The organism is Paenibacillus sp. W2I17 (assembly GCF_030815985.1).
GTDB lineage: Bacteria > Bacillota > Bacilli > Paenibacillales > Paenibacillaceae > Paenibacillus.
In genome coordinates, this window is sequence record NZ_JAUSXM010000001.1 from 1153431 (window position 1) to 1211101 (window position 57671).

A 57671-nucleotide genomic window follows, 5' to 3' on the forward strand; every position below is an offset into this window, starting at 1 on the left:
CCGTTGACGCGAGGCCTTGAGGCATGGATACAATCGATTCCGGCATTTGGAATAGTCCCATGATCCAGGCAAGTATCGCTGTTACCACCATTCCGATGAAAAGGTAACCTTTCACATTGTAAGCCATCAGCACAACGGTAATAATCAATCCGATAATGGTCAGATAAGCCATTGGCTCAGCCAAGTTTCCGATCGTAATCAAATTCGATTCTGAATCGGCAATAATCCCGGCATTTTGCAAACCTACCGTTGTAATAAACAATCCGATCCCTGCGGTTATGGCATGTTTTAAGCTAGCAGGAATTGCATCAAGCAACATGTAACGGAATGAAGTCAGTGATAAAATAATAAACAAAATCCCTGCTATAAATACGGCTCCCAGTGCAACCTGCCAAGATACGCCATATCCGGCAACTACGCTATAGGCAAAGAATGCATTCAGGCCCATACCTGGTGCGATGACGATTGGATAATTGGACCATATTCCCATAATCAGAGTACCCACAATACTTGCCAGTACCGTTGCTATGAATACTCCGTTAAAGTCCATGCCTGTGCTGCTGAGTATTCCTGGGTTTACGATAACTATGTATACCATTGTGAAAAATGTTGTAACCCCTGCGATAATTTCTGTGGGGATGGTCGTGCCTCGTTCTTTAAGTTTGAACCATTTGTCCATGGTAAAGCCAGCCTCCAACTTTCAAATTATACTCCAAAGCTAAAAACAAAAAATCCTAATCTTCATATAGGATTGTAATATTGTCGCTCCTATATTCGTTGTTAGGATTTAAAGATTCAACAGCTAAGCTCTAAACTAAACATAAAGATACTCATATCTGTTTTCAACCTGAAGTCCATTTCGTATTCTAATTAAAATTACATGCTATGTCAATGAATTAACGATTTGTTCACAGTTATTTACGAACTATACTGACATTATATCTTGTGTTCATTCGTTTTTAGAATAGAGTATGTACGTATGGCTCAATGTCTGCAATATATGAAGAAAGACTGCCAGCAATGTTCACTGACAGTCTTTTCCTTAATTCGTAGTAGGTTTCTCTTCATATTCGCTGGATAATTCTTTAAGCGATTTGATTTTGCCATGGGGATGCTGTTCTTGCTTTCGTGACTTCCAGGCAGCTTCTTTTCTTTTCTTCTGGTCAGCCATACAAGATATCCTCCTCTGGAAACTGAGATGTATACTACTTCTTTATGATGTCATTCCTGGACAACTTTATTCTGCATGCATAGGTAATAAGAGAATTAGGCAAGCATATAAGACAATATATAGATAATTCAGAAGCTAATTGGCAGGCCCCAGATTAATCAAGCTAACTTCGGATAATGAGACGGTAGTGTCGCCATCTTGCACACCATCAATGTTACCCAGATCAAATGAAATTCGAGTATTCGCATAGCTGGCTTCTGTTGCATCAAATGTATACGTGAACTCCTGTTCTTCTGGAGTCAAATCAACTCGTGCCCCAAAGAAACCATGCCATTCATAGTTGGCAGCTGCGTCGACCCATCCAATCCCCAAACCCAATTTCCTGGACTTCACCGCTTTGGCTTTAAACGTCAATTTATATTTAAAACCTTGCTGTATGCCAAATCCTTCATTGATGACTTGACGATCCCATGGATGCTGTCCTGCATGACCAATCTTGGCTTGAAGCTGTTGATTGTTAACTTGCATCTCAAGGTCCGCTGCATTACCGTCCGCATGGGTAAACCAGCCTTCCTCACCTTTGGAGAAGTCTCCATTGGGGATAAGGTTAACATGAGCTGGCTGCCCTCCTTGATCTGCATTTGGATTAACTTCATATAATTGAACGTTTTTGATGTGAATCGAGTGTTCACCTGTAGATAACGGATATCCTAATCCAAATGCAAGCATAGCTGCCGAATCGGAAGTATCCCCCATAGTGAAGGTGTAACTATACGACTTTTGATCGGCGGTTAATTCCACTTCTTCTTCAAAATACTTCACAAAATCGCCTGCATTCTGAGAAAGAACCGCTTGCATGGATTTAGGACTTGAAGCAGATGCCTCGAAGGTAAATCGGTACGTTTTGTTTGCATCCAGTTTGATCTGACCTTGTTGCAACAAAGCATCCCACCAATGTTCACTTGTACCAGGCAATTTAATCGTTAATCCTTCGCCCTCGTTATGTGAGGCTGTCAGATGATCAGGAATTAGCTCCCAATGATTCAGATCAGCTGTTAGCTCACTGTTCTGAATTTTGTTTTGTGAAATATCCACCCAACGTGTATTATAATCTGCTCCTTCAAAATTCACATAATAGGGTTTGCCTGCTGTCAAGTTGACCCCTGGAAAATACACCGTTTTGTATGTTTGCCATCCACCCGTGTCTCCTAGACTCAGGTCTGATTGTGCAACGGTTGTCCCTTGTTCATCCTGAATGCTGAACTGAACCTTGGAATCACTTTTTCCACTGGCCATTCGGGCAGACAGAACATAAACTCCGTCGTGAGCTACATCGATTTTATATTGCAGCAGATCTCCCTGATCCATGTAACTGACATGTTTTCCTCCTTCTACGGAGTCCTCCAGTTGTAAGCCCTGCATCATCCAGGCTTCGGTTGCAGGTACATGTGCGTAGCCATTCACTGACAGAGGTTTTCCGCGTTTCGTCAGACGAACATTGTCCACGTATACCTTACCTTTAGAACTGCCAAATAACAGTCTTAGCTCGGATTGTGCGATTGATGCTCCATCTCCAATGATGATTTCTCCGGTAAATGTTTTCATTTCTTGGTTCAAGGAGAGGTTTTGTCCTTGATGAACCTCTACTGTATGCCCAGTACTGCTGACAACATCAATATCGATGCTTCGCGTTGTATCTGCCTTGGCATCTAAGGAGAAACCATACGTTGTATTCGCTTCCAACTTCAAATCCGGTTGGTTCACCGAAACTTGTTGTGGGTCACCATTCGTTTGAGTAACATCAACAACCAGCTGGCGCTCCATAATCGGGAATTTCGAAAAGTTATTTACACTTATATTGGCTGCCGCACTGTCCTGAATGCTGCTTGACCAGAATCCCAGACGCTCCTTGCCCTGATCGAATGTGCCATTGTAAATAAAGTTGCCATCAGGTAGCGCGTTTCGTTCGACAGTTAACGGATCAGCTTCACCCACCTCGATCAGTCTGACATTGGCAAACCAAACGGTTGTATCATCCAACCCCAGATTAAATTCGAATCTGGCATTGTTATCCGTGCCATCCCGCATATTGAAGGTATAGTCATAGGATTGCCAATCTGTCGTGAGTGCAAAGGTGTTATCACCCGAATAATTGGTCCAACTTTTTTCAAATTGGTTCAGTTTGGACATGATTGTACGGTTAGCAGATGCTTTCGCATCAAATTGTATCTTGTACTTTTTGTTTTTCTTGATGTACATCGGCATCTGAGTGAGTTGAACCGAGTAGTTTTCAGTACCCGATGCATCAATGGTAACTTCTGCTGCTTTCCCTTTCTGCTCATCCGTTACAACTTTGACACTGCCAGCTCCATCAGCATTTGTGATGAATTTCCACTGAAGAGGCACTCCATTGTCTTCAGATCCTTCCGCAAAACGATCATTGTAGATTTGATTGCCATCGGCTTGTGGGTCCCGCTGTTGCACAGGCTCGATGGGATTTGTTGTTACATCAGGCCATGTGTCTATATTTTTGTAAGAATATACTCGCACAAAATCAACATTCATCTTTTCGGAAGTGAAGTTGCTTTCAGGTGCCCCCGGCCAGTCTCCTCCAACTGCCAGATTCAGAATCAGATAGAATGGACGATCAAATGGTGCAGGGAACGTATAATACTCGGGTTGGCCCGCGGCCTTCGTTTGCCAGTTGGTCACTTCATGATGCAGCTTTCCATCCACATAGAAACGAATCATACCCGGCAACCATTCCACTTGGAAATCATGATAATCGTCAGCGAAAGTTTCTCCCTTTGGAAGAGTAAGACTTCCCTGGTCATGTCCATGGGAGCCGTCAGGCTTCACACTGTCATAATGCAATGTGCTATATACCTTGTTATTACTTTCTTTGCCACCAATTAACTCCATAATATCGATTTCTCCAGAGGCAGGCCATCCACCATAATGTGCTTCATCTGTTGGCATCATCCATATGGCAGGCCACATGCCTTTTTCAATCGGAAGCTTCGCACGTACAACTACTTTACCGTAGGTCCAGTCGCCTTTTCCCATGGAGATCAGTTTGCCAGAGCTGTAATCTTTACCGTTTTTCGGACCCTTTTTTGCTTCAATCTGCAACACGCTTCGATTCTGATCTTTTGTAATACGTGTGTTATCCGGGCTGTAATATTGCATTTCATTGTTATAAACGAGTCCTGTATCCTGCACGGTCCATTTGGAAGAATCAATCGAAGGTCCGTTAAACTCATCATTCCAGACCAGCTCCCATTGATCATGCGGAATCGTTGTTGCTGGAACCGGTTTTTCGCCCGCCGGATTGCTTGGTGTCGATGGTGTAGACGGTGATTGCCCGTCTGGAGAAGATGGTGTGGGTGTACTTGTCACATTTGTTGAACCACCAGGCTGCGATGAAGCAGGTTGTTGGGCTTCACCCACCATGGATGTGCGCAATCCTTGTTTTACTTTCTCTCCGTTGATCACAACATCATCGGCATCTACACTCAATTTTTGGATTGTACCTTTGGTATCCATTTGAGTCTGACTCGCTTCTGCATGAATATTCATGGAATCAATCAGGCTGTTTGAAGAGATCTCCAGAATGGATTTCTGCTTTACATGCATCTCCTGAATGTTACTTTCTTCCGTAATGGCAACTCTGACGGGTTCCCCTCGCTTGTCAACGACTACTCGATTCAGCTTGGAGTTGTTAATGTTGATGGAATGGCTGCCTCCGCCTTTAATGATGACACTTCCTGTAACCGTTACGCCCTGAAGAACAACAGATCCCTCGCCAATGCCTTCTGCCAGCAGCAGATTTCCATTAACAACCATATTTTTCAACGTGACATCCGTTGATTTAATAATCAAGTTGCCATTCACCCGGGACCCATATATACCAGGAGCACTTTTCACATCTGCAATCATCGCCGACAACATTGTTGCCGTCTCTGCTCGTGTAATCGGTGCTTTGGGATTTAATTTGCCTTGGAAACCTTTAAGAATATTTTCGTTCACCAGATAGGTAAGCGCTTTCTTTGCATAACTGGAAATATCATCTGCATCATCAAATTTCAATTGTTCACTATCTTCATTTGTAGCCGCTGAAAGTTGAAAAGCTCGATCTACCATAACCGCTGCATCTTGGCGTGTAATCGGTTGTTGTGGTGACAGATGTTCACGGTCTGTCCCTTCGATGATGCCAGAACCATTCGCTCGTACCATCACGTCATAATACCAATCGTCTGAAGTCATATCCGCATATGAACCAGTCGCCGCATTACCGGTGAAACCAAAGGCCCGATCCAGAATCATGACGAATTCAGCTCGGCTAATGACCTGACTGGGCTTGAATGCACCGTCCGTATAACCTTTCAATAAATTCAAGTCTTGCAACCGTGTAACTGCAGATTGTGACCAATGCTCAGTCAGGTCTGTATAGGGAACAGAGAAGTGCAGGCTTTTCGCCTGCACATTTCCCACCTCCGCTTGACCCTGTACACTTTCTGCTCCAGCAGTTGCTGGATAAACGAGAGAAGCCATTAAACTCCATGCCACCATACAGGCCAGTCCTTTTCTCATCCTTCTTCCTCCCTCAGCTCAGTTATCCTTGCATTTGCATAGCCTATTCCTTAACTGCTCCAATAACGATCCCCTTAACGAAGAAACGTTGTAAAAACGGGTATACCATCAGGATCGGAAGCGCGCCGATAAAGATCTGTGCTGCGCGTACAGTTCGCTGCGAGATATTCTCCAACATGGAAGGATCGACGTTGATTTTGCTGAGATCTTGCTGAACGATAATGGTCTGTAATAGAGAAGCAAGTGGATAATTTTTAATATCAGACATATAGATCATGCCGTCGAACCAGGAGTTCCACTGATACACCATCGTAAATAAGGACAAGGTTGCGATAGCTGGAAGCGACAGTGGTACGTAGACCAGAATCAACGTTTTGATATGACCTGCTCCATCCAAATAGGCTGCTTCTTCAAGTTCTTTGGGCAGACCGCGGAAGAAGTTCATCATGAGAATAACGTTCCACACGGACAGTGCGCCAGGCAGAATTAGTGCCCAGATTGTATTCATCAAGCCAAGCTTCTGGATCAGAATGTAACTTGGAATCAAACCGCCGCTAAACAAAATGGTAAATACGAAAAACCACGTATATAAGGAGCGACCTTTAAAACTGATATCTTCCTTCGACAACGGAAACGCGGTAATGAGCATGATGACCATACCGATGATCGTCGCAATTACAGTTCGTTTAAGTGACACGATCAAGGAGTTGATGAAGTTCGAATTCCCGAATGTTTTCACGTATGCGTCCGTTGTGAACCCAATGGGCCAGAAGGTAACCAGGTTTGATGATGCTGGCGCCATACTGCTGAATGAAACAGCTAGTATATGAATAATTGGTAAAATGCAAAGTATTGATAAGATGCCAAGAAAAGTATAATTGGCAATGCTGAATATGCGGTATCCTTTTGTTTTATAATACAAGCCCTTTTCTCCTCTCTAGAAAACTCGATAATTAGCTAGTTTGTAAGCCATTCTGTAAGATATAACAATCAAAATGGTAGCAACCACAGATTTGAACAATCCTACTGCTGTGGCAAAACTCATCTTCCCGTTCAGAATACCGAGTCGATATACAAAGGTGTCAATGATGTCGCCTTTGTCATACACAAGCGGATTGTACAAGTTGAATACCTGATCAAAACCGGCGTTCAAGATGTTGCCGATAGAGAGCGTCATCAATACAATTGTGATCGGCATCAATGCCGGAATTGTAATGTGCAGCGTCTGTTTAAATCGGTTGGCCCCATCCACCTCGGCAGCCTCGTAGAGTGCAGGATTAATTCCTGAGAGAGAAGCCAGAAATACGATCGTACCAAAACCAAATTCTTTCCACACATCACTGAGGATCAGCGTTATCCGGAACCATGTACCGTCTCCAAGGAAGAAGATCGGTTCTCCGCCAAAGGCTTCGACAAGTTGGTTCACCATGCCTCCCTGAGGAGACAGGATATCGAGCAGAATACCACCGAGAATAACCCATGATAGGAAATGCGGTAGATACACAAGCGTTTGACTTACTCTCTTGAATGCCGTCAAGCGCACTTCATTGAGCAAAATGGCAAACAGGAATGGAGCGAACAGTCCTGCAATGATTTTGAAAAATGCAATGACCAGCGTATTCCAGATCACCTGACCTACGTCTGGATATAAGAATAAATATCGGAAATTGTCCCAACCCACCCATTTGGATTCAGAAAATCCCAAGTATGGTTTGAAATCCTGAAAAGCAATTACAATGCCACCCATCGGTATGTACTGAAACACCAGTGCCAGCAATACAGCTGGAATGAGCATCATATGCAAGGTCCAGTTCCGTTGCATATTCCAGCGCTGTTTAACCCTGGTGGAGCGCCGTTTATGCGGCGTTTCTAACGTATGTTCCTTCACTCCTGCATCCCCCATGTTCTAAATTTTGTATTTTACAAGTCATCGTGAACTTGTATATTAAAATTATAGCAATGGAAATTTGTGATCTATATCCTAATATTGCAACAACGATATCAATATTTTAATAAGATTAAGGAGGTTGGACTTTGTTCACACGTTTGAATGTCTTTACCAAAATTACACTGTTATTTGTGATGCTGCTTATTCTGGTGCTGTTTCTCTATACATACTCGAACCGGGAAAGCGTGCGTGTTATCGAACACGAGATTCAGAACAATACGATGAATCATCTCTCAACATTTGCTGATTCAGTAGAATCCAATATTTACCAACTGTCATTGTATGGGATGTCTATTGGGCAAGATTCGAGTATTCAGGAATATCAACGTCCCGACTACAAGGACATTCCCTATGAACGTGTGAAAGTTGGAAGCGCCATTCTGGAGAAAATGAATCTGTACAACGCAGCAAGCAAATGGCATTCGACCATCACACTATACTTCCCAAGGATGCAAAAAGTGATATCAACGGATTATTATGCTTACATTCCGTACATGGATGATGAATTTAAGGAGCCTCTCTCGCAATCCTGGACCTATGCCGACAATCAGTTTATCTGGTACACCACCGATCCAACGACAGCGATGGCGAGACCTAGCAAAGCCAGATTGATTACCAAAATCAGTTTTCCAGTTCATCACTTAACTGCACTTCTTAATCAAAACAAGTTAAATAATAAAGGTGACCCGTTTATGTTCCATCCCGATTATGGATTAATCAGCAATAGTTCTGGAAAAGAAACCTTGAACGCAATTCTGCCTTCCCTGAAAGAAGCAAAACTGCAGGCCAGCGGTGGATTCAGTACAACGTTGAACAAAACGGAATATTACGTCTCTTATATTCAATCCAAGAGCCTCGGCTGGTATTATGTTGACTATGTGCCTATGCAGCAAATTTTGAAACCGATTACGAGCAGCCGGAATCTTTTTTACGCTTCAATTGCCGTTCTGATCGTGATGAGCGTTGTTGTATTATATACACTCTACCGAAGTGTGCAGCTTCCACTCTTACAGTTGGTAAAAGGGACGAATCGCTTGTCCACCGGGGACTTTTCCGTCCGGCTTCATCATTCTGCACGCAATGAGTTCAGCCTGTTATTTGCACGTTTCAACATCATGGCTCAACGAATTCAAGAACTAATCGAGAATGTATATGAGGAGAAATTAAGAAGTCGGGAAGCCACGCTCAAACAGTTGCAATCGCAGATTAATCCGCATTTTTTATATAACTGCCTGTTCTATATCAAGAACATGGCCCGAATGAAAAATGAGAAGGCCGTGGTAGCCATGGCACTGAATCTGGGGGAGTATTACCGATACATAACCAGGTCCGAAAAGGATCAAGCCACGCTTCGTGAAGAGCTGACAATGGTCAAAAATTATTTGGAAATCCAGTCACTTCGTCTGGAACGAATGCATTTTACAATCGACGTGCCCCATGATATTTTAGATAAAACAGTTCCCAGACTAACCCTCCAGCCTATTATTGAGAACGCTATTATTCATGGTCTGGAGCCCAAATCGGTAGATGGTGAGATTAAAATCTATGCGGACTGCGAGGATGATGTGTACACAATTATCGTGGAGGACAGCGGGCTTGGCATGTCTGAGAAACAGCTTGATCATCTGAGAGATAATCTTCTTAAACCACTGGATGAGAATATGGGATGTGGTACATGGAATGTCCATCAGCGTTTATCTTTTCTGTACGGTGAAGGATCTGGACTATCTTATGATCATTCTTCAATGGGTGGGATTAAAGTTAACATCACGTGGCACGACAATACAGACAAGTAGGTGAACGACCCATGCTGCAAATATTACTAGTTGACGATGAACGTTCCGTCGTGGAAACGCTGGCAGAGACCATTCCGTGGGAAAGCTGCGGGATCGGTACAGTTCATGAAGCCTTATCCGGTGCAGTGGCGCTGGAAATTATGGACAACCACGACATTGACATTGTAATTACGGATATACGTATGCCCGAAATGTCAGGCATTGCACTGATTACAGCGATTCATGAAAAGTGGCCTCATGTGCAGACAATTCTTTTATCAGGTCACGCCGACTTTGAATATGCGAAACAAGCCATTGCGCAGGAAAGCTTCGATTACTTGCTGAAACCTGTTAGCGATGAAGATCTGATCGAATCCGTGCAACGTCTTGTTCATCGAATTAAAGAAAAGTGGGAAACAGCAGCATCTCATCAAAGAGCCTTACACGCCTTTCAGGATCATCTGCCATTGCTTCAATCCACGATGCTGCATGAGTTGCTGACTGGAAAAGTCTATGATCAGAAGACGCTGGCAGACAAGCTTGATCTGCTGGAGCTCCCCTACTCCGTAGGAGAAGATCTCGGCATGCTGATTATCCGTATGGAGAAACATCTATCCGATATGGCACACGGCGACCTGGCCCTAATGGAATATGCGATATGTAATATCATAAGTGAAGTGATGCATAATCATTTTCATATCTGGCATACACGTGACGTGCACGATTACATTGTTGTTCTGGTAAGCATGAAACATTCAACAACGATGAGTTATAGCAGGAGCGAGACGCCTCAGACATTGCTTGAGCAGTATGCTGCCCAGATTCAAACCAATGTTCAGTTATACTTGAAAGGTGCTATCTCCATTTCGGTCTCCAGTTGGGGCAAGTTTCCCCATGAAATTGGAGAACTCTATGAGCGAACGGTTATGTCCATGCGTAAACGGATGGGTCAGGTGCAAGGTTTGTTTGTCACCGCTTCCGATGAAACGGATGCTAACCCTCTACATACGATCAGGTCGCTGTATCAGCCACCAACGTTGATTAGCCTGCTCGAAGCTGGTCGCTTTGAGGATGTGGAACAGAAAATCGAACACATTTTTGCGGAACTGCTGCATTCCAATGAACATCATGATATTGCCGAGTCAACCTTTGAGGTGTATTTTGCTATTGCGGGCGCGTTTGCGTACATCATTCATAAAAATGGCAAACAAATCTCTTCTTTGATTCCAGCAGAGTCCTATCGTTACTTTCAAGCTCCCAGCTATTCCACTGCGCAGCAGCTACAGGACTGGTCCGTCCGTACACTTCATTACATACGAGATGATGCTGAACAAGAGCTTAGAGACAATCACAGCACCATTGTGCGCAGCGTCAAAAGTTTTGTCGACCTTCATCTGGCTGGTGATGTATCACTGCCTGCAATTGCTGACCATGTGCATCTGCATCCAGTGTACTTGTCCAAGGTATACAAGGCGGAGACAGGTGAAGCACTTACTGCCTATGTGTATCGGTTAAGAATGGAGAAAGCAGCCTATCATTTGCGAACATCAACTGCCAAAGTGTTTGAGATTGCAGAACTTGTCGGTTACAACAATACCGCGTATTTCATTCGAGTTTTCAAGAAATTTTATGATCTTACACCGCAAGAATATCGGGAAAATCTGCCGGTTTAAGATACTCAGGCCAGACTTGACGTTCTAGTAATCTCTCCGGTTTCCCCTACTCTATATCAATTACAAAAAGGCATTGCCGGAGATTTTCTCCTGCAATGCCTTTTTGGTGCTTATGTGGCCGGGATGAATCATTTCAGCCAGCCCTTTGTCATCCTATTTTCCGCTTTTGACGGAATCATACCACTCGTTAACTTCTTTCGTAATCTGATCTCCGCCTGAAGACTTCCATTTCTCAACAAATGAGTCGAACGCATCAACAGAGGTTTTGCCATATACAATTTGAGAGAAGGTATCCTTCTCCATCTTCGTCAAAATGTCATTGTTCATCTGCATCGTCATTGAAGGTGCACCGGTAAACATTTGATTGAACACGATATCTTTTTGATCCAAAACAATCTTGGCTGCATCAAGCATAGGTACTGGTACACCTGATTTGATTTTCTTCTCAAACGGTGTAGTTGCTTCTTCACCGCTTGCCAGCTTGGCAAGTGTTGTCATGCTTAGATTTGGTATTCTCGCTCCATCAAAAGTCAACGTGTACTTCTCGGGAGCATAACCCCCCGTAAGACTTGCATCGGTTGATGGTTTCCCATCTACCATAACCCAATCGTATCCTTCGGCAAATCCATGCTCGAACTCATCGCCCTCTTTAGGATTTGCATAGTGATCAAAGAGATAGTTCTGATAGGTGAAAAAGGCTTCCGGATTTTTCATGTCTTTGTTAATCAGAACTACGCCGTTTCCGTTTGACGTACCGTGTCTTCCTGCTTGACCGTTTGGACCAGAAGGAATTGGATACGCCTTGTATTCAGCCTCCGGATTGTTTTTCTTCACATCCTCCAGCGGCCAGGATGGCATCCAGTGAGGACCAACCACAATACCTGCTTTTCCGGCAGTAAATTCTTCAGCTGCTTTTGTCTCATCATACACGCCGGCTTCTTCCGGGATATACCCTTTGCTCATCCAGCTCTGTAATTTGGCCAAAGCCTGCTTTGCACCAGGTGTAACGGAACCGTATTCAAGTTTTCCATCTGCCGTCAGATTCCATTGGTTTGGCATTGTACCATAAGCGCCAAATACCCACCCAGCTTCCGACATCCATGTGTTCAGCCAGTTCTTGAAGCCAATGGTGAGTCCGTAAGTGTCCTGCTTCCCATTGCCATCCGGATCTTGATTCGTAAACGTTTCCATAATGACTTCAAGATCATCTATAGTTTTAGGTGCTTCCAGATTGAATTTCTTCATCCAGTCTTCACGGATCCACATGACAGGATCACCATTATAGGAATAGTCCAGAATCGGAATACCGATCTTTTTGCCATCTTGCATGTATGGATACCATACGGAAGGATCTTCGTTTACGGCTGCTTTCCATGTGTCGCTGGCATATTTGTCAAACAATTCGCCAGCATCGACAAATTTTCCGGACTCAATCAATTCACGCACCAGATTGAATTCGCCGCGATACGAAATAATGTCTGGCATGTCCGCATTGGAAGCCAGTGACAGGCGCAGTTTCGTCTCAAATGCATTATTGGTAGAAGGAGATATCCACTGGTTTTTCAACTCAATCCCGAGTTTCTCCTTGGCCCATTTTGTATGGACGTTGTTATCCTGATCCTCGCCTGGCTTAAACTTCACGTCTGGACCCCATGGTCGTAAATACGTAATGGATACTGGTGGATCATACTTCCCATTTTTGAGCTCCAACGTTGTCGCTGGTGTACTCGATTCAGTTTTCTTATCGCTCCCGTTACTACACCCACTCAAGGCTGCAGATAGGGCCAATACACCGATCATGACCAAACTGCCTACTCGTCTCTTTTTACTTGTGTCCAACTTCGTTCCCCCAGTCTATGTAATGTTGCTTACAGGTTAATCATAATGAATGTTTGATATTTATGCCCATACTAATATTGCAACATTTATTGCATTAATTTAGGATATTGGATATTGAATACATATATTGAATAAATACAATGCCTGAATATAGAAAAAAGCAGCCGCTAACGGCTGCTTCAGTCTGCTTAATTACTCGTATATTTGACCCAATCGTACTCTGCATAGAGCGGATTAGCCCCATTATAAGGACCGAGCCAGCTATCTACTCCTGTTCCATTCCACAGGTTCATCATGATTTTTCCGGGTGTTTTAGGAATATTGCTGGTTGCCGTATGTTTCAATACACCATCAACATACCATTTGATATGTCCCGGCTGCCAGTCAAATGCATACGTATGGAAGCCCTGGGATGCATCAAAACCTAAATTGATAATCTTCTCATGATTACCAACCCCATTGGTATAATAATTAAACTGCACTTTGGTTGTGTCTTTTCCTAAAAATTCGATATCAATCTCATCCCATTGGGTGCCATGTGCAGGGCCTGTGTATGTGAAAAATGAGGAAACTACACCTGTGTTCTTGGCAGGTTTCATACTGACTTCATACAAGCCGTATCCATACGTATTCGTGGTACGATACTCTCCACAATCAAACTTGTTCTGTGCAGAGCTGGTCAAACCAAGCTTAAGCTTGCCGTCACTTGTAAAATTAACATTGTTAGCCCTCCACGTACAGTTAAACATGCTCCCATTGGAATACCCATCCGCTTTTTGCCACGTACTTGCGTTAAAATAGGTTAGAGGTTCCCAGAAAACATAACCCGCGAAAGCGCTTACCGAAAAAAACAAAGAGATGACACCAGTTACCGCCAAAGTATACCAAGACTTCCTCTTCATCATACACCTCCATGAATGATTCCAACATGTACAAGCGGCACAATAATAGATAGCGCTTACATGGTTGGTATTTCCATTTTATCCGGAAGCATGGTGGTACACTATAGCAAACTTCAAAGCAGAGATATTCAATTTTTAAGATCCTCGTTCTCGTATCTAATCATGTCATGTTAAGACTATGCCAGTTTCATACACGTAAGATTGATTGATTGAATGAAGCGCCTGCCCTTCAGCATAGAAGGAATCAGGCGCTCCATGAAAACCATTTTTACATATATCTCAACATGTTTGTTAATTTATTCACCCTAAAAGGGTCTATTTCGCACCAGCTCGTACCAAAATGTCTTCAATTTCCTTAAAGCCTTTATTCTTCGCATGACTGAGCGGTGATACCCCATCACGATCCGGTATGTTCACGTCTGCTCCGTGGTCAATGAGTAATTGTATCGTCTCCTGCTGCTGAGCATTGCCATCGTTAAGAATGATCGCTTCGAGTAGTGCTGTCCATCCCAATTGATTCACATGGTCCACATCCACCGAAGTTTGAGTCAGTAGTTCTTGCACTACATCCACATATCCATGCTCCGAAGCTGGAATAAGTGCTGTCCCTCCATATCGATTCGTTATCGTTGGGTCCGCTCCCGCCTCGATTGTCAGCTTCAAAATATCCAAGTATCCTTCAGCGCCAGCATACAGAAACGGGGTGTTTTTCATATCGTCCTGTATATTCACGTCTGCCCCCGCTTCAATTAACACTTTAGCCGATGTTGGATCATTATTGTAAGTTGCAATCATTGTAGCGGTTCGTCCACTCTGATCTTGAGCATTGATATTGGCGCCTGCTTGAATCATTTGTTCGATGCGTTCAGTATCGCTGTCCTCTACTGCCTTGAACAGCTGTTCATCTGCTGAAGTCATGGCCTTTACCTCCACGTTGGAGTCGTTTCTCATTTCAGGCACGCAGCCTTGAACGATCAACATACTGCTTATCAGGACAACGATGATCAGCGATTTACTCATACTGCCTCCCTTACTCCAGTGTCAAGGTGACCGAAGAAGCGACACTCCAATCGCCAACTGGGTTTATTGTATACGTAGTACCCGGAGTCAACTTCCCATCATTCGTTAGGTCGAATACACCCGTCGCACCTTTTCGACTTGAATATTTATAAGTGGCCGTCAGAACATCCCCGCTAGGTGAAGTTAACGTTACACTTCGACCAGAGAACAGTTCATCTCCAGGGTCCTGGTCAAGTGTAACTTCAATGGATGTTTCGCTCACTGCTTGAGCACTTGCAACCACTAGTGCATCAAACGATTTCGCCGTAAATGAAGCATTTTCGATGTTGGCCCAATCCGAAGAAACCGTATATTTGACACCTGGTTTCAGCGTTTGTCCCTCAGGCAAACGGAACTTCGGTTCTTGTTTGCCATCTGTGGATTGCGTGAACGGAACATATCTGGCAACGATAGGCTCGCCACCTTCTGGCGTAATTACAACTTGTCTTGCCTGCATGGAAGAGATGATTTGATACGTTTTGCCTCCTGCTTGCTCTTGATCATTCAGCACAAATGCATTAGCTCCTCGACCACCGCTGTAAGCCGAAATGATGTAACCATAATCCACGACACTGTTCACTTGCAATGCTTCAATCTCGAATGTATCATTCGTTACTTGACTAGCCGTTGTCATGTTTATTTTCGTGGCACTGCCTTCAAAGGAACCAGCGTCTTGGCCTTTGTAAGTCAGGTTGTACACTTCACCAGCATCTTGTACGGACGTTGGAACGATGTAAGTCGCAATCGACCCTGTTTTCAAACGGGGCATATTGGTTAACGTCAACCCGCCACTAAACGCAAAGTCCGTTTGTGCCTTGGCAAAAGCTTCATCCGCTGCTGTCAGCGGCTTGTCGAACGTTACAATTAACGTAATGGCATTCAGCGATCTAACGCTCTCAATTTGAGCTTGCTCTGAAGGAATAGCTTGGTGTGCGGTTTGCAACAACACTGCTGTTTCGCCACGCGTTGCTGAACCGTTCTCGGAGTAAAACTCGCTCATCCAATGGTGAACGGACTTTACATCACGTTGCATCGCTTTGGATACGACCTGTTCGAGTTCAGCATCCGACACTTGAGTCTGCGGACTGAATTGTCCATCGTTAGCCTGCATGATGCCAAGTTCAACAAGCTTTAACGCATATGGCGCATACCATGCATTGGAATTGACATCCGTCAATTCTACGATTTCTCCCGTCTTGCTCTCCAAATTAAACGTTTTGAAAACCAATGAAGCTAACTCCGCACGGGTAATTGCTCGATGTTCACCCATGGATTGATCTGCATACCCGTTCATGATCCCCAAGCTATTCAGATCCTTGATAGCAGCTTCAATCTGTTGTTGGGTAAGCTGTGTGGTTGTTGCCGCAATGTTAGTAACGTATGTAGCTGCATGTACTTGATTCGCAGTTAACGGGAACACTGCTGTACCTAATACAGTTATGGTTAGAAATGTAGCGATTTTGCGGGTTGTAGAATTCATGGTTGAATTCCTCCTCTATAGGTTGTAGTTGCCTGTATCTATAGAATAGAGGACAAAAAGAAACTCCCAAGGCTAAAGTTATTAACAAAATATAAACTGGCTCTAAATTTTCACGAAACTTATGCAGTAAACCGGTAGCCTGCGCCCCAGACGGTTTCAATATACTCCGGATTTTTGGGGTCTGTCTCCAGCTTCCCGCGCAGTTTGCGAATATGGACGGTAACGGTTGCAATGTCTCCGGTGGAATCCATGCCCCAGATCCGCTCGAACAGATCTGATTTGCTGAATACACGATTGGGATGACTCGCAAGAAATACAAGTAACTCGAATTCCTTGGTTGTAATCGCCACCTCTTCTCCATTAACAAAAACGCGGCGTGATCCTTTGTCAATGTGAAGCCCGCGAATGTGGATTTCATCCTGCTCAGCTGGTTTGTTTTTGCCAAGTAGTCTCTCGTATCGGGTCAAATGAGCCTTTGCTCGTGCAACCAATTCACTTGGGCTGAACGGTTTTGTAATAAAATCATCCACTCCCAGATTGAATGTCCTGATCTTATCGATTTCTTCCTTTTTCGCGGAAACGACAAGGATGGGTACCTCCTTCACCTCGCGAATGCGCCTGCAACATTCGAAGCCGTCGAGTCCAGGAAGCATCAGATCAACAATGATCAGATGATAGTCCCCCTCCAGTGCCTGCTTCAGACCTTCATCTCCAGTATGGCAGAGATCCACGGAAAATCCGTTGAGCTCAAAATAATCCCGTTCCAGTTCCGCAATCGTTGTTTCGTCTTCAATGATCAAAATGTTTGCCATTACTTATTAATCCCTCTCTTCATTCAGCCGTTTCAGTTTGATATATATACTCGTGCCATCATTGGGCTGGCTTTCAGCCCAGATGAAGCCCCCATGTCCATCAATGATTTGGCGGGCAATTGCTAGCCCGAGCCCACTTCCGCCCGTTGAGGAATTGCGGGATTGTTCTGCACGATAGAAGCGTTCAAATATATAAGGCAGTGCCTCTTCAGGTATTCCCCTGCCATTATCTTTAAAGCCCATCGTAATCCATTTCTCATCAGCTTGAAGTGTAATCTCGAATTGTTTATGTTCATTCTCCATGTATTTGAGTGCATTATCCACTACATTAACAACGGTACGTTTTAACTTCTCCGGATCCACAGCAGCCATGGCGGGACCAGACACCTGGTTATTCCAATCCAGGGCAACACCTTTATCCTCCAGATCATATCTCAGTTCTTCGATGCTATCTTCAAGGAAATCAGCGAGATCAACTGTCTTGAACAGGAAAGGTTCTTGGTTCAAGTCGAGCTTAGAATACAAAAACAGTTCATCCACGAGCTTATCCATGCTAACTGCTTTGGAGTGAATGATATTAACGTAACTCTCCATTTTCTCTGGAGTATTAGCCACTCCGTCACGAATACCCTCAATATACCCTTTGATATTGGTAATCGGCGTACGGAGATCATGCGAAATGTTGGAGATGAGCTCTTTGCGGTTCACTTCGTCCTGCTGACGTAACGCATAGGAGAGCTGTAATTGATTCCGCATGCTCTCAAACGCTTCGCTGAGTTGACCAACCTCGTCATTGGAGTTTAGCTGAAGTTTAAAGGATAGATTGCCATCCTTAATATGTTCGGCTGAACTTCGTAGTTGATTCAAGGGTTTAATGAAGCTGCGCGTGATCCAGCGGAACAAGAGCAGATTTGCAATGATGAGGACGCCAATAAGCAGGAATGACATCACAGGCAGCAACTTGCGAGTAAGCTCCGCAAAGGGGCTTCTCTCGCGAATGACAAAGATACTCCCCCGTTCCCCATCTGAATATTGAAAATCAAATTTTGCATACGCGTAAAATCGCTCACCAATATTGAAGGTGCTCCGAATCTGATAATTGTTAAGATCATAGGCAGGCAGTGCTTGCTTCAGTTCTGGCTGGTTGAAGGTCAGTGATTCGAAGATCTGACTATTCTCCCGTCTGACGTAGAGCCCTGACTTCTCAGCTCGAAGCTTCATATCATATTCACGCAGCAAAACCTTGTTCTGCAGGTCGTCCGGGTCATTTTTGGCCAGAAACTTCATCTCTTGAAAGATCGATTCTCCCTGTTCAGTCAGGGGGTTGATCTGATAATGTACCTTGTATATATCGCGGAAACTCTGTAGATCCCCTGTGGCCGCAATCGTATACAGACTTGCGGTAAGCAGGATGAACAGTAGACTTATAACAAGCATGCCCGTGAAGGACAGCAGCATTTTTATTCGAATTGACATGGGTTCCCCTTCTCAAACAAGCAATTGGATTAGTTAGTGCACATGTTAACACAAGATGGATTCTATTGCCCATATGTAAAAAAGAGCTTTCTTTTTCATTATATATGTTGACAGTGATAATCGTTATCAATAATGTTGGAGTAAGGTGCACAACGATTTATCTTAGAATGACCGGCAAACACTTTTGAAATGAGGTACGTAATGTGAAAGTAGACGTTAATCAGTTAGCAGCACATTTTGCACACATTCCTTTTCAAGTAGAAGGAGTATATCGATATGCTAGAAATCCAGGGGTTCCTCAGGCTGACTATACCGATTCTTTTCCTGGATTTGTATTTCCTCTTACAGGAAAAATACAATTTCAATTTGATGGTACGCCCTATATCTTTTCACCAGGAAAAGTTGTACATGGGGGCGCGAAAATGAAACTGGATCAAACCGTGTTTCATAGAACGGACTGGGAATACATCCTCGTTTTATACCGGATATGTAGTTCGGACCTCGAAGAGACAAGTTTTTCCCATCAGCATTTTGAATTATCAACGGGTCAGTCCCCACGTCTGATCGAATTAATCACGCGTCTTTGGCATGTGTATAATCAGCACGGAGGTATTTCAAAGTTTCAGACCGAGATGCTGTTTCGCGATGTACTGAACGAGACCTTAATATGTGTTGACCATAGGCAAAATAGTTGTGAATCAGATGTTTTATTCGAACGGGTCTCTACCTATATCCAAGAATATTATGATCAAAATCTGACTGTCGCATCACTTGCAGAACAAAATAATGTTAATCGAAATCGACTTTCCTACGTGTTTAGAAGACATGCAGGTATGGGTCCAGCAGAATATGTATTGAAATATCGTATAAACATGGCACAGCAAATGTTATTGGCAAGTGATGCGTCTGTACAACAGATTGCCGAGACCGTTGGCATTGCTGACCCCTTTTATTTTAGCAGAGTGTTCAAGAAACAATGTGGTATTTCTCCTACGGAGTATCGTCTGAAGTTCATCAATAATCCATCCTGATTTCAATAGGCATCCATGTTATACCAAAGCTTAGATCAGTATACTGAACATATAGGATTAATACACAGGAGGAATGACGATGCACTATCAAGCTATTAAATTAAATGAGGAATTTTCGAAATTAAACGATCTTTGGTCTCCGAAACTTATTGGTGAAATGAATGACTATCAATTTAAGATCGTTAAGATTGCTGGAGATTTTGAGTGGCATGTTCATGAGGAGACCGATAAGTTATTTTTTGTGCTCGAAGGGGAAATGATAATTGATTTTCGTGATGGGCAAGTGAAGATTTCCAAGGGCGAGATGTATATTGTCCCTAAGGGAGTCGAGATCAAGCCTTCCTCCGAAAAGGAATGTCATATCATGTTGATGGAGCCTGGAAGCGAAGTAAACACTGGCCGGACTAAGGCCGAATAAGCGTCAGTTATTGGAACCAGGATGTCAATTTGCAATATCAGAGTCAGAGAGCCGATTACCGCGTAATAGGGGTTATCGGCTCTGCGTCTGTACGGCTAGCTCTTTGACATCATTAATCAGCAATCTCTCGGTTATGTCACTTGTTGCTGGTCTTCTTGATCAATTCCACACCATCGTATGCCAGGCTTTCCACAGTTGCTGCCTTCTGCAGTATGTAATGATCAAAAAAGTTCTTCGCATAGTCTGTAACAATATTTCGCATCTCCATAGCATCCCGTTCACCTCTGAGTTCCTCATTAACACTGGTAAACACGATGTCACAGTAATCCAAATGTGCAACACGATCAACTGAGTAATAATAGGTTTCCATGCTATTGTTAGCGCCAATAATCGCATTCATATTATAGTTAGGTTCACAAAACAGTAGCAAGAAGGGTTTCTTAAGATCGCTGTCAAGAAGTCCAAACGCACCGCTATCCAAGCCAATCCCGCAGGCGAACCGGTCGTCATCCCGGCAAACCATCGCCGTCGTAGGCCCTCCATAAGAATGTCCGACTATACCCATGCCGATGTCAAGCAGCAATCTGCCCTCAAAGATGGAATCCAGCTCTCCAGAGTCCAGTTTGTAAAGATAATCGGCTACATACCTTACATCTTCTGCCTGTGATTCACTATACTCTGTTATCTTGGAAAGTATCGGTAGTGCAAGCACCTTACGGCACATCTCAATGGCAGTTTCATCGTCAGGCCGCATCTCCATCTTACCAGCCAACGCCAGCATCTCCGGATTTTCACCAAAGGCTGTAATGACATCCGAAAAATCCTTGGATACATTAAACAGGCGCCCATCTTTACGTTTATACATCGTGCTATTCTGATGGCCGATGCTTACCACAACATACCCCATGCTTGCCAAGTCTGTACAGAATACTGTACCCCATTCTGGAGAACCGCCTCCACCGCACACATAGAATAACACTGGATAGCGCTTTTCCTTCACGGAAAGAGCAAGGTCGTCGTAACACTGGGTCTTGATATCTATAGAGAAAACATTTTTCAACGCAGTGACAAGTGGCTGCTCATTAAACATCTCGTAGACTTCAGGAAACATGTACTTGGATGTAGTCTTACCTTCGCTACTGTCGGACGGATAGTACACAAAAGCGGTCAGTTCTCTTTTGGAGTCATCTGATGCCGTGTACTCAAAATCTATCTGGGTTCGACCGACAGTATAGCCGCCAATTGGTTCTGGAAATACGTCATAGGTTTTCATTTTCTTTCCCCCTTGAGATCGCTAACCATTTCAGAATATTTATGATCTTCAAGCAGCCCATGGCCCATAAATTCAGCAAAGTATTTGCTGATCTTATGTTGCAGCTTAGAGTCCTTAATATCGAATTCCCTAAAAAACAAGATTAAATTAAGCTGCATTGACTCAAACATAAAAGAAATCAGGTCGTCGTCAACATCCGGTCGGAGATATCCATCAACCCTCATTCGGCGTAAAATGTCCTTGATCATGGGGAATGACTCGCCCTTTAACACATTCACATATACTTTCAGCAAAATGTCCTCAGGAATATATGAAAATGTTTTAGTGAGTTTTATTTCCAACTCATTTAGTGGCTCGGTCACCATACCATTAACGTTACCAAATAAACCAGTAAGGAAATAGCTGTAAAGGGAATCTTCATTACTGTTATTAAAATATGCAGCTCTTTTCTGAGTCACATTACGTATTAAGTGACAATAAAGGTCATCTTTGTCTTCAAAATACCGATAAAATGTTCCGGGGTGCATGGACAAACTATCCAAAACCATCTTCATAGTTATATCCTCGTAAAGATTATCAACAAAAAGATGCATAGCGCTATTAGATATTTCCTCGCGCCTTGCTTCGTCTAAACGAAAGAAAGTATTTTTTGGCATAGACTACTCCTTAATGTATAGTGTGAACTGATTCACACTATACCGATAATATATTCACAAGTCAAGTCGTATTAAAATAGAGTGTTCACTCCATTCTCGCTATCATTCAGGCTGACCGGGAACAGCTTGAAACAGAATTTGGTCCTGATAACAAAAAAAGCCGCTAAAATAGCGACTTTTAATGGTACTATGTTTTTGTTCTTGGCTTCATTACAACCCGAGATCATCAGCGAGTCCTTCAACACCTGTGAAGATGGAATCCCCGTAACCCCAGAAGTTGTTGAAATCAATAATGTAGATTTTTTTATTTTTAACTGCGTTAATGTTTTGTACCTGCTTGTTGGCAAGCAGCTTTTCAATCGTCTGTTCAGGATCAATACCACCTGCATACCTCGAAATAATCATCGCATCCGGATTAATCTCGATTAGCTTCTCCAGACTGAGTGTGCCGGTTTCATTAATCAGCATATTATGCATATTGATTAATGACATTGCACTTTCAATAAACGTATCACCATTTCCGTTGTAAATGCCAATGGTTCCATCTCCATTATCCGAAAAAGATGCATAGTTGATGGTTTCAGCGCTAGCTCGGGCCGACAAAGCATTCTCGCGTGCTTTAAGCGTCTCAATATATGCCGCTGCATTCGCTTGTACGTTGAATATTTCACCTAATTCAGTAATATCCTGATACAGACTATCTAACGATGCATCAGGAACACTGGTGCTTTGTACGTACGTTTTAATCCCCATATCATTCAAGCTGCTTACTGTACCAACACCCCAATCCGCATCCTCAAACAATCCACCACGCCCTACAACCAAGTCAGGCGAAGCGCCTATTGTCACTTCCTTACCTACATAACCTTCAGCCAGCACAGGAATTTGTTTAAACTCATCAGCAATATCGTCAGGTACACTACCAAACAACGCAGCTACACCTACAAGTTTGTCTGTCAAACCAAGACGAATCATCAGCTCTGCTGCACCTTGGGTATTGGCAACTACTCGTTCAGGTGCCTTGTCAAACGTTTGATCCTTCTTCACCCATGTGCCGTTCTGTGTTGTATAATTTGAAACGGTTACCGGGTAAGTTGTTTCAGCAGGTGCTGAAGCGTCTGCGTCGGTTTGTTCCCCATTTGTTGCATCATTCGTGGCGTTGCTCTCCGCAGCTTGCTGTGAGCTTCCATTTGCATCTTCGCTGCCACCATTGTTGCTTGAACACGCTGCGAGCACCAGAATCATTGCAGTAATCAAACAAAGAAACATCCCTTTTTTAACGGATACCAACATGTAAATAATCTCTCCCTTTTCAATTCTCTCTTGTCTTTTAGACCCATATGTAAAATAACTATTGTCAGTATACAGTAAATGTCGAAGTGTGTAAATGAGAACAATAATCAATATCATTCGTCTGATGAATTAAAAGAGACCAAGTTCATCTCCTTTGTACGGGATTGAACTTGGTTCATCTTTTACTTAACTATTTATTACGTGCCTGGTTAACCTTGGCGATAAGTTCATTAATAATTTCATCAGGTGACCGCTCATTCATCCATTGTTGACCGAACATTTGGAATACTTTGATCATCGGGAAATCTGCCCAGAATCCTACAAACTCCTCGTTAAGATATACCTTGTCCGTAACGTGCTCGTTCATTTCATTCAGGCAATGCTCCAATTCCTTTTTCGCTGCAGGATCACTCATCCACTCACTGAGCAGACTGAATTTGTGGAACGTGATTTCTTCCTTACCAAAGTCACAATGCAGACGTTCCGTAATTCGGAGATCTTTGGACGAGCTGCCAAGTGAAATTTGGAAAAACCCGGTCTCTGCCACCCAACGGTTATACTTGGTGTTGTAATATGAGAAATCTCTCTCTTCCAGTTCAAAAGTTATCTTGCGTTTTTCACCCGACTCCAGTTCAACTTTGGCAAAAGCTTTCAATTCTTTCTCTGGACGGGTCCATGTGCACTCTTCATCGTGAACATACAGTTGAACTACTTCTTTCCCCTTGCGCATTCCGGTATTTTTCAATTGGAAGGACACAGTAACACCGGTATGGGTCTGAGCCACTTCCAGATCCGTATACAAAAACGATGTGTAAGACAATCCGTGTCCAAACGGGAATTGAGGTGCCAGTTCTTTCCGGTCATAATATCGATAACCCACGAACAGGCCTTCGCGATAATACAGCTTGCCGTTCTCCCCGCGAATTCGCATATGTGAAGGGTTGTCCGACAGTTTGACGGGAAATGTCTCAGACAGCTTGCCCGATGGATTCGTCTGTCCGAATAATACATCTGCAATCACTTTACCCATACCTTGACCGGACAACCAAGAATGAATCACACCAGGTACATGCTGTACCCATGGACGCATCGCCAGTGCGGAACCGCTGCTCGTCACGACAATGCACTTAGGCTGAACCGCGGCTACCGCGAGAATCAATTTCACTTGATGCTCCGGAAGGTCAATGCCTTGCAAATCATGCATCTCCGATTCCGCATATTCCGGTTGGCCCACAAACAGTACAGCAACATCGGAATTCATGGCTAATGACACGCTTTCCTTAATTAGCTCATCATTGATGGAGTCATCCTCCGGGTACCCTTCTGCATAATTCATTGTAATGGCATCGCCAGCTAGATTCTTTATCTCGTCCCATGGAATATCGACTCTTGTAGGCGTTACCTTCGCACTGCCCGCTCCCTGAATTCTCGGTTTTTTGGCAAACCGTCCGATCACGGCAATCGACGAAATGGACTCCTGCCCTAGTGGGAGAATCGCGTTCTCATTTTTCAGAAGCACAATACTCTCGGCCGCCGCTTTACGTGCGAGTGCATGATAGTCCGAATCTGGAGAAGAATTCATATCTTTCTTGCCCGTTACCCGCTCAACCAGCTTCAAAATACGACCCACGCTTTGATCCAACTGTTCTTCGGATAGGCTTCCGTTCTGAACCGCTTCAATGATCGCTTTGGCATTGTAATGGGCGGGACCCGGCATCTCCAGATCAAGCCCGGCCTTCAGTCCGCGTATACGATCATTAACAGCTGTCCAGTCGGATAGGACAACACCTTCATAACCCCACTCTTCTCTCAAAATGTCATGCAGCAAATGTTCGTTCTCGCTCGTATATGTTCCATTCAATAAATTATAGGAACACATGACCGTCCAAGGGTCGGATTTCTTAATAATTCGTTCAAAGGCACTCAGGTAAATTTCGCGAAGCGTCCGCTCGTCGATTTCCGAACTGGTCACCATTTTCTCGAACTCCTGGTTGTTGCCCGCAAAGTGTTTGACAGAAGCGCCCACTCCTTCGCTTTGAATCCCGTTTATAAACGCCGCTCCAAGTTCCCCCGTCAAGTATGGGTCTTCCGAGTAGTATTCGAAGTTTCTTCCACCAAGCGGCGTTCTTTTCATATTTACACCAGGTCCAAGCAGCAGCTCAACGTCCATGGTTTTCGATTCACGTCCCAGTGCCACACCGACTTCATACAACAATTCCGTATTCCACGAAGAACCGATGGCTGAACCCGTAGGGTAACAGGTTGCGGGTACATTTTCCGTTGTAATCCCCATTTCTTCATCGCTGTTTGTTTTACGGATGCCGTTTGTCCCATCGTACATATGAACTGGCGGAATGTTTAACCGCTCGATTCCTTTTGTCATCCACATATTCAATCCTGCGGAGAGTGAAGCTTTCTCGGCCAGAGTCAATTCCGACAACAATTCATTGATTGATTTATCCATAGTACTCACCCTTCTAATATCAATTTTGTTCCTGTTCTTTCTTCAGTTCCTGTGCATCATACAGTTTGAAAAACGGAAACCAGACAATAAATACAATCACCAGGACGACCGCCAGCAAGATAAGCCCATTGAGTCCGGACATAATGTAGGTGGACAGGCCGATCGGCGTGTACCATAGCTGGAAGATCTGGCTCGGAATCCGCACCCAACCCCAGTCGAGAGCCAAGTACACAATCACCGGCGTGATAAGTGAGTTAATCCACATCGGCACCATGAGTAATGGATTAAAGGCAATCGGTGCTCCGTACACGACGGGTTCATTGATGTTGAACAAGGATGGGATAATAGTCGCCTTGCCGACAGATTTCAGTTTTTTCGAACGTGCCATCAGGAACCAAACAACTAACGGCAAGGTCGCTCCCATTCCTCCAATACCCAGCCATCCGGAGAAAAAGGTTTCAAACGTGTTGATATTGACGGGATCTTGTCCCGCTGCCACAAGAGCTGCATTTTCTTCGATTGCAGGTATCCAGATCGCGTACCAGATCGGTGTCATGACCCACGGGCTTACGCCGAAAGAATACAGTACAACGCCAATGAAATTGAACAATAAAAATCCGGTTAAACTTTGGCCTACAGCATTGATCGGCTCAAATACGTTCACGATCAGTCCAAAAATATCAAAATGAAGCTGATATACAAGCACCCATCCTGTTGCTAATACCAGGGCGATCGGGACGAGAAAATCGAACCAGTCCATAATGAATTCGGGAAGTGAAGACCCCTTTTTGAAGAACGAAAATTTGTTGCACATGATCATTACAAGAGCGACAAATACACCTACCAGGAGAGCTGTAATCATACCCGAGGGTCCAAATCGTTCAAGGATGAACTGAATGGTACCATCTTCGTTTACCGTCGGGTTAAGCAGCATAACGAACAGAGATATCCCCGTCATTCCCGCCAGCAACTTGATTTTATGTCGTTCTCTTTTTTCCATCACGACATAAGGCGTCAGAAAAGCAATAAACAACCCAAGCAAACCGAAACTGAATGTCGTGATAGGTGTCAGGTCCGGCATGCCCGGAATGAAATCCTGCAAAATCGAAATCAATGTAATAATCGAACCGATGAAAATCATCGGAATGGCGACCATGATGGCTTCTTGAATCGAAGAAACCCAAATATTGTTCGTAAACGCCTCCAATCTTGGCGCAAACGAATCTGTCATCCATTTCATGAAACGCTTCATCCAAAACTCCCCCTGTCTTCCTCTATGCTGCCACAACCATAGTATATCGATTTGTGTTAACGCTTTCTTGTTGGAACTTGCCGCATCATGGTTCGTTTTTTGCCCAATCCATCGCTATAGTTCTAGCTTGCCAGCCTGAACAAGAAATAAACAACAAAAAACATCCCTTCAAACTGAAAGGATGTCTTAAAAGCACTTTTTTTTTAATATTGTCTATCCAAAATGAGCAGCATTACCCCATGCGGTGGAAGCAAAATCTCTCTGCGCCAACTTTCATCTCTTACCATCTCTGTCCCCATCACGGGTCCACTCCTGCCGTTTAGATAGGCGATTTCTTCTTCCGTCAATGAATAGGGCGATCCCATGCGGGTCCACTCATCAAATACCGATCCATGCTCCCGATCCAGTTGATAACTGGTGCATTTATAAGGTCCCTCGAGATTGCTCAGGGTAAGTTCATAAGCTTTGCTGCCTTTTTCTTCAAAGACGTCATAGCGGGTTGAGCTGGATAATTCCGACCAATCTCCACTTGCAAACAGCCGGTCTACGTGAACATAGTGATAGAACAAAAATTGCATGCTTCCATCCCTTTTTCGGGTTCCGACATAACCGTCTCCCTTGACCATTAGCTCATCCCCAAGCTTTTGCATAAGCTCAAATGCATAATAGCTGGGTTTCTTCAGCCCATCGCGGTTAATCAGGCCAAAACCTCCGTAGAAAGGAGAAGCGGGAACGATACTTTCTTCGAATACATCGGTAAAGGACCAGAATGCCATCGCTTTCACGTCACCGAGCGTGTTCATGGTGTGGTAAATCACAAACGGAGCCATGAACATAGTATCGTGAAGCAAGTTCCGGTCATACAGCGAAAAGTTCCACTCGGTGACATGAAGTTCAACATGACCGTACGATGACGTATTCATTTTTTGCCGCATAAGCTCAATACTCTCTTTATAAAAAGCAGGGGGCATGATTTGGGTTAAACGATCCTCTTCAACTTTTAGCTTGGGATACTCCGAATAGATGTGAAACGAGAAAAAGTCGAGAGCCACTTCCCGCTTGCGGCAATAGGACAAAAATTCCTCAGCCCAGGTATCGTTCCAGAGAGAACCGTAACCCATAGCTGGCCCCCCCACCTTCAGTTCCGGCAAAATCGATTTGATGGCATGAACGGTCGATTCGTAAAACGCAAAGTATTCTTCCTTGCTTCCTGCCCAACAAACACCCGCCAGGTCAGGCTCGTTCCATACTTCGAAATACCACTGCCTCACTTCTTCCGCTCCATAACGATTCAAACAATGGCGAACAAATTCACCAACAAGCGCCTGCCACTTGGCAGGGTCGGATGGCGGGCTAATATTCCCCCTCCACCAAAACAGCGTTTCTTTGGATCTCGCCAACTGGCTCGGCATAAAGCTTAATTCCACAAATGGCCGAACGCCCTGATCCAGCAGGAAATCATACAAATTGTCCACATAAGACCAGTTATAGAGGGGGATGCCCTGCTCGTTCTCGCTGTACACCATCATCTCGTCATTAAAGATGCCGTGAAATCGAATATATTGAAAAGGTACTTTTCCTTTCAGCGCGGAGAGCTGCTTACGCCAATCTTCACGCAAACCTTCAATGGCTCTACCTGCCGTCATGGTCATATTCCAGTGCTTTTCATAGACAGACGACGTCTGATCCGCACGAATCTCAATATAAGTTTGGTCTGACAGATGTACAGACGGTACAGGAAGCGTGTCCTGATCGGCGTCAACCTTCACATCCAGATATCGATACAGTAAACCAATCGCATTCAACGTTTCCATCTCGTAATAATCTCCGCTTGAAGACTCCTCATACGTTTTGGGTTTGCGGTTCACATTCAACTGATGGAGTTCCGGTGTACGAGAAGCTTCCCGATAGGAACCGGGCGTACAGCCGTACTTTTCCTTGAAGTATTTGTTAAACAGCTTCACATTGGCAAATCCGCAATCCAGCGCGATCTCCGAAATATTTTTATCGTTTGCTGCTAGCTGAGCCTGAGCCTTTTCCAAGCGAATGAGCGTCAAATACTTTTGAAAAGGTATCCCGATTTTGTCGGTGAAGAAATGGGAGAAATAATGCAAACTTAAATGTTCGGAATGCGCCATATCCTGCAGTGTAATCTTCTCATTGTAGTGTAAATCAATATATGTGAGGACCCTGTTCAGTCTTTTATAATCATAATCCCTGCTACCGTCTTCCAATGCGGAATTCGTTCCACTGGAAAAATACCTCTGCAGGCATCCGCATAACATCTGTAATCTGCCCATTGTGAAATTTTGATAACCCGGCGTTTTTTTGTTGATCTCCCATACCATTTGCGCAAGATATTGTTTAATACTTTGCAGGCGAGGAGCTTTTTGTTCCACGTTCATAGCAGAGTTACAGGAGATAAACGCATTATTGTTCATTAACTCGGGACCGAACTGCAATGTTAATAACACATTGTCCTGATTGGTTCGTTCGATCTTGTGGACGGACATACTGTTAACCACAATCACATCATCTTCATGCAGTGTATATTGCTGCTGGTCCAGATACATGATGATTGAACCGTGGAGAACATATACAACTTCCACTTCCTTGTGCCAATGAAAATCAATATGTTTTACGGAGTTCACGAAGAGTTTCATAGGCAGATCGTCCTGATGTTGAATAAACTCATATAGATAGCGAATTGTCTGCACCTTCCTTCATACCGATTATTATAGGCACAGCATTTTGAAGATATCAACAAACTACACATTAAGAACAAAAAAGCCGATCAATTAAGGTTCAATTGATCGGCTCTTCTCTATATAAATGTTCAAACTACCTATTCAACTAGATGCCCTGTTATCTTACCAACCGCGGTTGGACATGCGCTCTTCTGGAGCCAATTTAGAAATTTCGATCCCTTTCATAGGGGCGCCCAAGTTTTTGGATACTTCGGCAATCAGTTTGTAATCCGTGTAATGTGTTGTAGCTTCAACGATTGCACGAGCGAATTTCTCAGGGCTATCGGATTTGAAGATACCTGATCCTACAAACACACCGTCTGCTCCCAGGTGCATCATTAATGCTGCGTCCGCCGGAGTAGCTACACCGCCTGCTGCAAAGTTAACGACAGGAAGTTTTCCATTTTCATGAACTTCGCGCAGCAACTCATAAGCTACACCTAGATTTTTGGCTTCAGCGTACAGCTCGTCTTTGGACATGTTTTGCACTTTACGGAGCTGGCTGTTAATCAGCCGCATATGACGAACTGCCTCAACAATGTTGCCCGTTCCAGGCTCACCTTTTGTACGAATCATCGATGCACCCTCACCAATACGGCGAAGAGCTTCTCCCAAATCTTTGGCTCCACATACAAATGGTACAGTAAACTCATGTTTATCGATATGGAACACTTCGTCTGCAGGTGTAAGAACTTCACTTTCATCGAGATAGTCCACACCTAGGGATTCAAGCACTTTGGCTTCTATGTAATGACCGATACGTGCTTTGGCCATAACTGGGATAGATACAACCTTCATAACCTCTTCAACGATGGTTGGATCTGCCATACGAGCTACACCGCCGGCTGCGCGAATATCGGAAGGTACCCGTTCAAGAGCCATGACAGCTGTTGCCCCTGCCGCCTCAGCAATTTTAGCTTGCTCTGCATTCATAACGTCCATGATGACGCCACCTTTTTGCATCTCAGCCATTCCTCTTTTTACACGATCTGTACCTGTTTGCATGATTGTAGTCCTCCTAAGTAACTTTTGGGTGGTTTTCAATAAAGGCATCGCTCTAATCTATGATTTAGTATAGAATGAGAATGGTCATATAAAAAGATCCAATATTTTTGGTTTTTATTGTACCACTTCAATGATAACTCTGGAGGTCCTATGCAATTTCATGTAGCTTACAGTTCATATTTGAACCGAAAATATACGAAGATGAAGGCTCTCTATCATGCCATTCGTGATGCAATTCATGAAGGTAATCTTATACATGGCGAGAAGTTACCCTCTACTCGAGAGTTAGCTGCGACGTATCACATTTCCAGAGGAACCGTGAATCAGGTCTATGATACGTTGACTGCTCAAGGTTACATTCATTCAGAGCATGGAAGAGGAACCTTTGTTGCTTATCAGTTGGACTTAAGCAATGATGCGTCCACCGTCAAAGCTTGTACGCATCACTTATCCGCCTGGGGAAATCGTATTCAGCAGTTTGAACAGCAGACGACTCAAAGAAATGCACCAGCCAATGCTCATACACATGATTCCAGAATGTATAGCGACGAAGTGATCGACTTTAGCAAATATCAACCTGACTTCTCCAAGTTTCCTTACGATGAATGGAATAATCGATTGTATGCAGAGATAAGGCAGCGTGAGCATCACCTGAAAACAACCTCTGCCATGGTTAGTTCAACCGGGGATCCAAAATTGAGAGAAGCCATTGCTGCCTATCTTCGGAGGATTCGGGGCATTCAAGTCGATCCGGATCATATTGCAGTAACTGCAGGCTCCATGCAAGCTATAGCTCTACTCACTCAATTACTTGCAGATCCTGGGGATTATGTAGTGACAGAAAGTCCCTGTTATGTCGGGATTTCTAAAGCCATATTGGCTGCGGGTGCAAAGTTGATTGAAGCCAATCTCGATGGTCAGGGAGTTGTGCCCCAGGACTGGGAAGCACGTATGTTGTTTGTCACGCCGTCACGACAATTTCCTACTGGTGAAATGCTCAGTCTGGAACGCAGACAAACCTTGCTGGACTGGGCACAGCGAAATGATGCCATGATTGTTGAGGATGATTATGATAGTGAATTCCGATATCGAGGAATGCATGTTGAACCACTGAAAACACTCGATAAAGCAGGACGCGTAATCTACCTGGGTAGCTTTACAAAAACCTTGCCTTTAGAAGTACGACTTGGTTATGTGGTTCTTCCCTCTACGTTGGCTGACACCTTTAGAAAGGCACAGGCATTATACGAGCCAAGACCCGTCAACCTGATCGAACAACGGGCATTAGCTGCATTCATGACAAGCGGTCAATATGAGCGTCATCTGCGCAGAATGAATCGATTATACAGTCGCAAATTCCATCTGTTACTCAAACTTTTGAACAAACACCTCTCTACATGGTTTGATTGGGTGGAGAATGAAGCGGGTCTACACGTGTTTGGTTGGTGGCGAGGTAATGTGACCACTTATGAGGCCTTTCGGGAATCAGCTAGGTCACAAGGTGTGGTATACTCAGAAGTCAGCAGTTCAACGTCTGTTGGTACGAAGTATGGTATCTATTTGTCTTTTGCACATTTGTCAGATGAACAATTACAGGAAGGCGTATCCAGATTAAAAAATGCCGTTACAACTGCATTGTGAGGTAAATCGTCTCCAAAGTGAGTACAAGAAGATCATCATTCGGAAGAGGGGCGATCGTTATGAATTGGTTAAATGAACTTTATAAAATAAAAAAGCAGGAACCGGACAAGGAAATCGAACGTTCTTTGGTTAACGCCATCTTCCGAATTTATGACCGGTTCCCCCGAATCGGCCTTAGAGAACGGATCGGACAGCAAGAAATGTCTCTCGATATCGCCGATGCTTATATCCATGGACATAACGCCATGATTGAAGCTGGTGTCGGAATCGGTAAGTCTTTTGCGTACCTGATTCCAAGTCTGCTCACGAATCAAATGTCTCAGAAACCAGTCATTATAGCTACATCCTCCATTCAGCTTTCGGAACAGATACATAAAGATTTAAGGATCATTGGTAGTCGGTTGGGATTCTCAACGGTTCGCTCCGTGGTGGGGAAAGGCATGGGTCAGTACGCCTGTCGAAGTAGAGCAGCGGAATGGATCAGTCTTGATGATGCAAACTCCTCCGTATCTACCCTTGCACAGCGCATATTAGATTATGAAATTGATGAAAGAGCCGATATTAAAGCTGGAGTTAGTGATGCCGAATGGTCCCACGTTTCCGTGAATGATTGCAAATTTGAACGTTGTCATCACAAAAATGCATGTTTGTTTTACGATATGAGAGCGAAATTGAATGCAAAGGCTCACGAGATTGATTTTATTATCGTGAACCAGGACTTGCTCATACGGGATTTGATGAAGAAAAAAGAAGGAGCCAAGAGCATCATCTCGGAACAGCCTGCTCTGATCGTCATTGATGAAGCGCATAATCTGGAAGCAAAAGTCCGGGATGCCAGAACACTTGAGTTCACTTATCGGGGAATCTGCCGCAATGTGGATACCACTGTACAGCTTCTCACGAAGCAGTCCGGGGATAAAAGTCTCTTCTCACAATCCAAGTTCATCAAAAACTGCGCTGAGCGCATCTTCAAACAGGTAAACGCGGATTTGCTCGACTATGCCAAGCAGGATAACGACCGAATTAAAGTGTCGGAGATCAAAGGAATACCGTTAAATCAGGTCTCGAACGATTTAAAAGATCTCAGTCTACGCCTTTCCATTTTGACCTCACGCCACGAACGGGAGATAGATGACGCTTTTGAAGCCATCAACGGGCTTATTACTCTCATTAGTGTCTTATCTGAAATTGAGGACAATTATCTTTTATGGGCAAGCAGTCCTCTTAGAGTAACCACAATCAGCATCTGTCCCAAAGATATAAGCCAAGTTCTGAAATACGCTTTATTTAATGGCAAGGTACCTGTAATCCTAACATCAGCAACGCTGTGCCAAGGCGGGGATACGCTGGAGGAACAATATTCTTATATGACGGACTCCCTCGGTTATAAGGGAGATTTCCTAGAGCGCCAACCCTCCCCTTTTGACTACACCAACCATGCCATGATGTATATTTCGAACAAAGTTCCCTATTACCACCACGATCAGCGCGAAAACTATCTTAAAGCAGCTTACAACGAAGTGGTTCAACTCTGTAATCTAACTCAGGGAAGAACAATCATCCTTTTTTCAGCAAAAGAGGACATGAAGTACATTCACAAAAAGTTGATCTCAAGGGCTAATGAATACACTTGGGCAGTCCATGTTCAGAAAGAGGGTTCATCACAGGACAGTGTCATCGCCGAATTCAGGAAAAGCAAAGGTGTACTGCTGGGTACCGGTGTATTCTGGGAAGGTGTGAATATCGAGGGGTCTGACCTGTCACAGGTCATTATTTTCCGGCTGCCCTTCCCTGTTCCATCGGATCCTGTTTATGAATATAAGTCATCTGTAACGGAGAATCCGTTCATGGAGGTGTTTGTACCGGACATGCTTCTTCGGTTGCGGCAAGGAACGGGACGCTTGATTCGTAGTGAAACGGACCTTGGCATACTCAGCATACTTGACTCCCGTCTCAGCGAAGCGGCTAAAAAGAGTTACCGGGAACAGGTGCTGGACACGTTGCCGTTCAAAAAAGTGACGGAGGATTTTGCGGTTTTGGAGAAATTTGTGCAAAATAAAAGGATACAACGTACGGATTAGAAGTGGTACACCCAAACGCTATAAGACTGTTCCAATTACATGAAGCAGCCCTTCCACCTATCAAGCGGAAGGGCCAATTTCGATGCTGGAAGTAAGATTTATGCTACAATATATTCCAGATCTACGAATCCCAAAGGAGGCATTACCATGGTTGAAAGACCAAATACAGATGAATATGCAGCTTATTATGAAGGGTATATCCGGCTTGTTCCTGAAGGAAACATCATTGAAATGTTGGAGCAGCAGGCCCACATCGTACAAAATTTGCTTTCTTCATTAACAGAAGAGCAAGCAAATTATCGTTACGCCGAAGGCAAATGGAGTGTGAAAGAGGTCATCGGACACCTTTTGGATAATGAACGCATCATGAGCAGCCGATTGCTTCGCATCGCCAGAGGTGACCAAGCGAATCATCCCGGCTACGATCAGGACGTGCTTATGCAGACCCACCCTTTCGATTCGTATACCCTGGCCGATTTGAGCGAAGAATATGCCATCACACGCCGCTCAACCATTCTTATGATTCGTCGCCTTACGCCGGAAGCTTGGCTCTGTAGAGGGATCGTCAGTGATAATCCTGCTTCAGCTCGATCGATTGCATTTGTTATGGCTGGGCATGAGCTCCACCACTTATCAGTACTTCGTGATCGCTATTCGTTAGATTTGAAATTATAAAATTCATTCAAAAAGACTTTGAACCTACATTCTCAGTAGGATCAAAGTCTTTTCTCATCAGTCGTTTTATCGTTCAAATTATCGTTCAAAATGAATCAGATGTGCGTCCTCTCGCAAAGATAATGTGGAATAATCATTTAGAATCGGAATGTCCCCATTGAACTCAATGGGCAGGACCACATAACTGGACTGAAAATAATCCGATCCGTTCCAGCGATCCGAAAAGTATAGGTACTCCTCTTCTGACCGCTTCAGCACAAATGCTGGTTGCGTTCGGTAAGTCGTTTCATCGCCAAAATCGCTGAGCATCCCCCATGGACCATCCATCGTATCAGCCATCGCGTATTTCCCTTGATTGGGAGCCCAACCCGTGCAAAATGAGGTCACCATATAATACTTCCCTTTTCGTTTGAAGACAGCTGGTGCCTCCCGATATTCCCCTTGCCACAGCTTTCCGACAAGACTTTCGACATTAAGGTAATCCTCCTGCAGACGATAGATGTGCAGGTCCGCATTGTCTCTGGCAGCCGAAATAAAATATGCCTTCCCGTCATCGTCCTGAAAGAGAGTGCAGTCACGCGACATGTACCCGTACGGATTAAAGCTGCCATGATACACGAAATGACTATCTGGAGAATCCGATGTGGCAATGGCGCATGCGGCATCGTTGTAATTGTTACCATTCTCATAGTGAGCCCAGAGTACAAACTTTTTTGTCACCGCGTTGAACAGAACTTTAGGCCGTTCGAGATTTACCTTTCCGCCTTTGTCATTCACTAATGCCAGATTCGTCCGAACTCGAATGGGGGCAGCTGGCGTAGATGTCCTCAGGATATGATTCCGAAACTCCCAGTTGAATAGATCTTTGGAACGGTAACAACTCACATAAATATCGTCTCTCCGATCTTCGCCATACCAGTAATAATAGTCATCATGGAATAACATATGTCCACCATGAGCATGGATTGGATTACCGCTTGAATCATTCCAGATGCCACCATTGGTTAATTGATTATTCACACCGTTACCTCTCTTCTTTTAGGAACATCGTTAATTGGTCTCCGATCCAAATACCTTCACTTCCCAAAGTCTTGGCGTGTACCAATTGTTGGGGTTGTTATGAAGTGCCGCATTTTGCATATTAATTCGTACATACCTGGCAGCAGTGCTCGATAGCGTATCTGATGTGAAACCGTAAGATGTATTATTGGTTCGATCCAATGCCACGGTCCAGTTTACATTATCCGTACTGGTCTCTATTTTATATTTGTAATAACCTTCGGAGCCTTTTTGCATCCACCAGGAGATTTGCACATTATTTAACTGTTGAACGGAGCCGAGATCGACCTTCCACCAATGTGGCCAAGAACTGCCTGTGCCGACCCATTCAGTTTGATAGTTACCATCATTAGCATAACTTGCCGGGTTTGTTCCAGTAGCCGTTTGGGCTGTTGCAGGTTTACCTTGCGACAGCAGTTTTCCATTCTGAACGGGAACGACAACATCATCGCTTGTGTTGTACAGGACTTGATCAAAATAATCATAAAATGCGTAACCATCAGAGAACCAAACGGGAAGCAGTCGTTCCTCCGTTGTTCCATTTTGCGTGCCTGCCCAGCCGAACATCCAACGATATGCAACCATAACCACGTTGTTGCCCGTATCTGGCTTCACCCGCATGACGGAACCCGACTGCGCCGAGAAGGTTGACGTGTTACCAATCGTCCGTAATTCAGACCAATCTCCGTCTATGCTTGTTGCTGATGAATACAGGGGGATACTCGGATACCAACCTGCCGCTTGGGAAGAGAACAAATAATAAATGCCATCTTTTTTGATCATCTTGGGCAGTTCCCTGTGTTGATTTTGATAGATAACTGAAACTTGATGATCCACATCCAGCCAATCGGAGGTCAACTTATATAGGATGGTGTCCGAATTATTATTGGCCGTAGAGATTAGATACGCCGAATCATCATCATCTTTGAAAATGGAGATATCCCGGGATTGGTTCCCTTCCGGCCGAAAGCTTTTGTGAAATGTAAAGTCTTCTCCAGGCGTGGCTGAAGCCACCGATACTCTGGCAAGCGTGTAGTCTGTACTGTTTTCATAGTGAGCCCAAAAAACAAACTTGTTCGTTGGCGCATGGTAGAGGATATTGATCCCCTCAAATTTTGAATTCGCCAGATCGGGATGATCCGTGTAGGACAGGACCACTTTGTCGTTACCGTATGTGATGTCATCCGTTGATGTCTGTTGAATCATTTCGCCAAAACCGCCTGATGACTTTTGCACGAAATTAAATCTGTAGTAGGTGTCTCCAACTTTAAGTTCATTCGGGAGCATAAGCGTTGATTGCGTTGTGTTATCAAAAGTTGTGAGGTCCTCTGGAAGGCTGTAAGGGGTATATTCTGGCGAGACAGCGGAGGTTAACAAGGAAGTTCCGCCATATGCCTTCACTTGATACTTGTATGTGTTGCCTATATTGAGTTCATAATCATCCGTCGTTGTACCTGTTAAGGTCTGTAATAACGTATAAGGCGCATTGTTCTCTGATCTGTATAACTCGTATGCAGTCGCTCCCTGGACAGGTGCCCAATGAATTTTGGCATTGGATACTTCGGATTCATTCTTCAGGACAAACAGTGTTGCGGCGATCTTGGTCTCTTCACCAGCAGCAGCGTGAACGGTTTGAGCTGAGGATGTTAAATGCACTGTTAACAACATCAATGCAATGACGATAGCCATCCACGATTTACCTTTGATCATGTCTCATCATCTCCTTTTTTAGAAGAACAACCTTCCTGTTGCCGGAAGGCTGGTTCAGGTGAAACTAGACTTTATTTCAAATTCATCAGTGTCATTACATCCGTCTCACTGGCTTGGTTGTACCATTCGTTAACTTCTTCGATCACGGTGTCTCCGCCTTTTTCATGCCACTGTTTCACAAAGGTATCAAATGCTTCAAGCGGCTCATTGCCATATATGATTTTGGTGAACGTCTCCTGTTCCATAGTGGTCAACTGTTCCCACACATTTTGCATCGTTGGCGTTGGTGGACCGTTAAACTCATTTGGCAGTAAAACATCTCTGTTTTCATACGAAATCCGGTATCCGTCCTGCGTCGTTTGATCCTTCGAGGCGCTCTGAATGAGGACACCCGTGTCGGCTTTAACTCCATTCGCCAGATCGTAGTAGGATTGGCCGGGACCATCAACACTCGGTGTATTTTTGGTGAATGCCATTTTCCCAACGCCCTGCACAGCCTCTAATGGCGTATTAAATTTTGTTGGATCAAAAGTGACTTCATCGTTAACGATATCGTAATCGTATCCTTGAGCGTAGCCGTATTTGAACTCTCCCGTGCTGAACGCTGCGTCGTACATTTTATCGTAGTACAGGAAGAAGGCTTCCATGTTCTGAAAATCCTTGTTAAACATGAACACACCATCGTTCAACTGGGCGGATTGGTAGGTCTTATCACCGTTCACACCTTGAATGGTCGGATAAGCACTAATTTTTGCACCATCCACATTTTTCTCTACGTCCTTCACACTGTCGTACAGCCAAGGACGACCAATGATGATACCAGCTTTCCCCTCCGTAAAATCAGACAGTGCATCCCAGGCCCCTTGGGTGGCCAGTTCTTTGTTCAAGTACCCTTTTGCATACCAATCACGTAACTTGGCCAGTGCCTCTTTGTTGCCAGGAGCCACAGATCCATAGGTGAGTTTGCCGTTGTCGTTATGCCATTGTCTTGGAAGATGTTTGCCCGTGTATGCGCTGAATATCATGACCGGATCGCTGACCCAGCCCGTATTGTAGGAATCTTTACCTGAAAAAGTAAAGCCGTATGTGTCTTTCTTCCCGTTCCCATCTGGGTCCTCATTAGTGAACGCCGCGATGACTTGTTCAAACTCATCAATCGTTGTTGGCGCTTCCAAATTCAATCTGTCCAACCAGTCCTGGCGGATCAACATGACTTCGCCTTCCGTCAGATTCGGCGCAATCGCCATCCCGTAGACCTTGCCCTCCCTAACCACTGGATTGAAGGTGGTCGGGTATTGTTTGTATATTTCTTTTATCCGGTCAGGCATGTAGGTTGAGATGTCTTCCGTAATCTCCTTGACCTGCCCCGACTCGATCAGATCATTGACCAGCATGGTATCATAGACGGGCAGAACGTCTGGCAGCTTCTCTGAACCTGTCAGTGCCAGTCTCAGCTTGGTATTATATTGTGAAGCATCACCTCCCAGCAGGGTGGTTTGGATTTTGATACCCAGGTTTTGTTCGCCCCAGCGGGTCAATACATTGTCATTCAACGTCTCACCGTTGATGTACTTTCCAGCATTTTCATCCTGTTGTTTGGCGATGGTGATCGTAAACGGTGGATCATATTTTCCGTCCTTAAGCACTGATGCCGGTGCGGTCTCGGAAGCACTCTCTCCTTTGCTGCAGCCAGCCACAAGAATAGCCGACAGCATAACCATACTTACCATTTTCCATAAATCAGTTCTTTTCTTCATGGAAACATGCCCCCTTCACTCATACTTAATTTGTTTTCTATATAAGTTCATATTTACACTGGCACTCCGATGACAGAACAACCTTCCGATCGCTGTTATTCCCAGAATTTTTGATTCACTTTTACAAAGGTGAAATTCTGGTAATAAACGCGAACACTCCGCTTCTTCAGGCTTGTTCTGTCCTCTCCGTTATCGTGTAAATTTTAGTTAAACTTATATAACGATCCAATTTTTCGTCATCCTAACTATTCTTTGACGGCTCCTAGTACAATTCCCTTCACGAAATAACGTTGTAAAAAAGGATAGACCAAAATGATCGGTAGCGTGCTGACAAAAATTTGGGCTGCTTTGATGCTTTGCTCCGACATGGCTGCCACTTCAGACTGGCTCATCGCCATATTCTGCATATTGCTCTGCACAACAACGGTCTGTAGGAATGAAGCCAGCGGATACTTACTTGCATCGGACATGTACAAAATCCCGTCAAACCAGGAGTTCCAGTGCCCTACCATAATGAACAAGGATACTGTCGCTATGCCAGGCAGAGATAATGGTAAATATATTTTGCTAAGAATTACGAAAAAGGACGCTCCGTCAATGAAAGCTGCTTCTTCCAGGGCTTTGGGAATCGTTTTGAAAAAATTGACGAGAAGAATCAAATTATAAGCACCGAAAGCTCCCGGTAACACAAGAGCCCAGATGGTATCCTTTAAACCAAGGGCTGTGATCAATATGTAAGAAGGTATCAATCCCCCCGAGAAGAGCATGGTAAAGATAAAAAACCACATGAGCACGTTGCGTCCCCTGAATTCCTTGGACAGGGCATATCCTGCACAGGTAAGAATAAACATACTGATCGTCGTACCCAATACGGTTCGAGTGATGGATGTCAGCATGGCACCGTTGAAATTAGAATTGTTGAACGTTTTGATATAGGCATCCACATTGAACCCGACCGGCCAAAATGAAACCATATTACCGCTAATGGCCGCTTTACTGCTTAGCGATTGTGCCAACAAATGAAGCAGTGGAAGAAAACACGCCAGACCCGCCAGTATCATGAACGCGTAATTAAAATAGGAGAATACTCTATAACCTGTCGTCTTATGGTACATGATCCCTCTCCCTCCTTGTTAGAATATTTTGTAATTGGCATACTTATAGGCCAGCCTGTAAGAGACAACGATCAAGATCAAGCTAATCCCCGATTTGAACAGTCCTACAGCTGTCCCGAAGCCGTATTGCCCGTTTAACAAGGATGAACGGTAAACATAGGTGTCAATAATATCTCCCGTACTGTAGACAAGCGGATTGTACAGATTGAAGACCTGATCAAAACCCGCGTCCAGAATATTTCCCAGACTCAATGTAGAAATGACGATGATCATGGGCAACATGCTAGGCAAAGTGACGTATCGAATTTGCTGCCGGCGTGTGGCACCATCGATCTCGGCCGCTTCGTAATAAGATGGATTAATTCCCGCAATGGTCGCCAGATAAACAATCATGCCAAAGCCAAAGCTCTTCCATACATCGCTGATCACAACTGTGAATCGAAACAGATCAGGATCACCCAAGAAGTAAATGGGATCGTTCCCGAAAATCTGGGTCAAGATGTGATTGATCCCTCCGTCTAGCCCCAGAATGTCGATCATCAACCCCGCGACCGTTACCCAGGACAAGAAATGCGGCAGATACACCAGTGTCTGAACACTTTTCTTAATGCCCATATTTCGGATCTCACTCAGCAGAATAGCCATGACGATTGGAACGATAATACCAACGATAATTTTAGAAACGGCGATAATTAACGTATTAACGATCGCTTGTGTGGCTTCTTTGTACTGGAAAATTCGTTCGAAATTATCTAACCCGATCCACCGTGAACCTGTGATGCCCAGCCATGGTTTGTAGTCCTGAAATGCCATGAGTAAACCTACCATCGGGCCATAAGAAAAGATGCAGACAAACACAAATGCGGGAATACAAAGTACGTACAAAGGCCAGCTTTTCTTAATTTCCTTTTTGAATGAAGTCCGCTGGGAAAGCTTTGTTTTTGTTTTTTTAGCGGATCTGACGGGCACAATCTCGTTAATGTTGCATACCTCCTCTATGATGGTTCTTCGAAAGAGATCCTTGCAGTTAAGCTTAACAAAAGCGCTTTCACTCCAAAATGCCAAAATTTCAAGATCATCACCTCATCCTGAATCAATTTTAAAACGCTTTCATTTATAGCAGATGCTGCCCTTCCGCTTTTCGAAGGTTTGGCTTATATTAAAGTTAATCCGATAGGGAGTTTAAAACTTCTGCGTTTGGCGATATGAAAGGAAACACATATGATCAGAAAAATGTATATGAAGCGATTTATCTATTTCTTTGTTTTTTTTCTGCTGCTGACGTTAAGTTTGTTTTTCGTGATGAATCGATTGAGCTCCAAGACACTTGAAGAAAATCTGATTGGCGCTTCCAAAAACCAGCTTGATTATGTGAAAGGCATTCTGGACGGGATTATATACGAGGCTAACATGTACGGAGTTCAGTATGCAGCTGACAGTGATGTCCGATTTTATCAGAGGCATGTTATCGAGCTGAGCAATTACGATTCCCAAATGAAGAAAAACGAAATCGTTGATCGCTTGCGGCAAACGCTCCTCTCCAGTCGATCGATTGAATCGATCGGCATTTACTGGAAGTCTGAAGAAACGTTTCTGTCCACCAACAGTACGCCGGAGGCGAGACTTCCGTTCAAGGATGTTCATCAACGGGGATGGCAAATCGTCGGCAATAGCTTGTATTACTTTGCCCTCTACCCTTACATCCAAAAATCCGGACAAAATGAACCGACTCAGTACGTCGTTGGTGTAAAGCTGAATACCGATTATTTGAAAAATCTGCTGAAAAAGGCTGTGAACAACGACAGCTCAAACGCTTTTTTTTGGTTTAATTCCCATCAGTTATGGAGTGAGAAAGAAGTCGACAACGATCTATTGAAAGCGGTTACTGAAATGCTTTCTCCACAGCCGGAGATCACTTTGAAATATGATTATCACACTAATTCAGATGACTATTATGTTCTTTCCCGATATATTGAATCAATCGACGCCTACCTGATTACATATACACAGACGAATGATTTTCTGCAACCGATTGACCGCAACCGTAAAGTTTTTTTTGCCAGTATTTTAGCCGTTTTCACACTTGGTCTGGTTGTGATCTTTACGTTTTACCGGAACTATTACCGTAATATTCGTTTGTTAGAGCGGAAGTTTTCACAGGTCGAACAAGGCAATCACAATACACGTATAACCGAAAATACGGATAGAGAGTTTTACAGCCTGTTCAGAAGTTTTAATCATATGGTTACCGAGATCCAGGATCTGTTTGTATCCTTGAAGACTGAAACGGAACTAAGACGAAGTGCCGAACTTCAACAACTCCAGGCTCAGATCAATCCTCATTTTTTGTACAACAGTTTGTTTTTTATCATGTCGGTGGCTCAATTTTCACCTGATTCTGTCATGCGCATGAGCAAACATCTGGCTGAATATTATCGTTATTTAACCAAGTTGGACCGGCATGAAGTCACGCTGGAAAGCGAGCTTCAGTTTGCGGAACATTTCCTGATTATTATGGCTCTTAGCAAAAAAATGGAGTACAGCATTGATCTGCCGCCAGAACTGTCCTCCCTTCCCCTCATGCCGCTGATCATCCAGCCAGTGGTTGAAAATGCGATTCAACATGGAATTGAAGGACAACAAGGGGCCCATCGGGTTACGATTGATGTAAAACAGACGGAAGCTGCAATAACGATCAAGGTCTCCGATGACGGCAAAGGTCTTTCACTGGATGATATACGCAGCCTGGAGGCTCGGCTTGAGAGTGATACCCCGCCTGAAGGAATTAAAGGCGTAGGGCTCTGGAATGTAAATCAACGTCTGAAAAATACGTACGGCGAACGTAGCGGGTTACATTTTACTACTAATGATTGGGGCGGTTTGTCCGTCCTGCTGCTCATCAGCATTCCCGAGGTGAAAGGAGATAACTAATGCGATTATTAATTGTGGATGACGGACATTATGTCGTTGAATATATGAAGCACTTACTCGATTGGAACACCTTTGGCATTGATCAGATCGAGACGATGACTAATTCGATTGAAGCCCGAGATATGTTGACTCAAAACCACATCGATATTCTGATCACTGACATCCGAATGCCTGAGGTGTCTGGTATTGATCTGCTTCAACATATCCACCAACATAACTTGCCAACCAAAGTGATCATCCTTTCCGGCTACTCCGAGTTCGAATATGCGCAACAAGGAATCCGTTTAGGTGCGCTCGACTACTTGCTCAAACCTGTCGACAAAGATGATGTGGAGAAAGCCATGTCCAAAGCCATCAATAATATTACAAAGACACGGCCTGCTCAATCTGTTGCATGGGAGAACTTCGATGGACTGGGGTATCTGCTTTCCCTTCTTGGTCATAACGAGACATTAAGGAAGCAATATGATGCTTATACTGAATTTTTAGGGCGTCGTCGTATGTGCTATTTCAGGCTGGACTATTTCACAAAGGAACATGAGGATGTTATAAAACATGCTGTCGGAGACAAACTGGATCGTCTCGTTTGGAATGCGGGAACGGGACTGTTCGGTCTTGTTCCGGAAGAAGCTGCTGCAGAACTGACCATCAAACTGGAGCAATCGGTCGTGTCTCCTCCCTTTTCATTGACTGATCGAAACGTGACCCGACAGATGTTCTACAGGTTCTTTCATAATGAGGACGTACACTCAGAAGACTTCAATGGCATATTCAACCATTCTCCGTCATGCGGTGATTGGGAGTCGGCGGGAAATATCGTTAAGAAATATGATCAAATCCGTCTCCAAAAGCAAAAAATAATCTTTCTCATGGAGACCATTCTATATGTATATCTGGCGGACAAGGATCGGGATGACTCTGAAACCGTGGATTGGATATTCAACCAGTTGCGGCATCCTGATGAACTATCCTCAACTCTCATGGATCGGGTCAGTCGGATCAGAAACAACAAACAGATGTCCATTCAAACCATCGTTGACAAAGTACAAACGTATATCGAAGACCATCTGTCACATGGCCTTAGCCTGGATGAACTGGGGAAAGTTGCACATCTTCATCCCGTTTACTTTTCCAAACTATTTAAACAAGAAACGGGCGAAAATGTGTCAAACTACATTTCCAGGAAAAGGTTAGAGAAAGCTTCTCAATTGCTTCAAGATTCGGAACTCCGTGTAGCCGATATAGCACAGATGGTTGGTTACCGAAAAAATCAATATTTTATCCAGTTGTTCAAAGTGGAATATGGAGTTACTCCCTACCAGTACCGGAGAAATATGATCCATCAATGACTTCGGTTGAATATATTACATAAATGATATGTCCAATGCGGTACCGAAAAAGCCCAACTTCCACTCTTCAGTTTAAAGAGTGAGTTGGGTCTTTGCAGTGCAATTAATGGGTTAGGTCGATCATCTTATCAAAGCAATATGAATCTCTGTCATAACCGTTATGTTCATAAAAAGCATGGGCGTTGGTACGCTTCATTCCGCTACATAAAATAATACTTGATATTCCCCGTTCTTTAGCATAATTTTCAGTCTGTCTTAGTAGTTTTGTACCTATCCCTCTATGTTGCAGATCCCTTTTAACAGCAAGAGCTTGAATATGTAGATAACCAATTGCAACTCCTACGGATAATGCCTGTACAATAGTTACAAAACCGACCACATCATTTTCTATCAATGCGACAAATGTTTTGTAATTCCCGGCCTTATTCATCTCTTCCATAGTCACTCGGAAGTTTGCATCATTAACATTACGAATTTCAAGTACATCATTCCATAAAGAAACAACTTCATCATAATCATCGGATATAATTTCTCGTATTTTAATATTCATACTAAACAACCCCCTCAAGATAAAATAATCCGACAATCTCCCCTACCCTATTGGTGATAAGGTTCTCCGCACTGTCTGTAACGACAAGTTATAGGGCCAACCTTTGTGGGGGTGACCCTATATGAAAATCTAAATTATTTCAGTTGTCTTCTTCGTTAACGCCTTCATTTCGCTCGTATAAAAGCGTTATTTTTTCTTCACGGGTATCCAGATTTCTCCTGAAACATTCCCATGCCGTGCCATTCCATAATACATCTCGAAAGTAGGGCCCTCAACCTGTTCGTATTCAGATGTCGGAAACCACTCAGAATAGATTCGTTCCCATAGTTTTTGCATATCACACTGCGGCTCCGGGAAGACCGCCCACGTTAATGTTGGGATAGCAAGTTTTGTGAATCTCTCCGGTATCTCAAGCCCCTTAGGTACATGATAACAGATCATGTATTTGAAAGATTCTTTAGTGTGATCATAAAGGGCGGCATGTAACATGGTGTCACCAAAACGTCCCAGTAAGTCGTTCATCATATCAACGCTGCCATCATCATCACATTTTATACGGAATAGAGGAACTTCAGAGAACGCTGTTTTCTGGTCTGCATTTATAATTCCATATACTCCAAACATCTCAAAAGAATCTCTTTGCTCAATACGGTAATTCATTTCGACATCCCCTTTTATTGAAATATGAAAGGACATTCGAGGATAGGCTTTTAGAGAAACGCCTGTATCACGCGCGGATATAGGCATAATACCATGAAGATTCTTAAAGGCGCGTGCAAACGCCTCCGGCGAATCATATCCATATTTCATAGCTACATCAATAACCTTTGAGCCTGTTGTCTGCAGTTCGAATGCAGCCAATGTCAACCGTCGACGTCGAATGTACTCCGATAACGTTACGCCAGTAATAAATGGAAACATCCTTTGAAAATGATAGGTAGAGCAACAGGCTCTCTGTGCTATTTCATCATATGAAATAGTGTCCGCTAGATTTGTTTCGATATATTCCATGGCACCATTCATCCTAACCAACCAATCCATCGTATTCCCTCCCTTCAAGGTAATTTTATGGGAAATAAATAATGAATACCTTGCAATTTCTGCACGAAAAAGTCAGTAAAAAACTTGCTCTTATGGATGATACGGTTCACCGGGTCATCACTGGAGTAATCAAGAACAGAGTAGACATGAGCGAGTCATCTGGAAATACGACGATGGGACTTGTTTTCCCAGCGTATCTTAATCGGACGCTAGCGCAATCCATGTTGCGAAGTATATCGATAAAAAACTTTCCATTTAGTGATATCACAAATTCTTCCCCACACATCTCTAATAACGGAATTTCATTCTGAATATCTCCAACATCGGCTGTTTTGGACAATAGTTTTAATGTGTCTGCATTAGCTACTAATCTAATCACTTGTTCACTAGCCATTACAGTTACACATTCAACTGCTCTCAACAAACATGCTGTATCAACTGCGATTTCACACAAATAAGATTGAGGGATTACATTCTTTATGGATGGGAACGTTCCTTCAATAAGAGCAGACTCCACTTTCAGTCCAGTTGTCACGAATTTAACTCGATTATTACTCACTTCAATTTCAGTTGTGTCATCTGTTTTGTTCAATATTTTCGATAATTCATAGAGATTTTTCGCTGGAATAACAGCGTTCAAACTGTTGTGAGTAGCATCTTCTAAATGCAAAGCGCGGTATGCAAGCCGCACTCCATCTGTAGCAATTAAGTTAAGAAAATCATTACTGCATTCCAAAGAAACTCCTGTTAATATGGGGCTGGTCTCGGACGTTGATGCTACGATTGCTAGCTGTTTAATAGTCGAACGAAGTAAGGAAGTATTAATGCGTAGTTTAGTAGAAGGGAACGCCTCTCCATCATTAAAGGAAGGGAATTCTGTAGGGTCCATCCCGCATAAACGTAATTGAGAATGACCGGATACAATCGAAAGAATCATTGGCTCTTTAATTTCAAGTCTAACTTTGTCATCATTAAATTTACGAATAATATCGTGAAAATAACGCGATGGTATAACGATAGCCCCTGTTCTTTTTACAGTCAGAGAAACATCATCTTGAGCAATCATAGACTGTATCGTCAAACTTGTATTACTTGCCGTAAAAGTAACGCCATCTGCACCTGCTTGAATATGTATTCCTTGAAGAATAGGTATTGGACTATTCGCTGCTACTGCCTTTATCACATATTGTATGGCATTCATAAGAGAATCTTTTGTTATCTCTACCAGCAAAGACCTCACCTACCTCGAAAAAAAAAAATTATTTTGTATAGAAGGACTCAATGATGTTACGTATAGCCTCCGAACGAGAAAGTTTATGCTCTGTGCAATGGTTTTCGATTTTTCCCCACATGTCCTCTGTTAGAGTTAAAGATATTTTTTTAGTCACACCTATACTCTTTCTCCCGGAACCTTCTCGCAGACCACCTCTCGAAAAGACAAAACCTAACTGGCCTTCTTTATTAGAGACACCAACTTTAATGTTATTGTTGTTCAATATAATAACACTCCCAATTTTTGATTTAGGTAACCTCATTCAAATGGATCTATACTCATCTTATCATAGCTCTACATGGATTTACAATATTTTAAAAGCGATTGCTGAAGAACAACTCATCGAATGTAGAGATGGGACTATCTCAAAAGGGATCCCCTTCGCTTCAAGCGCTAACGAACCTCAGTAACTTTATTCCATCGTAAACCGCCTAAATATCATATAAATGGACCAACTCGATGAAATAACGTCTCTATGATTCGTTAGAATTCAAACCTATGCAAATGGGAGCAAATAGCGTGTGCTATGGAGCTAGAATAAAAAGTGGACACCCGTTAACGGACGGAAGGATAATAAGACTAACGGAGGTGTCCACATGGGAGAACAGCGGCAACGATATAACGAAGAATTCAAGAAACAAACGGTCAAATTCATTCAAGAGCAGACGAAGACACTTGGAGATTTGGCAGAAGAACTCAACATTCCAAAAAGTACGTTGCACCAATGGATGAGTAAGTACCGCGAACTAAAACATGAGCCTGTTGCCAGTGTAGATCGAGTGAAGGAACTGGAAGCAGAGCTTCAAGAGATGCGCCGGTTGCTTCAAGAGAAAGAGCACACGCTTGCGGATACACAAGAAGAACTGGCGATTGTAAAAAAAGCAGTGCACATCTTCAGCAAACCAAAGAGCTAAGATTTCAGTTTGTGGAAGATCATCGCTCCGAGTTTTCTTTGGAGAAGATGTGCAGAACCTTTCAAGTATCACGGAGCGGATATTACAGATGGCGAATGGACCGAACCAGCAAGCGGCAGAACCGCAAAGACGAGGTCATGAAGCGTATTCGGTATCATTTTTACGACCACCAGATGCGGTGTGGAAGCCCTAAAATTACGTATCTGCTCCATTTAGAAGGGTTGCGAATCTCTTCCCGTACCGTCAGTATATACATGCGTCAAATGAATCTACGTTCTGTGGTCATGCCCAAATATCGCGTTCAGACGACGGATTCCAAACACGACCATCCCCTTGCGCCAAATACGCTGAATCAGCAATTTAAAACGTCCAAACCGAATACGGTATGGGTTACCGACATCACCTACATTCCTTGCCGAGGAGGTCGTCTATATCTGGCCAGCGTTCTGGATTTGTGCACACGTGAAATTGTAGGCTGGCGTCTATATAACCATATGGAAACCAGTTTGGTGATGGGTGCACTGGAGGAAGCTTACAAGGCCAAACGCCCCGCTCCGGGATTACTCCATCACTCGGATCGCGGCTCTCAATACACGTCAAAAGAATACGTGGAGCAACTAAAATCATACGGAATGGAATCAAGCATGAGCCGCCGAGGAAACTGTTATGATAACGCCTGTATTGAGTCGTGGCACAGTATTTTAAAGAAGGAACTCATTTACTGCAACCCTCGTTTTAAGACACCGGAAGAGGCTTATACTGCCATCTACCAGTACATTGAGTTCTATTACAACCGCAAGCGAATGCATGGCGCGCTAGGGTATCTTTCCCCTGCTCGTTTTGCGATGAAATTTACGGACAAATCCGCAGCGTAGTGTCTACTTTTTTGACATAGGTCCACTAGGTCCGTTAGAACTGTATAACTCTGACAAAGGGCTGTACCCGGTCATGCTCATGACTCACAGGACAGCCCCAAGAAAATAATTACGTATAGACACCTCTTTTATATACTCAACTGGAATTCGGGAATCGAAGTGACGCTTTATGTTCGGGAAGAAAGAAGCTTTTGGGGAACGACCACCAAATTTGAGTACTCGGTTGTTGTTCAAAGTCGAATTATGATCCATCAATGAGAGCGAATAAATAACTTCATCAAATTGATATAAAACGGGTTGACCATGTAGCCATTCGGCCTTACGGAATATCTCTTACCCGTGTCCAACCGTCGTATTTGTTCCATTTCCTTCTCATTCAACTCAAAGTCGAATATTCTATTGTTCTCTTTTATCCTTTGAGGATTCGATGATTTGGGGATGACAATAATTCCGCGTTGCAGATGCCACCGCAAAATGACTTGCGCAACCGACTTCTGATGGCAAAGGGCAATTGCCGCCAGCTCCGGATGCTCCAGCAGCGCTTTGCTTCCCTGCCCCAACGGTCCCCAAGCCTCATGCAGAATCCGATGCCGAACCATATAATCATGCAATTCGTGTTGCGGAAATTCCGGATGGGTCTCGATCTGATTTACCATCGGCGAGATCCGGGAATGTTTCTTCAGATGCTCCAGATGCCGGATCTCGAAATTGGCTACACCTATAACTTTGATTTTACCTGCGTCGTATAACTCTTCCATCGCCTTCCAGGCATTCACGTATTGAGGACCGGCAAAATGAATCAAATACATATCGAGATATGTTACGTTCAGCTTCTGGCAAGTCTGCTCAAACGCCTTTTTTGTCGCACGGTACCCCAAGTCTGTCGTCCATACCTTGGAGGTAATGAAGAACTCCTCCCTGGGAATGCCGCTGTTTTGGATGACCCGACCTAGCGCCGCTTCATTACCATAAATTTTGGCCGTATCGAAATGGCGATAACCCATTCGAATAGCCTCCTCGACTGTCCTCTCGAAGGTCCCCCCGTCTTTGATCTTATATAGGCCGAACCCGAGTTGAGGAATGCCCACTCCGTTTGCCGCTGCGACTGTCTGATTCATTCGCAACTCCCCCTCCCCGTGTTTCCTAATTCTTGTTCCGATGCTTGTTCTTCACATTGCGTTAGCAACTTTTCTATCTCGTTCACCAGGTTTTTCAACAATTTCAACTTGCTACCGGAGTCAAGGCTGTAATAGTTGAGAGTTCCTTCTTTACGAACGCTTATTATCTGTGATTCTTTCAATATTTTCAGATGATGTGATACGGTCGGTCGGGAAAGGTGAGTCTTCATCCTGATCTCTCCTACGCGCATGCCGGGTTTTTGCGGCCCTTGAATCAAGGCTATGAGGATGGCTTGCCGGGTCTCGTCTCCGATCGCATTCAACACCTTCTGATTGTTCTTAAATTCGATAGCAATCGTGGTCGCAAGTTCCTGATCCAAGTAAATTATCCCCTTCCATTTAAAACGTGTAATACTTTTGTAGATACAGCCTATCACAATCTCGGATTCGGCTGTACATCGGGAAAGAAATTCAAGAACCTATTTTTCCCATGTCTTAAGAATACATTAGCAAAAGAAGAAGCCACCCCTGACGAATGGAGTCGCTTCTATAAATGGTTTGTTATTTTTTTTAAAGGGCGTAAAAATTCCAATCAGTTGTTGAAGTAATGAGACTGTTTAAGGTCGGGAATCAGTGCAGGTTGCACTGGCCGCCATCCCATAAGTTCCTGAGTTGCAACGCTTGATCTCGGGATATCGAGCGCTGCGAGTGTGCTGAGAAAGCCAAAATGGGCATCTGCCTCTTCGCGTGAAATGCTGACTACAGGTACGTTCAGCTGCTCACCAATAGCACTCGCGATGTCGCAAAATGGCACTCCTTCATCTGCCACCCCATCTAGTCGTGAACCAGCAGGTGCCTTTTCTAACGCCAGGCAATATAGATGCGCGGCGTCAAGGCGATGTACAGCCGGCCAACGGTTGTTCCCCTCTTCCACATAGGCCGAGAAGCCCTTAGTCTTGGCAATATTAATCAAGCTCGGCACAAATCCTGTGTCACCCTCACCGTGTACCGATGGACAAAGCTCTACAATCGATGTACGCACTCCACGCTCTGCCAGCGCTAACACCATGTTCTCCGTTGCCACTCCATTCACATGCGTGGTGATTACGAACGGCTTACCAGATCCTTCAAGTGCCGCCCCTATCGCTTCTACGGCATGCAGATCTGTTGTGAGTGCTCCAGCGAAGTTCGAGAAATCGTGATGGAATGCCAGATGAATGACGCCATCCGCAGCAGCTGCACCACTACGGAGGCTGTCAAGATCGTTGATGTCACCGCGGTGTACTTCGGCCCCGGACTCTTCTAGTTTCGCAGCACTACTGTCTGAACGCACGAGACCGATGACCTGATGCCCCCTTTGAATAAGTTCGCGGGTGACAGCGGAACCGATGTAGCCTGTTGCTCCTGTTACGAAAACGCGCATCATGAAATCCTCCTTAAGTTGCTCACCCTCATTGTATAACTATGATCACCAAGCAATGGGTCCATCCTCATCTGAGAATGTTCCTGTTGGACCATCCGCTCCAATCATCGCCAGCCGGACCGCTTCACGAGCCCCTTGTTCAACACTACGAGTACCAGCAAAATTATTAAGCGCAGTTGATGTGAAGCCTGGACATGCCGCATTGACCTTGATGTTTGTTGATTCAAGCGCAAATGCAAAGGCAAGTGTCACCGCATGAACAGCCGATTTTGATGCCGAATAGGCACCAAACATAGCACGATGCGAGTTTTCCGGAATAGAGTTCCAGCTAAGGGAGCCACCGGTACTGCCTATGTTGACGATACGTGCTGCCGGGGCCTCCTGCAAAAGTGGCAACATCGCCTGCGTGACAGCAATAACACCAAAAACATTAGTCTCATAAACTGTACGAATATCTTCAAGCGAAGCAACGGTCAAAAGACCACTCGCTGCGCCACCGTTCGGAAATGGTTCACCTGATCTGCCTGCGTGCGAGATCCCCGCATTGTTCACGAGTACATCGAGACGACCAAATTCGTTCCGAATACGTTCTGCAGCAGCAGCGATGGAGTTTTCATCTGTAACGTCGAGCTGGAGAGCGTGTGAATTCAAACCGATGCTTTTTGAGGCAGTTTCTCCATTCTCAAGGCTGCGAGATCCAACGAGCACGGTGAAGCCGTGTTCCGTGAGATCCTTCGCAATTTGAAAGCCGATACCTTTATTAGCCCCAGTGACCAGAGCAACGGGTTTATCTTGCATAGTTATAATCTCCTTTTTTTTGTGATTGGTGGGTCCATATGAACTAAGTTGACGTGTCAACCTTGGATCAAATTTAGCACATTGAAGTTGACGCGTCAACCATGTTATTATGCTCCTATGGATAAAAATGAACTTAACGAAGAAGAAATGCGAATATGGCATATGTGGAAAGGTTCCTTTCAGACCATCTTCGGTCGCATCGTCAAAGATATGGCCGATCACTCAGGATTGTCAGAGGGTGATTTTGGAGTATTGGACCGATTAGTCCTTTTTGGGGACGGTAGCCTTCGCCAACAGGAATTAGCCGACTCTATGGACTGGGATAAAAGTCGGTTATCTCATCATCTGAAGCGTATGGAAAAACGTGGACTCGTGATGAAGAAACCATTAGACAACGATCGTGGAGTTCAAGTAAGTATCACTTCTTCTGGAAAATCAATGTTAGATGATGCCCGTCCCTTCCTCTCTAAGGCAATACGCAAACATTTTTTTGAACAATTAACCGAACAAGATATCGAGTTGATTACTAAACTGGCGGAAAGGACAAACTCAAGCTCTTAGCGTCTTATCTAGCCGCCATCTCGACCACGTTTGTTAAAGGCGAGCTTCTAACAAACGTGGTTTTCGGTTTACCGAAATGAAAGGTAACTTGCGGACAGTACGCGCTCTCCCCCACTCAAAACAAAAAAAGCCGCTACTTTAGCGACTTTGAATGATGCTTTATCAACATCAAGAATTGTACGTTGTAATGGGTCAGAAAATCTTCCCCCACTTGAATACTCTTACCCACATTGCAATTGAACGGGGTCTCCTCTTAGTCTGCACGAAATTTTACTCCAATTCGTAACTACTGTCCTATTACTGTCCTTTTCCTTTTCGTTTGAAAAACATCTTGCCAACCATAAGCCCCATAGCCGATGAACAGATCAGATATCCAAAGAACAAGAATAGTAAATAAACACCATGAAGATCTGCGGGAATCTGTTTTAAACCTTCAAACCATGCAAAACGAAAAGGATAAAAGATGACTACCCAAATGATCAGCAAGAAAAGAAGAAAATTAATTATTTTTAGCACAATAATGATCCTTTCAAGCTTGAGTGGAAACAGTTAAATGTATATGCTTCATCTTTCATTTCGCATTACCTTACCACTGCACGCACTATATTAGTTAGCTTATGTATTAGGGTTGATATGTTGAATCTATAAATAATTACTAATTATAACAGGAAACATTAGGGAGATATCTTATTCTTCAGTCCAACGTTAACGTTAAGTGTATAATTTGTGTCTTGCTTTAAGTTTAGGTAGATGATCGTTACGGCATAAAGAAGCCCTTTCTTTTGGTAGAACGAGCTTCTTTTTGCGTTTCACGATAACACTTTATGCTTACTGGACACCAGGCGCGTTTTCATGCGTAGTTAAGTTCGATCTTTTCTTCTTTCTTGGCTGCCCTTTCCAGGACAGATATGTCCAAATCCGTAGCAGGTACTCGACAGGCCCATTGCTAAATTTCTTAAGATATAGCGGACTGAGCCACAATTGAATGCCGTAGACTGCAAGTGCAATAATCGCTCCGATAAACACGCCAGCACTTCCAAACAGTCCCAGGCCATATCCATAGAAAATTGTCGTACAGATTACGCTCTGCATCAGGTAATTCGTCAACGAGAGACGGCCAACCGCCTCGAACTTGCCCATCAGGCTGGAACGGCGGCTTCCCGCATATAACAGTGCAAATGCATATATGTATCCCAGTGCAAGCAACGATCCTCCAAGCGTCCCCCCGATACCGATACCGAGCCAACCTTCCGCACCCAATTGTGGCGCCAATACACCGTATGCTTTGAGTATCAAACCAACTGGAATCAAAAACGAGGCACGGCGAAGATAAATACGCCTCATCGCTTGCGGATCGCTAAACGTGCCGATTCTGGCAGCGCGCATGCCGAGCAGGAACATCGGCACCGTCATGAGTGGTGCTAACAGCAGGATCAATAGGGCGAATGACAGCTCCAAATCTCCGCCGAACGGATCGCCGTTATTACTGAAATCCCTGATTTCCGCGTATGTGCCGTTGCCGTATACATCCTGACTTTGAATGATATAGTTCTCCATATGAATGGACTCAATCGCCAGCGGGTTCATCGGATTAGATGCCGGGAGACCAAGTATGCCCGCTCCCATGAGTAGCAGTACCGCCCATATGAGCAGCGTTTTGGGCTTCCGATTAAGGAACATGAGCAGGAAGAAACCGAGTACGCCATAAAATGCCAGGATATCCCCTTCCCACAGATAGATGATGTGCAGTAATCCAATTCCAAACAGTAGTAGAAAACGGCGTGCCAGATGACACTTTGGTCGTAAATCTCGTGATTTTAGGCTTTCCGAGAGTTTAACCATTCCGAAGCCAAACATAAATGCAAAAATCGGCATAAAACTGCCCACCACAGTGATCAGCAGGAACGAGAGAAAAGCCTGATCTGCTCCGCCAATCCCGAACAGTTGGGGTTTACTCTGGCCATACATTCCATATTGAAAAGCCAGCATATTCGCCAGCACAATGCCGGCCAGACTGAATCCGCGCAGTCCATCAATGACTTGAACGCGCTTTTTTGATGTGCTCAATCAATCACCTCTGTCTATAACATAAAGATCAGATCTAAATATACGTTAAATCCTTCCATAATTTCAACATAAATTAATAAGTGAACGTTTATATTTTGATTTGCTTTGACGAATCAATAAAACAAAAATAAAAAAAGTCGCTAAATTTAGCGACTTTCAGTTTGAACACCTTAAAGAGTGACAATAATCGGACCATTTTTAGTAAGAATAATGGTATGTTCTATTTGAGCTACATAGCTGTTTTTAGTAACAAAGGTCCAGCCATCTCCAGTTTGGACTACTTCTTCTTCTGAAGTTGAGATAAATGGCTCGAATGCGATAACCATACCTTCTTTTAACAATTCATCATCTGATGGATCATTATAATTATAGATGTGGTCAGGTGCTTCGTGTATTCCACGTCCAACACCATGTCCTGTAAGGTTTTTAATAACCGTTAATTCATGCTGTCTGGCAGTTTGGAATACGGCTTTTCCGATTCCGCTTTTTTTGGAGCCCGGTTTTGCTTTTTTAAGACCTGCTTCAAATGCCAGTTTAACAACGTCGCATATTTTCGTTAACACTTCTGCACCTTCGCCTACAACAAACGAGATTCCCGTATCTGCAAAATAACTGTTCTTGGAGCCAGACACATCAATATTGACGATGTCCCCTTCTTGAATAACCCGATCTCCCGGGATACCATGTGCCACTTCTTCATTAACACTAATACAAGTAAATCCCGGGAAATTATATTCACTTTTTGGAGCAGAAACTGCACCAGCTTTCTCAAAAAGCTCTCCTGCCAAATCATCAAGTTCTTTAGTCGTTATGCCTGGGATGGTTCTTTGAACCAATTCATCTCTAATAGAAGCCACAATTTTGCCAATTTCCTTCAAGCCATTAAAATCTTCTTCTGTTCTTGCGATCATTTTTTCTACCTCACTATCTTTTATCACTAATTGATTACATAAGTATTTTTTTGATTGAACATTAGATAATCATATCCAAAGCAGCAAAGCTTCGCAACTTTTTTATCAAGTTCCCCAATCAAAATCCGATGAGTTCAAATACTGTCAGTGAAGCTGTTAAAGTTGATAGTATTCCATTAACTCGGATACAACAGCAACAAGTCTGTCCTTCACACGCTGTGGTTCGATGACTTGAATGGATTTCCCATAGGAGAGGAGAAAATAGGGGACGTATGTATCAATTGATTTTTCATCAAATAAAAATATGGCTTGATTAGAAGTCCGCTCTTTCAGATAATGTCCCATAAACCAATGCAGCCCCAAGTCATCCAATGCCTCTGATCGGCCTTTGATAACCAAGGAAATTACCCCATCTTTCTCCCCTACATCAGGTAACAAATTTTGCATAAATAATTCACGGGCTGAAAAAGCTTCCGAACGCTTAAAGCGGAGCGGAGTAAGCTTGATTCGAAGAATACGATCTGCCCGAAAGCTGCGGAATTCATTCCTCAAGTGGCAAAACGCAATGGTATACCACTTATTATTCCAGTAAACCATTCCATACGGGTCTATTACTCTATTCTTGGGTTGTTCATCACGGCTTCTGCGATAATCAATTTCGACAGAGCAATCATTAGCCACGGCTTGCTCCAATTCCGCCAAGATCGGCTGAACGGATGAGTCTCCCATGCGATTGATAACATTAAACCCGGCTAAATGACGACGAAGTGTGTTTTCCTGATCCTGATTTGTATACATTTTCAATTTGGATGTTGCATTGTCCAATGCCTCACTCAAAGGGTACCCAGCTTCTTTTGCAAACACAGCAGCTTGGAGAAGTGCCTTTTTTTCATCAATATCAAATAACAGAGGTGCTTTGATATGCTGATTCAGCAAGCTATACCCGCCGTTGTGA

The 57671-nt window shown here is 43.9% G+C and carries 46 protein-coding genes (2 of these 46 cut by a window edge); 12 read left to right on the forward strand and 34 right to left on the reverse strand.

Going from position 1 to position 57671, the window contains the following annotated elements:
• The 5 genes from QF041_RS05060 to QF041_RS05080 all read right to left on the reverse strand — a co-directional run.
• Positions 1-679, reverse strand: the 5' portion of a protein-coding gene (locus QF041_RS05060; protein WP_017688352.1) for an NCS2 family permease. Its footprint begins 620 nt before the window's first position; the window shows 679 of its 1299 coding nt (coding positions 1-679); its start codon is at positions 677-679; its stop codon lies off the left edge, out of view.
• Positions 680-1042: 363 nt separating this feature from the next.
• The gene (locus QF041_RS05065) at positions 1043-1171 is read right to left on the reverse strand and encodes a DUF6254 family protein (protein WP_219845137.1); all 129 of its coding nucleotides are present in this window, start codon (positions 1169-1171) and stop codon (positions 1043-1045) included.
• 135 nt (positions 1172-1306) lie between these two features.
• Complete coding sequence (locus QF041_RS05070) at positions 1307-5764, reverse strand: carbohydrate binding domain-containing protein (RefSeq protein ID WP_307412594.1); 4458 nt, start codon at positions 5762-5764, stop codon at positions 1307-1309.
• 43 nt (positions 5765-5807) lie between these two features.
• Positions 5808-6686 carry a carbohydrate ABC transporter permease gene (locus QF041_RS05075; RefSeq protein WP_076210648.1) on the reverse strand — a complete coding sequence of 293 codons (879 nt, stop codon included), beginning with the start codon at positions 6684-6686 and terminating at the stop codon, positions 5808-5810.
• Positions 6687-6701: 15 nt separating this feature from the next.
• Positions 6702-7652: an ABC transporter permease gene (locus QF041_RS05080; protein WP_373461274.1), complete on the reverse strand. Its 951-nt coding sequence runs from the start codon at positions 7650-7652 to the stop codon at positions 6702-6704.
• Positions 7653-7798: 146 nt separating this feature from the next.
• Between QF041_RS05080 and QF041_RS05085 the strand changes: the two genes are divergently transcribed.
• Positions 7799-9508, forward strand: coding sequence for a sensor histidine kinase (locus QF041_RS05085; protein ID WP_307412597.1), 1710 nt, complete (start codon positions 7799-7801; stop codon positions 9506-9508).
• 11 nt (positions 9509-9519) lie between these two features.
• The gene (locus QF041_RS05090) at positions 9520-11160 is read left to right on the forward strand and encodes a response regulator (protein WP_036615627.1); all 1641 of its coding nucleotides are present in this window, start codon (positions 9520-9522) and stop codon (positions 11158-11160) included.
• Positions 11161-11313: 153 nt separating this feature from the next.
• Here the strand turns inward: QF041_RS05090 and QF041_RS05095 are convergent, their stop codons facing one another.
• The 6 genes from QF041_RS05095 to QF041_RS05120 all read right to left on the reverse strand — a co-directional run bounded on the left by QF041_RS05095 (position 11314) and on the right by QF041_RS05120 (position 18728).
• Complete coding sequence (locus QF041_RS05095) at positions 11314-12960, reverse strand: extracellular solute-binding protein (RefSeq protein WP_074096908.1); 1647 nt, start codon at positions 12958-12960, stop codon at positions 11314-11316.
• 227 nt (positions 12961-13187) lie between these two features.
• Positions 13188-13901 carry a beta-glucanase gene (bglS, locus tag QF041_RS05100; RefSeq protein ID WP_076317835.1) on the reverse strand — a complete coding sequence of 238 codons (714 nt, stop codon included), beginning with the start codon at positions 13899-13901 and terminating at the stop codon, positions 13188-13190.
• Positions 13902-14216: 315 nt separating this feature from the next.
• Positions 14217-14921 (reverse strand): ankyrin repeat domain-containing protein, encoded by a 705-nt coding sequence (locus QF041_RS05105; protein WP_249910616.1) that lies wholly within the window; start codon positions 14919-14921, stop codon positions 14217-14219.
• A 10-nt stretch (positions 14922-14931) separates the two neighbouring features.
• Positions 14932-16440 carry an S-layer homology domain-containing protein gene (locus tag QF041_RS05110; protein WP_307412600.1) on the reverse strand — a complete coding sequence of 503 codons (1509 nt, stop codon included), beginning with the start codon at positions 16438-16440 and terminating at the stop codon, positions 14932-14934.
• A 119-nt stretch (positions 16441-16559) separates the two neighbouring features.
• Positions 16560-17252: a response regulator transcription factor gene (locus tag QF041_RS05115; protein ID WP_237175289.1), complete on the reverse strand. Its 693-nt coding sequence runs from the start codon at positions 17250-17252 to the stop codon at positions 16560-16562.
• Between the two features lie 6 nt (positions 17253-17258).
• Positions 17259-18728: a sensor histidine kinase gene (locus QF041_RS05120; protein WP_307412603.1), complete on the reverse strand. Its 1470-nt coding sequence runs from the start codon at positions 18726-18728 to the stop codon at positions 17259-17261.
• Between the two features lie 203 nt (positions 18729-18931).
• Between QF041_RS05120 and QF041_RS05125 the strand changes: the two genes are divergently transcribed.
• Both QF041_RS05125 and QF041_RS05130 read left to right on the forward strand, forming a co-directional pair.
• The gene (locus QF041_RS05125; protein WP_307412605.1) at positions 18932-19759 is read left to right on the forward strand and encodes a helix-turn-helix transcriptional regulator; all 828 of its coding nucleotides are present in this window, start codon (positions 18932-18934) and stop codon (positions 19757-19759) included.
• Positions 19760-19838: 79 nt separating this feature from the next.
• Positions 19839-20177 carry a cupin domain-containing protein gene (locus QF041_RS05130; RefSeq protein WP_307412607.1) on the forward strand — a complete coding sequence of 113 codons (339 nt, stop codon included), beginning with the start codon at positions 19839-19841 and terminating at the stop codon, positions 20175-20177.
• A gap of 136 nt (positions 20178-20313) precedes the next feature.
• Here the strand turns inward: QF041_RS05130 and QF041_RS05135 are convergent, their stop codons facing one another.
• From QF041_RS05135 to pdxS, 7 genes are all read right to left on the reverse strand, one after another.
• Positions 20314-21450: an alpha/beta hydrolase gene (locus QF041_RS05135; protein WP_307412609.1), complete on the reverse strand. Its 1137-nt coding sequence runs from the start codon at positions 21448-21450 to the stop codon at positions 20314-20316.
• Positions 21447-22106, reverse strand: coding sequence for a TetR/AcrR family transcriptional regulator (locus QF041_RS05140; RefSeq protein ID WP_307412611.1), 660 nt, complete (start codon positions 22104-22106; stop codon positions 21447-21449). Before QF041_RS05140 ends, QF041_RS05135 begins: the two co-directional genes overlap by 4 nt.
• Positions 22107-22316: 210 nt before the next feature.
• On the reverse strand, positions 22317-23399 hold the full coding sequence (locus tag QF041_RS05145) for an ABC transporter substrate-binding protein (protein ID WP_307412613.1): 1083 nt from the start codon (positions 23397-23399) through the stop codon (positions 22317-22319).
• Between the two features lie 190 nt (positions 23400-23589).
• Complete coding sequence (locus QF041_RS05150; RefSeq protein WP_307412616.1) at positions 23590-25863, reverse strand: beta-glucosidase; 2274 nt, start codon at positions 25861-25863, stop codon at positions 23590-23592.
• Positions 25864-25882: 19 nt separating this feature from the next.
• A complete protein-coding gene (locus QF041_RS05155; protein ID WP_307412618.1) occupies positions 25883-27115 on the reverse strand; it encodes a PTS sugar transporter subunit IIC in 1233 nt (410 codons plus the stop codon).
• Between the two features lie 203 nt (positions 27116-27318).
• On the reverse strand, positions 27319-29832 hold the full coding sequence (locus QF041_RS05160; protein WP_307412620.1) for a GH39 family glycosyl hydrolase: 2514 nt from the start codon (positions 29830-29832) through the stop codon (positions 27319-27321).
• 153 nt (positions 29833-29985) lie between these two features.
• Positions 29986-30870 carry a pyridoxal 5'-phosphate synthase lyase subunit PdxS gene (pdxS, locus tag QF041_RS05165; RefSeq protein WP_200869424.1) on the reverse strand — a complete coding sequence of 295 codons (885 nt, stop codon included), beginning with the start codon at positions 30868-30870 and terminating at the stop codon, positions 29986-29988.
• 147 nt (positions 30871-31017) lie between these two features.
• Between pdxS and pdxR the strand changes: the two genes are divergently transcribed.
• From pdxR to QF041_RS05180, 3 genes are all read left to right on the forward strand, one after another.
• Positions 31018-32508, forward strand: coding sequence for a MocR-like pyridoxine biosynthesis transcription factor PdxR (gene pdxR / locus QF041_RS05170; RefSeq protein ID WP_307412622.1), 1491 nt, complete (start codon positions 31018-31020; stop codon positions 32506-32508).
• Positions 32509-32567: 59 nt separating this feature from the next.
• Positions 32568-34589: an ATP-dependent DNA helicase gene (locus QF041_RS05175; protein WP_307412624.1), complete on the forward strand. Its 2022-nt coding sequence runs from the start codon at positions 32568-32570 to the stop codon at positions 34587-34589.
• A 147-nt stretch (positions 34590-34736) separates the two neighbouring features.
• Complete coding sequence (locus tag QF041_RS05180; RefSeq protein WP_237175301.1) at positions 34737-35264, forward strand: DinB family protein; 528 nt, start codon at positions 34737-34739, stop codon at positions 35262-35264.
• Positions 35265-35342: 78 nt separating this feature from the next.
• Here QF041_RS05180 and QF041_RS05185 read toward each other — a convergent pair whose 3' ends face one another.
• From QF041_RS05185 to QF041_RS05205, 5 genes are all read right to left on the reverse strand, one after another.
• On the reverse strand, positions 35343-36284 hold the full coding sequence (locus QF041_RS05185) for a family 43 glycosylhydrolase (protein ID WP_307412626.1): 942 nt from the start codon (positions 36282-36284) through the stop codon (positions 35343-35345).
• A gap of 30 nt (positions 36285-36314) precedes the next feature.
• Positions 36315-38033, reverse strand: coding sequence for a discoidin domain-containing protein (locus QF041_RS05190; protein ID WP_307412628.1), 1719 nt, complete (start codon positions 38031-38033; stop codon positions 36315-36317).
• 71 nt (positions 38034-38104) lie between these two features.
• The gene (locus tag QF041_RS05195; protein ID WP_307412630.1) at positions 38105-39790 is read right to left on the reverse strand and encodes a type 2 periplasmic-binding domain-containing protein; all 1686 of its coding nucleotides are present in this window, start codon (positions 39788-39790) and stop codon (positions 38105-38107) included.
• Between the two features lie 245 nt (positions 39791-40035).
• Positions 40036-40905 carry a carbohydrate ABC transporter permease gene (locus QF041_RS05200; protein WP_047843039.1) on the reverse strand — a complete coding sequence of 290 codons (870 nt, stop codon included), beginning with the start codon at positions 40903-40905 and terminating at the stop codon, positions 40036-40038.
• 18 nt (positions 40906-40923) lie between these two features.
• Positions 40924-41808: an ABC transporter permease gene (locus tag QF041_RS05205; RefSeq protein WP_026081071.1), complete on the reverse strand. Its 885-nt coding sequence runs from the start codon at positions 41806-41808 to the stop codon at positions 40924-40926.
• Positions 41809-42126: 318 nt separating this feature from the next.
• Between QF041_RS05205 and QF041_RS05210 the strand changes: the two genes are divergently transcribed.
• Together QF041_RS05210 and QF041_RS05215 are read left to right on the forward strand one after the other, a co-directional pair.
• The gene (locus QF041_RS05210) at positions 42127-43836 is read left to right on the forward strand and encodes a sensor histidine kinase (RefSeq protein ID WP_307412632.1); all 1710 of its coding nucleotides are present in this window, start codon (positions 42127-42129) and stop codon (positions 43834-43836) included.
• Positions 43836-45185, forward strand: coding sequence for a response regulator transcription factor (locus tag QF041_RS05215; protein WP_307412634.1), 1350 nt, complete (start codon positions 43836-43838; stop codon positions 45183-45185). The genes QF041_RS05210 and QF041_RS05215 overlap by 1 nt, the downstream gene beginning before the upstream one ends.
• A 103-nt stretch (positions 45186-45288) precedes the next feature.
• Here QF041_RS05215 and QF041_RS05220 read toward each other — a convergent pair whose 3' ends face one another.
• From QF041_RS05220 to QF041_RS05235, 4 genes are all read right to left on the reverse strand, one after another.
• Positions 45289-45735, reverse strand: a complete 447-nt coding sequence (locus QF041_RS05220) for a GNAT family N-acetyltransferase (RefSeq protein WP_307412636.1) — start codon at positions 45733-45735, stop codon at positions 45289-45291.
• A 186-nt stretch (positions 45736-45921) separates the two neighbouring features.
• On the reverse strand, positions 45922-46776 hold the full coding sequence (locus QF041_RS05225) for an AraC family transcriptional regulator (RefSeq protein ID WP_307412638.1): 855 nt from the start codon (positions 46774-46776) through the stop codon (positions 45922-45924).
• A 106-nt stretch (positions 46777-46882) separates the two neighbouring features.
• Positions 46883-48007 carry a DNA polymerase III subunit beta gene (gene dnaN, locus QF041_RS05230; protein WP_307412640.1) on the reverse strand — a complete coding sequence of 375 codons (1125 nt, stop codon included), beginning with the start codon at positions 48005-48007 and terminating at the stop codon, positions 46883-46885.
• A gap of 28 nt (positions 48008-48035) precedes the next feature.
• Positions 48036-48272: a ribbon-helix-helix protein, CopG family gene (locus QF041_RS05235; RefSeq protein ID WP_167544408.1), complete on the reverse strand. Its 237-nt coding sequence runs from the start codon at positions 48270-48272 to the stop codon at positions 48036-48038.
• A gap of 373 nt (positions 48273-48645) precedes the next feature.
• On the opposite strand from QF041_RS05235, the gene QF041_RS05240 reads away from it, so the two are divergent.
• Together QF041_RS05240 and QF041_RS05245 are read left to right on the forward strand one after the other, a co-directional pair.
• The gene (locus QF041_RS05240; RefSeq protein ID WP_036673079.1) at positions 48646-48963 is read left to right on the forward strand and encodes a transposase; all 318 of its coding nucleotides are present in this window, start codon (positions 48646-48648) and stop codon (positions 48961-48963) included.
• 11 nt (positions 48964-48974) lie between these two features.
• Positions 48975-49838, forward strand: coding sequence for an IS3 family transposase (locus tag QF041_RS05245; protein ID WP_307412643.1), 864 nt, complete (start codon positions 48975-48977; stop codon positions 49836-49838).
• A gap of 251 nt (positions 49839-50089) precedes the next feature.
• Here QF041_RS05245 and QF041_RS05250 read toward each other — a convergent pair whose 3' ends face one another.
• The 4 genes from QF041_RS05250 to QF041_RS05265 all read right to left on the reverse strand — a co-directional run bounded on the left by QF041_RS05250 (position 50090) and on the right by QF041_RS05265 (position 53177).
• Positions 50090-50956 (reverse strand): aldo/keto reductase, encoded by an 867-nt coding sequence (locus tag QF041_RS05250; RefSeq protein ID WP_307412645.1) that lies wholly within the window; start codon positions 50954-50956, stop codon positions 50090-50092.
• The gene (locus tag QF041_RS05255; RefSeq protein ID WP_373461277.1) at positions 50953-51336 is read right to left on the reverse strand and encodes an ArsR/SmtB family transcription factor; all 384 of its coding nucleotides are present in this window, start codon (positions 51334-51336) and stop codon (positions 50953-50955) included. The genes QF041_RS05250 and QF041_RS05255 overlap by 4 nt, the downstream gene beginning before the upstream one ends.
• Before the next feature lie 212 nt (positions 51337-51548).
• Positions 51549-52379 carry an SDR family oxidoreductase gene (locus tag QF041_RS05260; protein ID WP_307416900.1) on the reverse strand — a complete coding sequence of 277 codons (831 nt, stop codon included), beginning with the start codon at positions 52377-52379 and terminating at the stop codon, positions 51549-51551.
• A 45-nt stretch (positions 52380-52424) separates the two neighbouring features.
• Positions 52425-53177 (reverse strand): SDR family oxidoreductase, encoded by a 753-nt coding sequence (locus tag QF041_RS05265; protein ID WP_307412647.1) that lies wholly within the window; start codon positions 53175-53177, stop codon positions 52425-52427.
• 117 nt (positions 53178-53294) lie between these two features.
• Between QF041_RS05265 and QF041_RS05270 the strand changes: the two genes are divergently transcribed.
• Positions 53295-53738 (forward strand): MarR family winged helix-turn-helix transcriptional regulator, encoded by a 444-nt coding sequence (locus QF041_RS05270; RefSeq protein ID WP_101313823.1) that lies wholly within the window; start codon positions 53295-53297, stop codon positions 53736-53738.
• Between the two features lie 828 nt (positions 53739-54566).
• Here QF041_RS05270 and QF041_RS05275 read toward each other — a convergent pair.
• The 3 genes from QF041_RS05275 to QF041_RS05285 all read right to left on the reverse strand — a co-directional run.
• Positions 54567-55805, reverse strand: a complete 1239-nt coding sequence (locus QF041_RS05275) for a DUF418 domain-containing protein (protein ID WP_307412650.1) — start codon at positions 55803-55805, stop codon at positions 54567-54569.
• 170 nt (positions 55806-55975) lie between these two features.
• Positions 55976-56716 carry a type I methionyl aminopeptidase gene (map, locus tag QF041_RS05280; protein ID WP_307412651.1) on the reverse strand — a complete coding sequence of 247 codons (741 nt, stop codon included), beginning with the start codon at positions 56714-56716 and terminating at the stop codon, positions 55976-55978.
• A 156-nt stretch (positions 56717-56872) separates the two neighbouring features.
• Positions 56873-57671, reverse strand: partial view of a helix-turn-helix transcriptional regulator gene (locus tag QF041_RS05285; protein ID WP_307412653.1) — the 3' portion only. The gene runs 164 nt beyond the window's last position; 799 of the gene's 963 nt are visible here — the last part of the coding sequence; its start codon lies off the right edge, out of view; its stop codon occupies positions 56873-56875.

Excerpts from the sequence above, each read along its gene's own strand:
- QF041_RS05090 (WP_036615627.1), top strand. The coding sequence starts at position 9,520 with ATGCTGCAAATATTACTAGTTGACGATGAACGTTCCGTCGTGGAAACG.
- QF041_RS05175 (WP_307412624.1), top strand. The coding sequence starts at position 32,568 with ATGAATTGGTTAAATGAACTTTATAAAATAAAAAAGCAGGAACCGGAC.
- QF041_RS05210 (WP_307412632.1), top strand. The coding sequence starts at position 42,127 with ATGATCAGAAAAATGTATATGAAGCGATTTATCTATTTCTTTGTTTTT.
- QF041_RS05215 (WP_307412634.1), top strand. The coding sequence starts at position 43,836 with ATGCGATTATTAATTGTGGATGACGGACATTATGTCGTTGAATATATG.
- QF041_RS05120 (WP_307412603.1), bottom strand. The coding sequence starts at position 18,728 with ATGTCAATTCGAATAAAAATGCTGCTGTCCTTCACGGGCATGCTTGTT.
- QF041_RS05150 (WP_307412616.1), bottom strand. The coding sequence starts at position 25,863 with ATGGATAAATCAATCAATGAATTGTTGTCGGAATTGACTCTGGCCGAG.
- QF041_RS05270 (WP_101313823.1), top strand. The coding sequence starts at position 53,295 with ATGGATAAAAATGAACTTAACGAAGAAGAAATGCGAATATGGCATATG.
- pdxR (WP_307412622.1), top strand. The coding sequence starts at position 31,018 with ATGCAATTTCATGTAGCTTACAGTTCATATTTGAACCGAAAATATACG.
- QF041_RS05135 (WP_307412609.1), bottom strand. The coding sequence starts at position 21,450 with ATGAAAACCTATGACGTATTTCCAGAACCAATTGGCGGCTATACTGTC.
- QF041_RS05200 (WP_047843039.1), bottom strand. The coding sequence starts at position 40,905 with ATGTACCATAAGACGACAGGTTATAGAGTATTCTCCTATTTTAATTAC.
- QF041_RS05145 (WP_307412613.1), bottom strand. The coding sequence starts at position 23,399 with ATGTTGGTATCCGTTAAAAAAGGGATGTTTCTTTGTTTGATTACTGCA.
- QF041_RS05140 (WP_307412611.1), bottom strand. The coding sequence starts at position 22,106 with ATGCCAAAAAATACTTTCTTTCGTTTAGACGAAGCAAGGCGCGAGGAA.
- QF041_RS05190 (WP_307412628.1), bottom strand. The coding sequence starts at position 38,033 with ATGATCAAAGGTAAATCGTGGATGGCTATCGTCATTGCATTGATGTTG.
- QF041_RS05195 (WP_307412630.1), bottom strand. The coding sequence starts at position 39,790 with ATGAAGAAAAGAACTGATTTATGGAAAATGGTAAGTATGGTTATGCTG.
- QF041_RS05110 (WP_307412600.1), bottom strand. The coding sequence starts at position 16,440 with ATGAATTCTACAACCCGCAAAATCGCTACATTTCTAACCATAACTGTA.
- bglS (WP_076317835.1), bottom strand. The coding sequence starts at position 13,901 with ATGAAGAGGAAGTCTTGGTATACTTTGGCGGTAACTGGTGTCATCTCT.
- QF041_RS05240 (WP_036673079.1), top strand. The coding sequence starts at position 48,646 with ATGGGAGAACAGCGGCAACGATATAACGAAGAATTCAAGAAACAAACG.
- QF041_RS05225 (WP_307412638.1), bottom strand. The coding sequence starts at position 46,776 with ATGGATTGGTTGGTTAGGATGAATGGTGCCATGGAATATATCGAAACA.
- QF041_RS05260 (WP_307416900.1), bottom strand. The coding sequence starts at position 52,379 with ATGCGCGTTTTCGTAACAGGAGCAACAGGCTACATCGGTTCCGCTGTC.
- QF041_RS05070 (WP_307412594.1), bottom strand. The coding sequence starts at position 5,764 with ATGAGAAAAGGACTGGCCTGTATGGTGGCATGGAGTTTAATGGCTTCT.
- QF041_RS05265 (WP_307412647.1), bottom strand. The coding sequence starts at position 53,177 with ATGCAAGATAAACCCGTTGCTCTGGTCACTGGGGCTAATAAAGGTATC.
- QF041_RS05250 (WP_307412645.1), bottom strand. The coding sequence starts at position 50,956 with ATGAATCAGACAGTCGCAGCGGCAAACGGAGTGGGCATTCCTCAACTC.
- QF041_RS05220 (WP_307412636.1), bottom strand. The coding sequence starts at position 45,735 with ATGAATATTAAAATACGAGAAATTATATCCGATGATTATGATGAAGTT.
- map (WP_307412651.1), bottom strand. The coding sequence starts at position 56,716 with ATGATCGCAAGAACAGAAGAAGATTTTAATGGCTTGAAGGAAATTGGC.
- QF041_RS05155 (WP_307412618.1), bottom strand. The coding sequence starts at position 27,115 with ATGAAGCGTTTCATGAAATGGATGACAGATTCGTTTGCGCCAAGATTG.
- QF041_RS05115 (WP_237175289.1), bottom strand. The coding sequence starts at position 17,252 with ATGGCAAACATTTTGATCATTGAAGACGAAACAACGATTGCGGAACTG.
- QF041_RS05130 (WP_307412607.1), top strand. The coding sequence starts at position 19,839 with ATGCACTATCAAGCTATTAAATTAAATGAGGAATTTTCGAAATTAAAC.
- QF041_RS05095 (WP_074096908.1), bottom strand. The coding sequence starts at position 12,960 with ATGATCGGTGTATTGGCCCTATCTGCAGCCTTGAGTGGGTGTAGTAAC.
- QF041_RS05105 (WP_249910616.1), bottom strand. The coding sequence starts at position 14,921 with ATGAGTAAATCGCTGATCATCGTTGTCCTGATAAGCAGTATGTTGATC.
- QF041_RS05065 (WP_219845137.1), bottom strand. The coding sequence starts at position 1,171 with ATGGCTGACCAGAAGAAAAGAAAAGAAGCTGCCTGGAAGTCACGAAAG.
- QF041_RS05180 (WP_237175301.1), top strand. The coding sequence starts at position 34,737 with ATGGTTGAAAGACCAAATACAGATGAATATGCAGCTTATTATGAAGGG.